General features: G+C 70.0%; 50 protein-coding genes and 3 pseudogenes (2 of these 53 running past the window's edge). 34 read left to right on the top strand and 19 right to left on the bottom strand.

Annotated features, from left to right (window positions below; translation table 11 throughout):
* The 8 genes from lepB to ACZ7L9_RS28705 all read left to right on the top strand — a co-directional run.
* Window positions 1–373, top strand: the final stretch of a protein-coding gene (gene lepB / locus ACZ7L9_RS28740; protein ID WP_471419642.1) for a signal peptidase I. The gene continues 380 nt to the left of window position 1, outside the view; only the last 373 of its 753 coding nucleotides appear in the window; its start codon lies off the left edge, out of view; it ends in the stop codon at window positions 371–373.
* Window positions 363–851 (top strand): NUDIX hydrolase, encoded by a 489-nt coding sequence (locus ACZ7L9_RS28735; RefSeq protein WP_471419640.1) that lies wholly within the window; start codon window positions 363–365, stop codon window positions 849–851. Before lepB ends, ACZ7L9_RS28735 begins: the two co-directional genes overlap by 11 nt.
* Before the next feature lie 64 nt (window positions 852–915).
* The gene (locus ACZ7L9_RS28730) at window positions 916–1,224 is read left to right on the top strand and encodes a DUF2469 domain-containing protein (protein WP_003965949.1); all 309 of its coding nucleotides are present in this window, start codon (window positions 916–918) and stop codon (window positions 1,222–1,224) included.
* A gap of 234 nt (window positions 1,225–1,458) precedes the next feature.
* The gene (locus ACZ7L9_RS28725) at window positions 1,459–1,818 is read left to right on the top strand and encodes a YraN family protein (protein ID WP_471419638.1); all 360 of its coding nucleotides are present in this window, start codon (window positions 1,459–1,461) and stop codon (window positions 1,816–1,818) included.
* Entirely contained in the window at window positions 1,818–3,443 is a 1,626-nt protein-coding gene (locus ACZ7L9_RS28720; RefSeq protein ID WP_471419637.1) for a YifB family Mg chelatase-like AAA ATPase, read from the top strand. The genes ACZ7L9_RS28725 and ACZ7L9_RS28720 overlap by 1 nt, the downstream gene beginning before the upstream one ends.
* Window positions 3,440–4,696, top strand: coding sequence for a DNA-processing protein DprA (gene dprA, locus ACZ7L9_RS28715; protein ID WP_471419635.1), 1,257 nt, complete (start codon window positions 3,440–3,442; stop codon window positions 4,694–4,696). Before ACZ7L9_RS28720 ends, dprA begins: the two co-directional genes overlap by 4 nt.
* Before the next feature lie 243 nt (window positions 4,697–4,939).
* Window positions 4,940–5,776, top strand: a complete 837-nt coding sequence (gene whiG / locus ACZ7L9_RS28710) for an RNA polymerase sigma factor WhiG (RefSeq protein WP_471419633.1) — start codon at window positions 4,940–4,942, stop codon at window positions 5,774–5,776.
* Window positions 5,777–5,895: 119 nt separating this feature from the next.
* Window positions 5,896–6,462: a TetR/AcrR family transcriptional regulator gene (locus ACZ7L9_RS28705; RefSeq protein ID WP_471419680.1), complete on the top strand. Its 567-nt coding sequence runs from the start codon at window positions 5,896–5,898 to the stop codon at window positions 6,460–6,462.
* 80 nt (window positions 6,463–6,542) lie between these two features.
* Here the strand turns inward: ACZ7L9_RS28705 and ACZ7L9_RS28700 are convergent.
* Window positions 6,543–7,154, bottom strand: a pseudogene (locus ACZ7L9_RS28700) (peptidoglycan DD-metalloendopeptidase family protein); the annotation flags it as partial.
* 277 nt (window positions 7,155–7,431) lie between these two features.
* On the opposite strand from ACZ7L9_RS28700, the gene rpsB reads away from it, so the two are divergent.
* From rpsB to ACZ7L9_RS28675, 5 genes are all read left to right on the top strand, one after another.
* Window positions 7,432–8,337 (top strand): 30S ribosomal protein S2, encoded by a 906-nt coding sequence (rpsB, locus tag ACZ7L9_RS28695; RefSeq protein ID WP_471419631.1) that lies wholly within the window; start codon window positions 7,432–7,434, stop codon window positions 8,335–8,337.
* Window positions 8,338–8,436: 99 nt separating this feature from the next.
* On the top strand, window positions 8,437–9,291 hold the full coding sequence (tsf, locus tag ACZ7L9_RS28690; RefSeq protein WP_471419629.1) for a translation elongation factor Ts: 855 nt from the start codon (window positions 8,437–8,439) through the stop codon (window positions 9,289–9,291).
* Between the two features lie 159 nt (window positions 9,292–9,450).
* On the top strand, window positions 9,451–10,227 hold the full coding sequence (gene pyrH / locus ACZ7L9_RS28685) for a UMP kinase (protein WP_384459903.1): 777 nt from the start codon (window positions 9,451–9,453) through the stop codon (window positions 10,225–10,227).
* Between the two features lie 180 nt (window positions 10,228–10,407).
* Window positions 10,408–10,965 carry a ribosome recycling factor gene (gene frr, locus ACZ7L9_RS28680; protein WP_384459900.1) on the top strand — a complete coding sequence of 186 codons (558 nt, stop codon included), beginning with the start codon at window positions 10,408–10,410 and terminating at the stop codon, window positions 10,963–10,965.
* A complete protein-coding gene (locus ACZ7L9_RS28675; RefSeq protein WP_471419626.1) occupies window positions 10,965–12,050 on the top strand; it encodes a phosphatidate cytidylyltransferase in 1,086 nt (361 codons plus the stop codon). Before frr ends, ACZ7L9_RS28675 begins: the two co-directional genes overlap by 1 nt.
* Before the next feature lie 190 nt (window positions 12,051–12,240).
* Here the strand turns inward: ACZ7L9_RS28675 and ACZ7L9_RS28670 are convergent.
* Window positions 12,241–12,635 (bottom strand): annotated as a pseudogene (locus tag ACZ7L9_RS28670) (tyrosine-type recombinase/integrase); the annotation flags it as partial.
* Here ACZ7L9_RS28670 and ACZ7L9_RS28665 point away from each other — a divergent pair.
* A pseudogene (locus ACZ7L9_RS28665) lies at window positions 12,632–12,712 on the top strand (GntR family transcriptional regulator); the annotation flags it as partial. The pseudogenes ACZ7L9_RS28670 and ACZ7L9_RS28665 overlap by 4 nt on opposite strands.
* A 69-nt stretch (window positions 12,713–12,781) precedes the next feature.
* Here the strand turns inward: ACZ7L9_RS28665 and ACZ7L9_RS28660 are convergent.
* The 3 genes from ACZ7L9_RS28660 to ACZ7L9_RS28650 form a co-directional block, all read right to left on the bottom strand.
* Entirely contained in the window at window positions 12,782–13,351 is a 570-nt protein-coding gene (locus ACZ7L9_RS28660; RefSeq protein WP_471419624.1) for a GNAT family N-acetyltransferase, read from the bottom strand.
* Window positions 13,352–14,069: 718 nt separating this feature from the next.
* Window positions 14,070–14,480, bottom strand: coding sequence for a VOC family protein (locus ACZ7L9_RS28655; RefSeq protein WP_471419622.1), 411 nt, complete (start codon window positions 14,478–14,480; stop codon window positions 14,070–14,072).
* A 236-nt stretch (window positions 14,481–14,716) separates the two neighbouring features.
* The gene (locus ACZ7L9_RS28650) at window positions 14,717–15,088 is read right to left on the bottom strand and encodes a hypothetical protein (protein ID WP_471419620.1); all 372 of its coding nucleotides are present in this window, start codon (window positions 15,086–15,088) and stop codon (window positions 14,717–14,719) included.
* A 397-nt stretch (window positions 15,089–15,485) separates the two neighbouring features.
* Between ACZ7L9_RS28650 and rlmN the strand changes: the two genes are divergently transcribed.
* The 5 genes from rlmN to ACZ7L9_RS28625 all read left to right on the top strand — a co-directional run bounded on the left by rlmN (window position 15,486) and on the right by ACZ7L9_RS28625 (window position 21,352).
* Complete coding sequence (rlmN, locus tag ACZ7L9_RS28645; RefSeq protein ID WP_471419618.1) at window positions 15,486–16,592, top strand: dual-specificity RNA methyltransferase RlmN; 1,107 nt, start codon at window positions 15,486–15,488, stop codon at window positions 16,590–16,592.
* A 245-nt stretch (window positions 16,593–16,837) separates the two neighbouring features.
* Window positions 16,838–17,950, top strand: coding sequence for a thiamine ABC transporter substrate-binding protein (locus tag ACZ7L9_RS28640; RefSeq protein ID WP_471419616.1), 1,113 nt, complete (start codon window positions 16,838–16,840; stop codon window positions 17,948–17,950).
* Window positions 17,951–18,111: 161 nt separating this feature from the next.
* Window positions 18,112–19,725, top strand: a complete 1,614-nt coding sequence (locus tag ACZ7L9_RS28635) for an ABC transporter permease (RefSeq protein ID WP_471419679.1) — start codon at window positions 18,112–18,114, stop codon at window positions 19,723–19,725.
* 2 nt (window positions 19,726–19,727) lie between these two features.
* Window positions 19,728–20,753 carry an ABC transporter ATP-binding protein gene (locus ACZ7L9_RS28630; protein ID WP_471419615.1) on the top strand — a complete coding sequence of 342 codons (1,026 nt, stop codon included), beginning with the start codon at window positions 19,728–19,730 and terminating at the stop codon, window positions 20,751–20,753.
* Window positions 20,754–20,899: 146 nt separating this feature from the next.
* The gene (locus ACZ7L9_RS28625; protein ID WP_471419612.1) at window positions 20,900–21,352 is read left to right on the top strand and encodes an SRPBCC family protein; all 453 of its coding nucleotides are present in this window, start codon (window positions 20,900–20,902) and stop codon (window positions 21,350–21,352) included.
* A 17-nt stretch (window positions 21,353–21,369) separates the two neighbouring features.
* On the opposite strand, the gene ACZ7L9_RS28620 is transcribed toward ACZ7L9_RS28625, so the two are convergent.
* The 5 genes from ACZ7L9_RS28620 to ACZ7L9_RS28600 all read right to left on the bottom strand — a co-directional run bounded on the left by ACZ7L9_RS28620 (window position 21,370) and on the right by ACZ7L9_RS28600 (window position 26,702).
* Entirely contained in the window at window positions 21,370–22,539 is a 1,170-nt protein-coding gene (locus ACZ7L9_RS28620; protein WP_471419610.1) for an LOG family protein, read from the bottom strand.
* A 55-nt stretch (window positions 22,540–22,594) separates the two neighbouring features.
* The gene (locus ACZ7L9_RS28615) at window positions 22,595–23,797 is read right to left on the bottom strand and encodes a hypothetical protein (RefSeq protein WP_471419608.1); all 1,203 of its coding nucleotides are present in this window, start codon (window positions 23,795–23,797) and stop codon (window positions 22,595–22,597) included.
* Window positions 23,779–24,516, bottom strand: coding sequence for an ABC transporter ATP-binding protein (locus tag ACZ7L9_RS28610; protein ID WP_471419607.1), 738 nt, complete (start codon window positions 24,514–24,516; stop codon window positions 23,779–23,781). Before ACZ7L9_RS28610 ends, ACZ7L9_RS28615 begins: the two co-directional genes overlap by 19 nt.
* Before the next feature lie 330 nt (window positions 24,517–24,846).
* Window positions 24,847–26,226 (bottom strand): aspartate aminotransferase family protein, encoded by a 1,380-nt coding sequence (locus ACZ7L9_RS28605; RefSeq protein ID WP_384453604.1) that lies wholly within the window; start codon window positions 26,224–26,226, stop codon window positions 24,847–24,849.
* Window positions 26,211–26,702, bottom strand: a complete 492-nt coding sequence (locus tag ACZ7L9_RS28600) for an Lrp/AsnC family transcriptional regulator (RefSeq protein ID WP_250967353.1) — start codon at window positions 26,700–26,702, stop codon at window positions 26,211–26,213. Before ACZ7L9_RS28600 ends, ACZ7L9_RS28605 begins: the two co-directional genes overlap by 16 nt.
* A gap of 178 nt (window positions 26,703–26,880) precedes the next feature.
* On the opposite strand from ACZ7L9_RS28600, the gene ACZ7L9_RS28595 reads away from it, so the two are divergent.
* The 3 genes from ACZ7L9_RS28595 to ACZ7L9_RS28585 all read left to right on the top strand — a co-directional run bounded on the left by ACZ7L9_RS28595 (window position 26,881) and on the right by ACZ7L9_RS28585 (window position 30,285).
* Window positions 26,881–28,320: a gamma-aminobutyraldehyde dehydrogenase gene (locus ACZ7L9_RS28595; protein ID WP_471419604.1), complete on the top strand. Its 1,440-nt coding sequence runs from the start codon at window positions 26,881–26,883 to the stop codon at window positions 28,318–28,320.
* A gap of 194 nt (window positions 28,321–28,514) precedes the next feature.
* On the top strand, window positions 28,515–29,678 hold the full coding sequence (locus ACZ7L9_RS28590; RefSeq protein WP_471419602.1) for an ABC transporter substrate-binding protein: 1,164 nt from the start codon (window positions 28,515–28,517) through the stop codon (window positions 29,676–29,678).
* A 64-nt stretch (window positions 29,679–29,742) separates the two neighbouring features.
* Window positions 29,743–30,285, top strand: a complete 543-nt coding sequence (locus ACZ7L9_RS28585; protein ID WP_471419601.1) for a hypothetical protein — start codon at window positions 29,743–29,745, stop codon at window positions 30,283–30,285.
* A gap of 1 nt (window position 30,286) precedes the next feature.
* Here the strand turns inward: ACZ7L9_RS28585 and ACZ7L9_RS28580 are convergent, their stop codons facing one another.
* From ACZ7L9_RS28580 to ACZ7L9_RS28555, 6 genes are all read right to left on the bottom strand, one after another.
* Window positions 30,287–31,495, bottom strand: coding sequence for a serine hydrolase domain-containing protein (locus ACZ7L9_RS28580; protein WP_471419599.1), 1,209 nt, complete (start codon window positions 31,493–31,495; stop codon window positions 30,287–30,289).
* Between the two features lie 113 nt (window positions 31,496–31,608).
* A complete protein-coding gene (locus ACZ7L9_RS28575; protein ID WP_471419597.1) occupies window positions 31,609–32,316 on the bottom strand; it encodes a response regulator in 708 nt (235 codons plus the stop codon).
* Entirely contained in the window at window positions 32,313–33,521 is a 1,209-nt protein-coding gene (locus tag ACZ7L9_RS28570) for a sensor histidine kinase (protein ID WP_471419595.1), read from the bottom strand. Before ACZ7L9_RS28570 ends, ACZ7L9_RS28575 begins: the two co-directional genes overlap by 4 nt.
* Window positions 33,509–34,303: an SAM-dependent methyltransferase gene (locus ACZ7L9_RS28565; protein WP_471419593.1), complete on the bottom strand. Its 795-nt coding sequence runs from the start codon at window positions 34,301–34,303 to the stop codon at window positions 33,509–33,511. The genes ACZ7L9_RS28570 and ACZ7L9_RS28565 overlap by 13 nt, the downstream gene beginning before the upstream one ends.
* Window positions 34,304–34,368: 65 nt before the next feature.
* On the bottom strand, window positions 34,369–35,073 hold the full coding sequence (locus ACZ7L9_RS28560; RefSeq protein ID WP_471419592.1) for a glycerophosphodiester phosphodiesterase: 705 nt from the start codon (window positions 35,071–35,073) through the stop codon (window positions 34,369–34,371).
* A gap of 60 nt (window positions 35,074–35,133) precedes the next feature.
* Window positions 35,134–36,168 (bottom strand): adenosine deaminase, encoded by a 1,035-nt coding sequence (locus ACZ7L9_RS28555; protein WP_471419590.1) that lies wholly within the window; start codon window positions 36,166–36,168, stop codon window positions 35,134–35,136.
* A 130-nt stretch (window positions 36,169–36,298) separates the two neighbouring features.
* On the opposite strand from ACZ7L9_RS28555, the gene ACZ7L9_RS28550 reads away from it, so the two are divergent.
* Window positions 36,299–37,024 (top strand): DUF4190 domain-containing protein, encoded by a 726-nt coding sequence (locus ACZ7L9_RS28550; RefSeq protein WP_471419588.1) that lies wholly within the window; start codon window positions 36,299–36,301, stop codon window positions 37,022–37,024.
* Window positions 37,025–37,134: 110 nt separating this feature from the next.
* On the opposite strand, the gene ACZ7L9_RS28545 is transcribed toward ACZ7L9_RS28550, so the two are convergent.
* Window positions 37,135–37,674: an NADAR family protein gene (locus tag ACZ7L9_RS28545; protein WP_471419586.1), complete on the bottom strand. Its 540-nt coding sequence runs from the start codon at window positions 37,672–37,674 to the stop codon at window positions 37,135–37,137.
* Between the two features lie 216 nt (window positions 37,675–37,890).
* Here ACZ7L9_RS28545 and ACZ7L9_RS28540 point away from each other — a divergent pair, with 216 nt between their 5' ends.
* The 6 genes from ACZ7L9_RS28540 to ACZ7L9_RS28515 are packed head-to-tail and all read left to right on the top strand — an operon-like array spanning window position 37,891 to window position 45,063.
* Complete coding sequence (locus tag ACZ7L9_RS28540; protein ID WP_471419584.1) at window positions 37,891–39,405, top strand: gamma-aminobutyraldehyde dehydrogenase; 1,515 nt, start codon at window positions 37,891–37,893, stop codon at window positions 39,403–39,405.
* A gap of 42 nt (window positions 39,406–39,447) precedes the next feature.
* The gene (locus ACZ7L9_RS28535) at window positions 39,448–40,698 is read left to right on the top strand and encodes an ABC transporter substrate-binding protein (protein WP_471419582.1); all 1,251 of its coding nucleotides are present in this window, start codon (window positions 39,448–39,450) and stop codon (window positions 40,696–40,698) included.
* A gap of 52 nt (window positions 40,699–40,750) precedes the next feature.
* Window positions 40,751–41,899, top strand: a complete 1,149-nt coding sequence (locus ACZ7L9_RS28530) for an ABC transporter ATP-binding protein (RefSeq protein WP_471419580.1) — start codon at window positions 40,751–40,753, stop codon at window positions 41,897–41,899.
* The gene (locus ACZ7L9_RS28525; RefSeq protein ID WP_471419577.1) at window positions 41,896–42,822 is read left to right on the top strand and encodes an ABC transporter permease; all 927 of its coding nucleotides are present in this window, start codon (window positions 41,896–41,898) and stop codon (window positions 42,820–42,822) included. The genes ACZ7L9_RS28530 and ACZ7L9_RS28525 overlap by 4 nt, the downstream gene beginning before the upstream one ends.
* Window positions 42,822–43,625 (top strand): ABC transporter permease, encoded by an 804-nt coding sequence (locus ACZ7L9_RS28520; protein WP_471419576.1) that lies wholly within the window; start codon window positions 42,822–42,824, stop codon window positions 43,623–43,625. Before ACZ7L9_RS28525 ends, ACZ7L9_RS28520 begins: the two co-directional genes overlap by 1 nt.
* A gap of 22 nt (window positions 43,626–43,647) precedes the next feature.
* Window positions 43,648–45,063 carry an NAD(P)/FAD-dependent oxidoreductase gene (locus tag ACZ7L9_RS28515; RefSeq protein WP_471419573.1) on the top strand — a complete coding sequence of 472 codons (1,416 nt, stop codon included), beginning with the start codon at window positions 43,648–43,650 and terminating at the stop codon, window positions 45,061–45,063.
* A 189-nt stretch (window positions 45,064–45,252) separates the two neighbouring features.
* Here the strand turns inward: ACZ7L9_RS28515 and ACZ7L9_RS28510 are convergent, their stop codons facing one another.
* Window positions 45,253–46,062 carry a phosphatase PAP2 family protein gene (locus ACZ7L9_RS28510; protein WP_471419571.1) on the bottom strand — a complete coding sequence of 270 codons (810 nt, stop codon included), beginning with the start codon at window positions 46,060–46,062 and terminating at the stop codon, window positions 45,253–45,255.
* 148 nt (window positions 46,063–46,210) lie between these two features.
* Window positions 46,211–47,551, bottom strand: a complete 1,341-nt coding sequence (gabT, locus tag ACZ7L9_RS28505; protein WP_471419569.1) for a 4-aminobutyrate--2-oxoglutarate transaminase — start codon at window positions 47,549–47,551, stop codon at window positions 46,211–46,213.
* Between the two features lie 299 nt (window positions 47,552–47,850).
* On the opposite strand from gabT, the gene ACZ7L9_RS28500 reads away from it, so the two are divergent.
* The 5 genes from ACZ7L9_RS28500 to dxr form a co-directional block, all read left to right on the top strand.
* Window positions 47,851–50,205: an ATP/GTP-binding protein gene (locus ACZ7L9_RS28500; protein WP_471419568.1), complete on the top strand. Its 2,355-nt coding sequence runs from the start codon at window positions 47,851–47,853 to the stop codon at window positions 50,203–50,205.
* Window positions 50,206–50,513: 308 nt separating this feature from the next.
* A complete protein-coding gene (locus ACZ7L9_RS28495; protein WP_471419566.1) occupies window positions 50,514–52,103 on the top strand; it encodes a PucR family transcriptional regulator in 1,590 nt (529 codons plus the stop codon).
* 165 nt (window positions 52,104–52,268) lie between these two features.
* A complete protein-coding gene (locus tag ACZ7L9_RS28490; protein WP_471419564.1) occupies window positions 52,269–53,714 on the top strand; it encodes an aldehyde dehydrogenase family protein in 1,446 nt (481 codons plus the stop codon).
* 336 nt (window positions 53,715–54,050) lie between these two features.
* The gene (locus ACZ7L9_RS28485; protein WP_471419562.1) at window positions 54,051–55,997 is read left to right on the top strand and encodes an acyl-CoA dehydrogenase family protein; all 1,947 of its coding nucleotides are present in this window, start codon (window positions 54,051–54,053) and stop codon (window positions 55,995–55,997) included.
* 193 nt (window positions 55,998–56,190) lie between these two features.
* Window positions 56,191–56,880, top strand: the 5' portion of a protein-coding gene (dxr, locus tag ACZ7L9_RS28480) for a 1-deoxy-D-xylulose-5-phosphate reductoisomerase (protein WP_471419560.1). 564 nt of this gene lie beyond the right edge of the window; only the first 690 of its 1,254 coding nucleotides appear in the window; the start codon lies at window positions 56,191–56,193; its stop codon lies off the right edge, out of view.

Genomic DNA, 56,880 nt, shown 5'->3' with positions numbered 1-56,880 from the left:
CTCGTTGAAGAACTTCACCGCGAATGTGCCCAAGGGGCAGCTCTTCCTGCTCGGTGACGAGCGCAGTTCCTCGCTGGACTCCCGGGTCCATCTGAAGGACCCGGGGCAGGGTTCTGTGCCGCGCAGCGCGGTGCAGGCGCGGGTGGACGCCATCGCCTGGCCGGTGAACGGCATGGTCGGGCGGCCGCAGGCCTTCGCGGCCCTCCCGGGCGGAGTGTCGTCGCCCGGGCCGCTGAGGCTGCAGCTCGGTGCTGTGGTGGCCGGTGTGGTGCTTATCCTCGGCGGTGCCGCGTACGGTCCGATCGCGGCACGGGCCGCGCGATCGGACCGGACACGGAACAAGCGGGAAAGGGCGACCGCCGATGCACACTGAGAAGCGGAGGGTCGCCCGGGTGGTACTTCTGGACTCCGACGACCGCATTCTCCTGATACACGGGTTCGAACCGGAGGACCCTGCGAGCACCTGGTGGTTCACCCCCGGTGGCGGTCTCGAGGGCGCGGAGACCCGGGAACAGGCCGCGCTGCGCGAGCTCGCCGAGGAGACCGGGATCACCGATGTCGAGCTGGGCCCGCTGCTCTGGCAACGGCTGTGCTCGTTCCCGTTCGACGGGCGCCGCTGGGACCAGGACGAGTGGTACTTCCTGGCACGCACGACGCAGACTGTCACCGACACCAGCGGGATGACCGGGCTGGAGCAGCGCAGCGTCGCGGGTCTGAGGTGGTGGACCTCCGCCGAACTGTCGGCGGCGCGTGAGACGGTGTACCCGACCAGTCTCGCCGAGTTGCTGCGCACGCTGCTCGACGAGGGTCCTCCGCGTACGCCACTGGTTCTGGCCCCCGAAATCGTCTAAGCGCCCAGGGGCGCCGGGGCCTGGCGCACAATGGGGGCACGCACGGCTGAAGGGGAACATGCCAATGAGCGCCGAGGACCTCGAAAAGTACGAGACCGAGATGGAGCTGAAGCTCTACCGGGAGTACCGAGATGTCGTCGGTCTGTTCAAATATGTGATCGAGACCGAACGGCGCTTCTACCTCACCAACGACTACGAGATGCAGGTGCACTCGGTTCAGGGTGAGGTGTTTTTCGAAGTATCCATGGCGGACGCCTGGGTCTGGGACATGTACCGGCCCGCACGTTTCGTCAAGCAGGTACGCGTGTTGACGTTCAAGGACGTCAACATCGAGGAGCTCAACAAGAGCGATCTCGAACTTCCGGGCGGCTGAGCCGGCACTCCTGGGGAGCCCCAGGGGGATCCGAGGGAGGATTCGAGGGGGAAGACCCGAAGAGGAACGTTTGCCGCCTCCGGGGGATTGACCCCCACCTTCGAGTGATCCCCGGCTTCGGGAGACCGATTCCCACCTCCGGGTGGCCGAGTTGTCCACAATCCAGCAGTTGTCCACCAAGATCCACAAGCCGGGGCCGAACGCGTCAGAGTCGGTCCCGGAGGTGGTGCCGATATGAACGCACGGGGGGCACTCGGGCGGTTCGGCGAGGATCTGGCGGCGCGGCTGCTGACCGACGTCGGCATGTGCGTACTGGAACGGAACTGGCGCTGTCGTGCCGGTGAGATCGACATCGTCGCGATGGACGGCGACGCACTCGTGGTCTGCGAGGTGAAGACCCGCAGGGCGGGCGCCTTCGAACATCCGATGGCGGCGGTCACCCCGGTCAAGGCGGAGCGGCTGCGACGGCTGGCCGGGATCTGGCTCCATCGGCACGGCGGCCCGCCGCCCGGCGGGGTCCGGATCGACCTGGTCGGCGTGGTGCTGCCCAGGCGTGGAGCGCCCGTTGTCGAGCATGCGCGCGGGGTGGCCTGATGGGGTTCGCGCGGGCGTGTTCAGTGGCGCTCGTCGGCGTCGAGGGCGTGGTGGTGGAGGTTCAGGCGGACCTGGAGGCGGGGGTCGCCGCGTTCACCCTGGTGGGCCTGCCGGACAAGAGCCTGGTGGAGAGCCGGGACCGGGTCAGGGCCGCGGTCGTGAACTCCGGGGCGGAGTGGCCGCAGAAGAAACTCACGGTGGGCCTGTCACCGGCTTCCGTACCGAAGGGCGGCTCCGGATTCGATCTGGCGGTGGCTTGTGCGGTGCTGGGAGCGGCCGAGCGGATCGATCCGGCGTCCATCGTCGATGTGGTGATGATCGGTGAGCTGGGGCTCGACGGCCGGGTGCGGCCGGTGCGCGGGGTGCTGCCCGCTGTGCTCGCCGCGGCGGAGGCCGGGTACCGCCAGGTCGTCGTGCCCGAGCAGACCGCGGGGGAGGCGGCGCTGGTGCCCGGGGTCTCGGTTCTCGGGGTGCGGAGTCTGCGGCAGCTGATCGCGGTGCTCTGCGACGAGCCGGTGCCGGACGAGCGGGAGGCCCACGACGAGGGGCGCCCCGACACGATGCTGGCCGGGCTGATGGTGCCCGGCGCGGGCATCGGTAGCGGGCTCGCCCGGGGGCCCGGGCAGGGCGACGGCAACCCGCCGGATCTCGCGGACGTGGCGGGGCAACGGCGGCCCCGCAAGGCGCTGGAGGTCGCCGCGGCGGGTGGTCACCATCTGCTGCTCTCCGGGCCGCCGGGCGCCGGCAAGACCATGCTGGCCGAGCGATTGCCGGCGATCCTGCCGGCGCTGACGAGGAAGGAGTCCCTGGAAGTCACCGCGGTGCACTCGGTGGCCGGCATTCTGCCGCCGGGGGAACCGCTGGTCACCCGGGCGCCGTACTGCGCACCGCACCACTCGGCCACGATGCAGTCGCTGGTCGGCGGGGGCAACGGGCTGCCGAGGCCCGGTGCGGTCTCCCTGGCCCACCGAGGGATTCTCTTTCTGGACGAGGCACCGGAATTCTCCGTGCGGGCGCTGGACGCGCTGCGCCAGCCACTGGAGTCGGGGCATGTGGTGGTGGCACGCAGCGCCGGGGTGGTGCGGCTGCCCGCCAGATTCCTGATGGTGCTGGCCGCCAACCCCTGCCCGTGCGGCCGGCACACACTCAGCGGCGCCGGTTGCGAGTGCGCGCCGTCGACGGTCCGGCGCTATCAGTCGAGGCTCTCCGGGCCCCTGCTCGACCGGGTCGATCTGCGGGTGGCCGTCGATCCCGTCAGGCGCCAGGACCTGATGGGGCAGGGCGGCAGGGGCGAGTCGACGGCCACCGTCGCGGCCCGGGTCCGGGGGGCGAGGGTGCGGGCGGCGGAGCGGTTGGCCGGCACCCCGTGGACGACCAATAGCGAGGTGCCCGGCCATGAGCTGCGGACCCGGCTGGTTGCGGCACCGGGCGCGCTCATGGAAGCCGAACGGGACATGGAACGCGGCGTGCTCACGGCTCGGGGCCTGGACCGGGTGCTCAGGGTGGCGTGGACCGTCGCCGATCTGCGCGGTGCCGACCGGCCGGAAGCGCCCGACATCGCGGTGGCGCTGGAACTGCGGACCGGGATTCCCCGGGGCGCCCTGATGGAGGCCGGAGCGTCATGACAGCGCGGGTGGACCATGACCAGAGACAGCACCCGGCGCGGAACCCGGAGCGCGGCACGGGGCCCGATCCAGGACCGGAGGGGGAGCCGGGGGTGGCGGTGAGCGATCGGGAACGCCTGGCGCGGGCCGCGCTGACCCGCGTCCTGGAGCCGGGGGACGAGCGCGGCGGCCGATGGCTGCGCGAACTCGGCGCCGTCGAGCTGATACGACGGATCACCACCAGGGACGGGGCTGCGGAGCAACTGACCGGAATGACTCGGCAACGTCTCGACGGGTACCGGTTACGGGCCGAGAGCGCCGAGCCCGAGCAGGACCTCGCGGCAGTCGCAGTGTTCGGCGGGCGGTTCGTCTGCCCAGGCGATCGGGAGTGGCCCAGCCAGCTCGACGACCTGGGAGACACCAGGCCGACAGGCCTGTGGGTGCGGGGACCGCGCGATCTGCGGCTCTGGGCGCTGCGCTCGGTCGCCGTGGTCGGCGCCCGTGCCTGCACGCCGTACGGCTCCCACATGGCGGCGCGCCTCGGCGCCGGTCTCGCCGAGCTGGGATGGGTGGTCGTCTCGGGAGCGGCGTTCGGGGTGGACGGGGCAGCTCATCGTGGCGCGCTCGCTGCCGACGGGGCGACGATGGCGGTCCTGGCCTGCGGGGTGGACGTCGCCTATCCCCGGGGTCATGCCGAGCTGATCGGACGCATCGCGGAACAGGGGCTCGTCATCGGCGAATTACCACCGTCCGATCATCCGACCCGCAGCAGATTCATTCTCCGGAACCGGGTCATCGCCGCGTTGACGCGGGGGACGGTGGTGGTCGAGGCCGAATACCGCAGCGGTTCGCTGGTCACCGCACGCAGCGCGCAGCGGCTCGGACGTTTCACCATGGGCGTGCCGGGTCCCGCCACCAGCGGGTTGTCAGCAGGAGTCCATGAACTGCTCCGCGAGGAGGGCATCCTGGTGACAGACGCCGCGGAAGTAGCCGAACTGGTGGGGGACATCGGTGAGCTGGCTCCGGCCAGGCATGGCCCCGTACACCCCAGGGACCTGCTGGACGCCGTCTCCGCCAGGGTCCTCGACGCGCTGCCGTCGCGCGGCGCCGTGAGTGGCCGCGAGGTGGCCCGCGCGGCGGGAACCAGCGCCGACGAAGCGCTCGGCAGGCTGTACGAACTGCACTCACTGGGGTTCGTCGAACGCGATGGCGATGGATGGCAGTTGACGCCGCGACGGACATGCAATGGCGACGCGCGGCGAGGCGGTACTTGACCTGGAGCATTCGGGTGAAAAGGTGATGCCGATGACCTCGGCGGATCCTTCAGCGACGCTTCTGGGGCCGGCGCACGCGGCGACGGCCCCGGACGTCAGGCATGTTCGATCGGCCGGAATGGCACAGCGCCGATCCACCGTCCTGCGCGGACCGCGACGCCTCAGTCACGCTACGCTCGCAAGAATTCCGACTCAGACACAAGTCCCCCCAGCACTTCACAGCAGAACGGCTCAAGGCACCACATGCCCCAGCACACCTCCGGGTCTGACCGTGCGGCAGTACCACCGGCTGCGCGTGGCACTGTGCGCCCCCCCGCTCCCTCCTCGCTCGACGAGTTGTGGCGTTCATACAAGTCCACGGGCGACGAGCGGCTGCGGGAGCAACTGATCCTGCACTACTCGCCGCTGGTGAAGTACGTCGCGGGCCGGGTGAGTGTGGGCCTGCCTTCCAACGTCGAGCAGGCGGACTTCGTCTCCTCGGGAGTCTTCGGGCTGATCGACGCGATCGAGAAGTTCGACATCGAGCGCGCGATCAAATTCGAGACGTACGCGATCACTCGCATCCGGGGCGCGATGATCGACGAACTCCGGGCGCTGGACTGGATCCCGCGCTCGGTGCGCCAGAAGGCGCGGGCCGTGGAACGTGCCTATGCAACGCTGGAGGCGCAGCTGCGACGAACCCCTTCCGAGCCGGAGGTCGCTGCGGAAATGGGCATCGCGCTGGAGGAACTGCACGCGGTTTTCAGCCAGTTGTCCCTCGCGAACGTGGTCGCGCTGGAAGAGCTGCTGCACGTCGGCGGCGAGGGCGGCGACCGGCTGAGCCTGATGGACACGCTCGAGGACACCGCCGCCGACGATCCGGTGGAGGTTGCCGAGGACCGTGAGCTCAAACGGCTGCTCGCCCGGGCGATCAATACGCTTCCGGAGCGTGAGAAAACGGTTGTCACCCTCTACTACTACGAGGGCCTCACCCTCGCCGAGATCGGCAACGTGCTCGGGGTCACCGAGAGCCGTGTCAGCCAGATCCACACCAAATCGGTGCTGCAACTGCGCGCGAAACTGGCCGACGCCGGCCGCTGAGCCCCGCCCGGTGGCCGCTGCGTCTTGTGGCTGCTTCGGCTACCGATCGGCGCCTTACGCGCCCTCTCGAACACCGGTCGCCGTAGAGTGGACGAGTGCCCAGGATTCGAGCGGCCTCGGTGGCCGAGCACCGGACCATGCAGCGCGGCGCCCTCCTGGACGCCGCCCGCTCCTTGCTGTCCGAGGGCGGTACGGAGGCGTTGACCTTCCCCGCCCTCGCCGAACGCACGGGCCTCGCCCGGTCCTCCGTCTATGAGTACTTCCGCTCCCGTGCGGCAGTCGTCGAAGAGCTCTGCGCCGTCGACTTCCCTGTCTGGGCGGCCGAGGTCGAAGGCGCGATGGAGCAGGCCACCACGCCGGAGGCGAAGATCGAGGCCTACGTACGGCGACAGCTCGACCTCGTCGGGGACCGCCGCCACCGGGCGGTCGTCGCGATCTCGGCGAGCGAACTGGACGCGGGTGCACGCGAGAAGATCAGGGCCGCGCACGGCGGGCTGATCGCCATGATCGTCGAGGCGCTCGGCGACCTCGGCCATGAACAGCCGAGGCTGGCGGCGATGCTGTTGCAGGGCTCGGTCGACGCCGCGGTGCGGCGTGTCGAACTCGGCGTGGCGGAGGAGCCGGGCGTGATCGCGGACATCACTGTCGCCATGGTCCTGCGCGGTGTGCAGGGCGTGCGGGACTGACGTCGGGGTCGCACGGCGGCGACGACGAAGAGAACGCCGGGGGCGGCGAGTCCGTCCCCGGCCCCCTCGGCCGAGGGGTGAGGCTCCGGTACGCCGAACACCGGCAGCAGCCGGGACGGCCCCCGCCGCAGCAGCCCGGGCGGCAGCAGCGACAACGGATCCAGATACGCGTCACCGCGCCGCAGTCCCCAGTGCAGACAGCCCGACGCACAGTGGAAGGGCCCCGCTTCGATTACCGCCACGACCTGTCCCGCCACCACCTCCTCGTCCTTCGCGACCAGCGCGCGCACGGGCTCGTACGTGGTCCGCCGAGGCGGATCACCCGTCCCGGCCACCTCGATCGCCAGCACCCCGCGCCCCGCCACACGCCCTGCGAACGAGACCCGGCCGGAGGCCGCGGCGAGCACCTCCGTGCCCGGCTCCGCGGCGAGATCCACCCCGCGGTGCCCCCGCCCGTAGGCGTCGGCCGGCGGCTCCCATCCCCGTACGACCACGGGCTGCCCGGCAAGCGGCCACACGGCGGCAGGCACGGCACCCTTCCCTGCCGCCGCCGCGACCGGCACACCACACAGCGTCGCGAGAACGGTCACCACCGCCACGAGCGCGGCCTCGCAGAATCGGAGTCCGCGCACGCGCCAGGGGTCGCGCACGAGAAGGGAAAGGGAAACGGGCGGATCAAGTGTGCATCGCATGGCAGAACGGTCCCGCGCCGCGCGGATTCGCGGGGATCACGGTCCGGATCTGTGGACTACCGACCGGTTGTGGACAACGCCGTCACCCGACACCCGGCCCGTCCCGTACACTTCCTATGGCGATCCGGGTCACCGGGTCGACTTCGCACGCCCCGCCACCTCCCTCTCTGCGGATGGTGGCCGCGCTCCTCGGTCCCTTGTGGCACGGCGCGTCGGGGCGTCAGGCGCGACAGCAATCCTGCGGTCGCGGCAACCGAGCACCTCAAGGAGTACGGCCATGGCCGTCGTCACGATGCGGGAGCTGCTGGAAAGCGGCGTCCACTTCGGTCACCAGACCCGTCGCTGGAACCCGAAGATGAAGCGCTTCATCTTCACCGAGCGCAACGGCATCTACATCATCGACCTGCTCCAGTCGCTGTCGTACATCGACCGCGCCTACGAGTTCGTCAAGGAGACCGTCGCCCACGGCGGCTCCATCATGTTCGTCGGTACCAAGAAGCAGGCCCAGGAGGCCATCGCCGAGCAGGCGACGCGCGTCGGCATGCCGTACGTCAACCAGCGTTGGCTCGGTGGCATGCTCACCAACTTCTCCACCGTCTACAAGCGCCTTCAGCGTCTGAAGGAGCTCGAGCTCATCGACTTCGAGGACGTGGCCGCCTCCGGCCTCACCAAGAAGGAGCTCCTGGTCCTCTCCCGCGAGAAGGCCAAGCTGGAGAAGACCCTCGGTGGTATCCGCGAGATGCAGAAGGTGCCGAGCGCCGTCTGGATCGTCGACACCAAGAAGGAGCACATCGCCGTCGGTGAGGCGCGCAAGCTCCACATCCCGGTCGTCGCGATCCTCGACACCAACTGCGACCCCGACGAGGTCGACTACAAGATTCCGGGCAACGACGACGCGATCCGCTCCGTCACCCTGCTCACCCGCGTGATCGCCGACGCCGTCGCCGAGGGCCTCATCGCCCGTTCCGGTGCCGCCACCGGTGACTCGAAGCCGGGAGAGAAGGCCGCCGGCGAGCCGCTCGCCGAGTGGGAGCGCGACCTGCTCGAGGGCGACAAGAAGGCCGACGCCGAGGCCCAGTCCTCCACCGAGACCGAGAAGGTCGCGGATGCCGAGAAGCCGGCCGAGGCTGCTGCCGAGGCCCCCGCTGCCGAGGCCCCGGCCGCGGACGCCGAGCAGGCCTGACACCCGTCACGGCTGATGACGGCGGGGGCCGGTGCCACAAGCACCGCCCCCGCCGTTCACCCGTAGATCTTTCAGACTTCGAGAGAGAAACACAGACTCATGGCGAACTACACCGCCGCTGACGTCAAGAAGCTCCGCGAGCTGACCGGCGCCGGCATGATGGACTGCAAGAAGGCGCTCGACGAGGCCGACGGCAACGTCGACAAGGCCGTCGAGGAGCTCCGTATCAAGGGTCAGAAGGGCGTCGCCAAGCGCGAGGGCCGTTCTGCCGAGAACGGTGCCGTCGTCTCCCTCATCTCCGAGGACAAGACCTCCGGCGTTCTGCTCGAGCTGAAGTGCGAGACGGACTTCGTCGCCAAGGGCGAGAAGTTCCAGACCGTCGCCAACACGCTCGCCGCCCACGTCGCCGCGACCTCCCCGGCCGACCTGGCTGCGCTGCTCGCCTCCGAGATCGAGGCCGGCAAGACCGTCCAGGCGTACGTCGACGAGGCCAACGCCAACCTCGGCGAGAAGATCGTGCTGGACCGCTTCGCGCAGTTCACCGGCGGTTACGTGGCCGCGTACATGCACCGCACGATGCCCGACCTCCCGCCGCAGGTCGGTGTCCTGGTCGATCTCGACAAGGGGACCGCCTCGGACGAGGCAGCGGCCGAGGTCGCCAAGGACGTCGCGCAGCACATCGCCGCCTTCGCCCCGAAGTACCTCAACCGCGACGAGGTCCCGGCCGAGACGGTCGAGAACGAGCGTCGTGTCGCCGAGGCCACCTCTCGCGAGGAGGGCAAGCCGGAGGCCGCCCTTCCGAAGATCGTCGAGGGTCGCGTCAACGGTTTCTTCAAGGACGTCGTCGTCCTGGAGCAGGCGTTCGCCAAGGACAACAAGAAGTCCGTCCAGAAGGTTCTGGACGAGGCCGGTGTCACCCTGAAGCGCTTCTCGCGCATCAAGGTCGGCATCTGAGTCCGTCCGCGAACAACGGTGGACCCCGTTAGGGTCCAGTGCAGTCGTCGGCCGCACTCATGCCGTACGACCGCAGATCTGACGAGGAGGCCATTGCCGCTGAGGGACACCAGACCCACCGGCAATGGCCTTCTTCGTATGTGCACGAGGAGAATCTCCATGAACAAGGGCGCGGACGCCGCCAAAGGTGACCACAAGCGCGAGGACGGCAAGGTGCCCGGACGCTTCATGCTGAAGCTGTCCGGAGAAGCGTTCGCCGGCGGCGGAGGTCTCGGCGTAGACCCCGACGTCGTACACGCCATTGCCCGGGAAATCGCGGCAGTCGTCCGCGACGGCGCAGAAATCGCGGTTGTCATCGGCGGCGGCAACTTCTTCCGTGGTGCCGAACTCCAGCAGCGCGGCATGGACCGGGCCCGGTCCGACTACATGGGCATGCTCGGCACGGTCATGAACTGCCTTGCGCTCCAGGATTTCCTGGAGAAGGAGGGCATCGACTCCCGGGTCCAGACCGCCATCACCATGGGGCAGGTCGCGGAGCCGTACATCCCGCTGCGCGCCGTGCGCCACCTGGAGAAGGGCCGCGTCGTCATCTTCGGCGCCGGTATGGGGATGCCGTACTTCTCCACCGACACCACTGCCGCCCAGCGCGCCCTGGAGATTGACGCCCAGGCGTTGCTCATGGGCAAGAACGGCGTGGACGGGGTCTACGACTCCGACCCGAAGACCAACCCCGACGCGGTGAAGTTCGACGCCCTTGAGTACAGCGAGGTGCTCGCTCGCGATCTCAAGGTCGCCGACGCCACCGCCATCACGCTCTGCCGTGACAACCAGCTGCCGATCCTCGTCTTCGAACTGACCGCCACGGGCAATATCGCCCGCGCGGTCAAGGGTGAGAAGATCGGCACGCTCGTGAGTGACCAGGGCACCCGGGCCTGAGAACCGGGGGGCCTTCCCGGGAATCCACGGGAGGGCCCGGGGCCTGCGGGGAACACCCCGGGACAGGTCCCGAAGGATGGACAACGGCCTGCCGGTCGGACACCGTGCAGGTGAGGACGCGACCCAGGACCCGCCGGGCCCGAGCACGCCGGGCCCATTCAAGACACGCAGGAGCACGTGGTGATCGAAGAAACCCTCCTTGAGGCCGAGGAGAAGATGGAGAAGGCCGTCGTCGTCGCGAAGGAGGACTTCGCCGCGATCCGTACCGGCCGTGCCCACCCGGCGATGTTCAACAAGATCGTCGCCGACTACTACGGCGCGCTGACCCCGATCAACCAGCTCGCCTCGTTCTCGGTGCCCGAGCCGCGCATGGCCGTCGTGACGCCGTTCGACAAGAGCGCGCTGCGCAACATCGAACAGGCCATTCGCGACTCGGACCTCGGTGTCAACCCGAGCAACGACGGCAACATCATCCGGGTGACGTTCCCGGACCTCACCGAGGAGCGTCGTCGCGAGTACATCAAGGTCGCGAAGACGAAGGCCGAGGACTCCAAGATCTCCATCCGGGCCGTGCGCCGCAAGGCCAAGGAGACGCTCGACAAGCTGGTCAAGGACAAGGAGACCGGCGAGGACGAGGTGCGTCGCGCTGAGAAGGAGCTCGACGACACCACCGCGAAGTACGTCGCACAGGTCGACGAGCTGCTCAAGCACAAGGAAGCCGAGCTGCTCGAAGTCTGATGAACGACTCTTCCTGGGGCGCCCCGCAGAGAGCCGGCCACTGGGGTCCGCCCGAGACGCAGGCAGCTCCGGCGGGTGCTGCATACGATGTGCATGGCGCCCAGCAGACTCGGCCCATGCCCATCGTGCCGGACGCTCCCGACGCAGGTAGAGACGCTGACGACCGTGATGATCGGGACCAGGGGGCCGCACGCCTGAACGGCGGCCCCCTGTTCCGCGACGAGAAGCCGCAGGAGCCCATGTCCACCGCGCCGCCTCCCCCGCAGAAGAAGCGTGCGGGCCGTGACCTGCGAGCCGCCATAGGGGTCGGTGTGGGGCTCGGCGCCGTCATCGTCGCCTCGCTGTTCATCGTGAAGGCCGTCTTCGTCGGTGTGATCGCCGTTGCCGTCGTCGTGGGCCTGTGGGAGCTCACCTCGCGGCTGGAGGAGCGCAAGGGCATCAAGGCGCCGCTCATTCCGCTGGCAGTCGGTGGCGCGGGGATGGTCGTGGCCGGATACGCGCGGGGTGCCGAGGGTGCCTGGGTGGCGATGGCGCTGACCGCGCTTGCAGTGCTCGTCTGGCGGATGACCGAGCCTCCGGAGGGCTACCTCAAGGACGTCACGGCGGGCGTGTTCGCCGCGTTCTACGTACCGTTCCTGGCCACCTTCGTCGCCATGCTCCTGACCGCGGACGACGGGCCGCAGCGGGTGCTCACCTTCCTGCTGCTGACGGTGGTCAGCGACACGGGTGCGTACGCCGTCGGCTGGCGCTTCGGGAAGCACAAGCTCGCGCCGCGCATCAGCCCCGGGAAGACCCGCGAGGGCCTGTTCGGGGCCGTCGCCTTCGCGATGGCCGCCGGTGCGCTGTGCATGCAGTTCCTGATCGACGGCGGTTCCTGGTGGCAGGGACTGCTGCTGGGGCTCGCGGTCGCGGCCACCGCCACCCTCGGTGACCTGGGCGAGTCGATGATCAAGCGGGACCTCGGCATCAAGGACATGGGCACGCTGCTGCCGGGGCACGGCGGCATCATGGACCGACTGGACTCGCTGCTGCCGACCGCCCCGGTGGTCTGGCTGCTGCTGGTGCTGTTCGTGGGCTCCGGCTGATCCCCCGAGCTCTACCTTCCTGACCTGGGCTTTTACGAGTGAGGGTCCGTTGTCCACAGGGCGGCGGGCCCTCAGTGTTCTGTCTGCGACACTGGATGGACCATGCCTAAGCCCGGAGAACTGGCAGTGACCGGGCAGCAAAAGAGCCCCCGACCTGCGCGTTAAGCGCGGATCAGGGGCCCGTTTTGGGCTACTGGGCCGTCTCTGGACCGTCAAGCCCGGAAGGCGGGGGCAGGAACACCCGGTCTACGGCGTTCCGTGTGCGCTCCTGGCTCGACGGCATGAGGTGCGCGTACACCCGCAGCATCAGCGCCGGGTCGGTGTGCCCAAGATACTGGCTGACGGCCTTGATGCTCCCCCGGCGTCCAGCAGCACGGAGGCGTAGAAGTGCCTCAGGGCGTGCATGCCGTGCTCGCGCGCCGAGTCGTACTTGCCGTCGGGTCCGGCGTCTGGGATGAGGCCCGCAAGGGCGAGAGCGGGTTTTCAGTCCTGGACGTCGAAGTTGCTGTGCCACACGATCCCGTTCGCGGCGTTCGTGAACAGGAGGCGGGCCGTTACCTTCGGACCGTCGGGCTTGCGCCATGGCCTACAAGGCCCTTGAGGCCGAGGGCCTGGTTACCCCGTCCCGAGGACACGGCACGGTTGTGCGGCAGCAGGTTCCGCGGCCATCCCCACCAGACATACCAGGATTCTCCCGTATGGAAGATCACGAACAGGAGGCGGCGTCGGGCTCAATCGCCTGATCGACTGCCAAGATCCGCGGACAGCGCCGCGTAGATGTACTCGCTGCCCCAGCGATCCCCGTCGAGGTCGTTCTCGACCAGGTGCGCCTCCCGGCGCATCCCGAGGCGCTCACAGACCCGCACAGACCCGGTGTTCTCCACATCCAGCCGTGCGTAGAGCCGGTGCACGCCCAGCGTGTCGAAGGCAAACCCGGCCAGCGCCGCGGCCGCCTCGGTCGCGTAGCCGTGCCCCTCGTGACCTGGGTCGAGAGTCCAGCCGATCTCGGCCTGGGCGGCGCGGGCATCGGCCAGGGTGAGGCTCACCTCGCCAAGGACGCCGGGCTCATCGCGTCGGCAGACAGCGAGCGCCAGCTTGTCCCCGTCGGCGCGCCAGGCCGTCTGCGCCGCGCGCTCGGTGGCAACCTGCTCGCTGCGCTCACGCGTGTGCGCCGGTCGGTACAAGTAGCGCGCCACGCTCGGCAGGCTCTGGTAGGCGTACAGGTCATCGGCGTCGCCGGGAGTGAACAGACGCAGCGACAACCGGGACGTGGTCATCGGCAGCAGCGAGGCGATGTCCATGCGGACCTCCGGGACGCGGATGTGGATCAAGTTGCGGACGGATTGTCGCATCACGACTGCCCGGCAGCCACGCCTTTTCAAGAGCAGCGGTCGGCAGCCGCACTTCACCACGAGGCGTGGCATTCCAGGAGTTGTTTACTGACCCACGCTCCCAGCCCCGGGCGAAGCCATGGCCGCGATGAGCGAGGCCTTTAGCGTCCGCATCGCAGATGCCCTGTCCGATGACCTGGCACCCCACATCCGAACCCATGACGGTCGCAACCTCACCGGCCCGGACGGCACCTAGTCCAACTGCCCTCGGGCCAAGAGCTGTTACGAGTTTCTCTACCTCATCAAGGCACCCGGCTGCGCTCCCGCCTTCGGCCCGCTCCGCGCACGCTGCGCCGACGCGCGCCCACATGGATAGGGCCGGTGGCCATGAGTCGATCACCGCATATCGCGGCCCGATCAAGAACATGCCTCCGGCGGGGGATCGGCCGGCACCGGGATGGAGGGGGCGCCGTACGCGGGTGCGGGTCCGTAGGGGCGTGCGGGGGGCTCCCATCCCGTCCACCGTCGACCCAGGCGAAGCCGAGCGGGCGCGGCCCATGGCGTCCAGGTCGTTCGTACAGTGGCGCGCTCCACCTGGACACCATGGACCACGCCCGCTCCACATGCGTGTGGGCCGACGGCGGACGGGATGGGAGCTGGGGAGGTGGGTGAGGAAGTGGGCGGCTAATTAGTCGCGCTCGGGCCAGATCGGGCCCTGGTCGGTCCAGATGACGCCCTTGTTGCGGCACAGGCAGAAGGGGTGGCCGATCGGGTCGGTGTAGACCTGCCAGCCGTAGCCGTTGGGGCCGATGAAGTCCTGCCTCAGCGTCGCGCCGAGGTCGAGGACGCGGCGCTGCTCGGACTCGATCTCGTCCACTTCGAAGTCGAGGTGGAACTGCTTGGGGTGCTCGCTGTCGGGCCACTGCGGAGCGCGGTAGTCGTCCACCCGGATGAACGCCAGCTCGATCTCGCCGAACTGGATGCCAGCCCAGTCCTCGGAGCTGCTTTCCTTGATCGGACGGCCCGTCACCTCGGAGTAGAAAGCCGCCAGCTTCATCGTGTCCGGGCAGTCGATAATGAAATCGGTGAGTCGCAGCATCCCGCGATCTTGTCACAAGCTCACACTCGACTTCGAGACAGGCCCTAAGCATTCATCGAGGCCCAGAGCGAGTTGGCCGACGTCCATGACTCCACATGATCGACCTGATAAGGATGAGGCCAGACCTTCACGTCTGCGTCCGGCACGGGCGCTGTTACGACCTATGGACGGCGCCCCCTGGCTTGATCCAGTCACTGGGACTCCGCCGCCCGGAGGGTGAGTGGATCAGCTGTTGACTACGCGGGAGGGGCGTAAGGGTTCCCGTCGGACGCCGGTGGGCCACCCCACTGCGCCCTCGGCGGCGGGACAGGAGCCCAGTCCGGGCCGCGGTGATCCAGCCACCACCTACCGATGGTGTGGAACTTCTCCTCGAAGCTGCGATCCCAGCTGAGGAACCCGGTGATCGGCGCCCGCAGGCGGGTACGGCGGCCGCCCGCTTCGTAGATCACGACGGTCCGGCTCCCGAAGAGAGACTCGATCTGGATGGCTTGGACGTTCGACCACGGGATGGTCCGGCGGCGGAGGTTGTGCACGATGGCCGCCGATGGCGCGAGAGTGACCCCGAAGAGCCGCGAGGTGATCAGCACCACGGTCAGGGCACCCCCCATGGGCAGTCCTGAAACCAGTACAGGACCAAACGGTCCCCCGTCCAACCAGAACAAGACCTGGAAGGCCATGATGATAACGAAGCCGGGCAACACGGGCAGCAGGTGTTGGAGGCGCGTCAACCGGTAACGGATACGCTCCGGCGGCATAGCTGCGACCTGCGGTTGCTCCATCAATCCCCGCCCCTCACGCAATGCAGCCAGCACTGGCCTCTCACCGCCAAGGCAGCATGGCGGACCAGGGGCGCGCTGTCCATCTGTCTCCTCTTGATGCCCGCACTCTGGGCCGTCTGTGGGCCGTCTGAGGGCGATCAACGACGACCGGCGCCGACCACTGACGACAGTCGTCCGGGCGGACAGCACCAGGTCACCCGATTGGATCTGCGACACTGGTGGAGCCATGCCTAAGCCCGGAGAACTCACTTTCGTCGCGCCCCGCGGAGCCAAGAAGCCGCCGCGGCATCTCGCCGACCTCACGCCCGCCGAGCGCAAGGAAGCCGTCGCCGCGATCGGCGAGAAGCCGTTCCGCGCGCAGCAGCTCTCGCAGCACTACTTCGCGCGGTACGCGCACGACCCGGCCGAGTGGACCAACATCCCAGCCGGTTCGCGGGACAAGCTCGCCGAAGCGATGTTCCCCGACCTGATGTCCGTGGTCCGCCACATCAGCTGTGACGACGACACCACCCGTAAGACGCTGTGGAAGCTGCACGACGGGACGCTCGTCGAGTCCGTCCTGATGCGCTACCCGGAACGAGTGACGATGTGTATCTCGTCACAGGCGGGATGCGGGATGAACTGCCCGTTCTGCGCCACGGGACAGGCGGGTCTCGACCGCAATCTGTCGACCGCCGAGATCGTCCACCAGATCGTGGACGGCATGCGGGCGCTGCGTGACGGGGAGGTCCCGGGGGGCCCGGCGCGGCTTTCCAACATCGTCTTCATGGGCATGGGCGAGCCGCTCGCCAACTACAAGCGGGTGGTCGGCGCGATCCGTCGGCTGACCGACCCGGAGCCGGACGGGCTGGGGCTCTCGCAGCGCGGGATCACCGTCTCCACCGTCGGCCTGGTGCCCGCGATGCTCCGCTTCGCCGACGAGGGCTTCAAGTGCCGTCTCGCCGTCTCGCTGCACGCCCCGGACGACGAGCTGCGCGACACGCTCGTCCCCGTGAACACGCGGTGGAAGGTGCGTGAGGTGCTGGACGCCGCGTGGGAGTACGCGGAGAAGTCCGGCCGTCGCATCTCCATCGAGTACGCGCTGATCCGGGACATCAACGATCAGGCCTGGCGCGGCGATCGGCTCGGCCGGCTGCTCAAGGGGAAGCGGGTGCACGTCAATCTGATCCCGCTGAACCCGACGCCCGGCTCCCAGTGGACCGCCTCGCGGCCCGAGGACGAGAAGGCCTTCGTCGAGGCGATCGCGGCACACGGGGTGCCGGTGACTGTGCGGGACACCCGCGGCCAGGAGATCGACGGGGCCTGCGGGCAGTTGGCGGCAGCCGAGCGCTGAGGCCGGTACGGCCCGTGTAATCTGGGCCTGAAATCAACTTCATAGAATCAACTTCATATTCCGACAGGGGAGCGCCACAGCGCTGAGAGTGCGGCACCGAGGACAGGTCGGCCGCAGACCCTCTGAACCTCGCCCGGGTCATTCCGGGTAGGAAGTTCGGTCATCAACTCATGCTGTTGCGCCCTGCCCGCCTCCCGCGGGCAGGGCCGCGTCTCTTCCTGGCCAAAACCCAGGAGGAATCCACAATGAGCACCACGCGCAGAACCAAGCAGCTCGCGGCGACGGCCGTTTGCGCCGCGCTCGGCGTCACCGCACTTGCCGGCTGCGGGAGTTCCGACACGTCGGACTCCGGTTCCGGCTCCACGAAGAACTCCGGTTCGAAGACCGTGACGCTCGTCAGTCATGACTCCTTCAACGCCTCCAAGGACGTGCTCAAGGAGTTCACCGAGGAGACCGGCTACACCGTCAAGGTACTTAAGAGCGGCGACGCGGGTGTCGCGCTCAACCAGGAGATCCTGACCAAGGGCTCCCCGCGCGGTGATGTGTTCTTCGGCGTCGACAACACCCTGCTCTCCCGCGCCCTCGACAGCGGCCTCTTCACGCCGTACGAGGCGAAGGGCATCGATCAGGTGGCGTCCGATACCCAACTGGACGCCGCCGAGCACCGGGTCACCCCGATCGACACCGGCGACATCTGCGTCAACTACGACAAGAAGTACTTCGCCGACAAGAAGCTCGCGCCGCCGCGGTCCTTCGAGGACCTGACGAAGCCCGCGTACAAGGACCTCCTCGTCACCGAGAACGCCGCGACCTCCTCGCCGGGCCTCGGCTTCCTCCTCGGCACCGTCGCCACTTACGGCGAGAAGGGCTACCAGGACTACTGGAAGAAGCTGAAGAGCAACGGCGTCAAGGTCGTCGACGGCTGGGAGCAGGCGTACAACGAGGAGTTCTCCGGCTCCGCGGGCGGCAAGAAGGCCAAGGCCGACCGGCCGCTCGTCGTCTCGTACGCTTCCAGCCCGCCCGTCGAGGTGCTCTACGCGAAGCCGCAGCCCACTGCGGCCCCGACCGGGGTCGCCACCGGGACCTGCTTCCGCCAGATCGAGTTCGCGGGGCTGCTGAACGGCGCGAAGAACGAGGCGGGCGGCAAGGCCCTGCTGGACTTCCTGATCAGCAAGAGGTTCCAGGAGGACATGCCGCTCAACATGTTCGTGAACCCGGTCACCAAGGGCGCGAAATTGCCGGAGCTCTTCACGAAGTTCGGCGCGACGGTGGACAGGCCGACGACCGTCGCCCCGGACAAGATCTCCAAGAACCGTGAGCAGTGGGTCCAGTCGTGGTCCTCGCTCGTAGTGAAGTAGCGAAGACACCCGTACGCGGCACGGGCGCGAGCGGGAGGATTTCGGGCGGGACGGGCGGGCACCGGGACGGGCCGCGTGGTGAGGAGCCGCACGGCCGCTCCGGGCCCGCGGACGTCGTGCGAGCGAAGGAGTGGCGCGGGAGCGCGGTGCGGCTCGGCCTGATGGCCGTGCCCGTCGCGTTCTTCGCGCTGTTCTTCGCCTATCCGGTCACCGCGATCGTCGGCCGCGGCCTGACAGCGGACGGCGTCTGGCAGTTCGGCCGGATCGGCGAAGTGCTGGCCCGGCCGGACATCCGCGATGTCCTTTGGTTCACCACCTGGCAGGCGCTCGCCTCGACCGCGCTGACCCTGCTGATCGCGCTGCCCGGCGCCTACGTCTTCGCCCGCTTCGACTTCCCCGGCAAACAGCTGCTGCGGGCGGTCGTCACCGTGCCGTTCGTCCTGCCGACCGTCGTCGTCGGGACGGCCTTCCTGGCGCTGGTGGGGCGCGGCGGGTTCACGGACGAGCTCTGGGGCGTACGGCTCGACACCACCGTCTGGGCGATTCTGCTCGCCCATGTCTTCTTCAACTACGCGGTGGTCGTACGGACCGTGGGCGGGCTGTGGTCACAGCTCGACCCGCGGCAGGAGGAGGCCGCCCGGGTGCTGGGCGCCGGGCGGTTCGCCGCCTGGCGGCGGGTCACCCTGCCGGCCCTCGCACCCGCCGTGGCCGCCGCCGCGTTGATGGTCTTTCTCTTCACCTTCACCTCCTTCGGCGTCGTCCAGATCCTCGGCGGTCCGGGATACGCCACGCTGGAGGTGGAGATCTACCGGCAGACCGCCCAGCTGCTCGCGCTGCCGACGGCCGCCGTGCTGACGCTGGTGCAGTTCGCCGCGGTCGGCGTGATCCTCGCCGTGCACGCGCGGACCGTACGGCGCAGGGAGACCGCGCTGAAACTGGTCGACCCCGCACAGACCGCCCGCAGGCCGCGCGGCGCCGGGCAGTGGGCGCTGCTCTGCGGGGTGCTGCTGTCCGTGCTGGTGCTGATCCTGCTGCCGCTCGGGGTGCTGGTGGAGCGCTCGCTGGCCACGCCCGGCGGCCACGGCCTCGACTACTACCGTGCCCTGGGGTCCGTGGACGCGGGCGGCGGTACGTTCCTGGTCGCGCCGCTCGAAGCGGTCTGGAACTCGACTCAGTACGCACTGGTCGCAACGGCCATCGCGCTGGTCGTCGGCGGGCTCGCCGCCGCGGCGCTGACCCGGCGCACGGGCCGGCTCGTGCGCGGCTTCGACGCCTTGCTGATGCTGCCGCTCGGGGTGTCCGCGGTCACCGTGGGCTTCGGTTTCCTGATCACCCTGGACAAGCCCCCGCTGGATCTGCGGACTTCGTGGATCCTGGTGCCGCTCGCCCAGGCGCTGGTCGGTGTGCCCTTCGTCGTACGGACCATGCTGCCGGTCCTGCGCGCGGTGGACGGCCGGCTGAGGGAGGCGGCCGCGGTGCTCGGCGCGTCACCCCTGCGGGCCTGGCGGGAGGTCGATCTGCCACTGGTACGACGGGCGTTGCTGGTCGCGGCCGGCTTCGCGTTCGCGGTGTCGCTCGGTGAGTTCGGCGCGACGGTGTTCATCGCGCGGCCCGACCGCCCGACGCTGCCGGTCGCCGTGGCCCGGCTGCTGGGGCGGGCCGGGGAGCTCAACTACGGCCAGGCGATGGCCCTCAGCACCCTTCTGATGGTGGTCTGTGCGGTGTCGCTGCTGCTGCTCGAACGTATTCGCACGGACCGGTCCGGGGAGTTCTAGAGATGCTGACACTGGAATCGGCCACGGTCCGCTTCGGCGAGCGAGCCGCGCTCGACCGGGTGGATCTGGAGGTCGCCGAGCACGAGATCGTGTGCGTGCTGGGGCCGAGCGGCAGTGGCAAGTCGACGCTGCTGCGGGTGGTCGCCGGACTGCATCCGCCGGACGGCGGCCGGGTGCTGCTGGACGGCGCGGACCAGGCGGGGGTGCCGGTGCACCGGCGCGGTCTCGGCCTGATGTTCCAGGACCACCAGCTGTTCCCGCACCGGGATGTCGGTGCCAACGTCGCCTTCGGGCTGCGGATGCGCGGGGTGTCGCGGCGCGATCAGGAGCACCGGGTCGGCGAACTCCTCGACCTGGTGGGCCTGCCCGGTGCCGAACGGCGGGCCGTCGCCGCGCTGTCCGGCGGTGAGCAGCAGCGTGTCGCCCTCGCGCGGGCGCTCGCTCCGCGCCCCAAGCTGCTGATGCTGGACGAGCCGCTCGGCCAGCTCGACCGCGGCCTGCGTGAACGGCTCGTCGTCGAACTGCGCACGCTCTTCGGGCGGTTGGGTACGACGGTGCTCGCCGTCACCCACGACCAGGGTGAGGCGTTCGCCCTCGCCGACCGGGTGGTGGTGATGCGCGACGGGCGGATCGCCCAGGTGGGCACCCCGCTGGAGGTCTGGCAGCGGCCCGCCTCCGCCTTCGTCGCCCGGTTCCTCGGCTTCGACAACGTGGTGGAGGCGACGGTGACGGGTACGGCCGCCGACACGGTGTGGGGCACGGTGCCGGTGCCCGAGGGTTCGCCGCAGGGGGCGTGCGATCTGCTGGTGCGCCCGGCCGGGGTCCGGATCGGTGCCCCGGACGACGGGCTGCGCTGCTCGGTCGGGACGCGTACGTTCCGGGGCAACCACGTCGCCGTACAGCTGATGCCGGAGGGCGGTCCGGTGCTGGAGGCGGAGTGCCCGCTGCGGGACGCGCCGGAGGAGGGCGCGGCGGTCGGGGTCGGCTTCGACGCGACGGAGACCGTCGTCCTGCCCGCTGCCTTCTGACCGGACTCACGAGGCCCGGCGGTGGCCGCGCTCACTGGACCGGCCGAGCCGCGTCCGCCGGCCCCGGCCGCCGTTTCCCGTGGTGTCCGTGCAAGCTGGAGGGGACACGAGGAAGGTCCGGAACGACTCATCGAAGGACGGGAACAATGACCGGTTCAGCACGCGAGGGCATCGACATCACCCGCGTCCTCGACGCCCCGCGAGAACGCGTCTTCGAGGCGTGGACGACCCCCGAGCACTTCGCCGCCTGGTACGGCGGGGACGCCGAGGTTCCGCTCGACCGGGTCTCGATGGACGTCAGGCCGGGCGGCGCCTGGAGCCTGGTCATCGTGGTGCCGGGCACCGAGATGCCGTTCCACGGGGTCTACCGCGAGGTGGTCGCGCCCGAGCGGCTGGTGTTCACGCTGAAGGATGCCACTGCGCCCGCCGACATCGAGGGCGAGACCGTCACCGTCACGTTCACCGACCGCGGCGCCAAGACCACCGAAATGGTCTTCACACAGCGCGGCGGCAACCTCACGGCCGAGCAGTACGCGGCGGCCGAGGACGGCTGGGAGGCCTTCTTCGACGCTCTGGTGGCCCGTCTGGCTTCCCGCTGAATCCGACCCGGTTCCGGTCACCGGTCGGCTCGTGGCCACGGGTCCGCCGACAACCGGGCGAGCGCCTCGGGCGCCTCGTCCACCGTGTCGACGAGCGCGATACGGGACCTCATCGTCCGGCCGTCGGCCAGCGCGCGCAGCAGCGGCCAGGCGGGCAGCTCCCGCGCCCAGTGCGTGCGGCCGACCAGCACCATCGGGGTCGGTCCGCCGCGCGAGCCGTAATAGTTGGGCGTCGCGTTGTCGAAGATCTCCTGTACGGTGCCGGCCGCGCCCGGCAGGAAGATCACGCCCGCCGTGGAGCGGGCAAGCAGTCCGTCCTCGCGCAGGGCGTTGGCGAAGTACTTGGCGATGTGGTCGGCGAACGGGTTCGGCGGCTCGTGTCCGTAGAACCAGGTGGGGATCGACACCGAGCCGCCGCCGCCCGGCCAGCGCTCCCGTACGGCGAAGGCGGCCAGCGCCCACGCGGTGACCGAAGGGAGGAACGAGGGGGTCGCGGCCAGCATCCCGCAGGCCTTGTCCAGCATGGGATCGGAGTGCGGCGCCGCGTATGCCCCGAGGTTCGCGGCCTCCATCGCACCCGGTCCGCCGCCGGTCGCCACGGTCAGGCCGCCCCGGGCCAGCGTCCGGCCCAGCCGGGCCGCCGCCGCGTACCGCGCGCTGCCGCGAGCGGTGGTGTGGCCGCCCATCACCCCGACGACGCGGGCGCCGACGAGGTGTTCGTCCAGCGCGTCGGAGACCGCGTCGTCGTGGAGCGCGCGCAGCATCGACGCGAAGGCGTCGCCGCTCGCCCGGGTCTCCTGGAACCAGCGGTACGCGCGGGCATCGGGCGTCGCCGCGTAGCCGCCGTCGGTCAGTCCTTCGTAGAGCGCGTCGGGGGAGTAGAGCAGGCCCCGGTACGGATCGAAGGGCAGCCCGGGCACCGGCGGGAAGACGATCGCGCCGTCGGACCGGACCTTTGCCGCCGCTTCGGACGCCATCCGGCAGCCGAGGAAGACCGTGCCGGACGTGTCGGCGGCCAGTAGAGCGGCGCTGCGGTCCGTGAGGTCGACGGCCTGGACCCGCTGTCCGGCCAGCGTTCCGGCGGCGACCGCCGAATCGAATGCGGCGAGCGACTCGATTTCCGGACCGGACGGTCCCGACGGTCCCGACGGGCCGGGTACGGGTCTGCTCTCGTCCGGGTTCTCCACGGTGTCATGCTACGTAGCGGCCGAGGTACGCGGGCGCCGTCGGGAGGCGGCGACCTCAGGCCGTCAGCGGCAGCGCCGCCAGCTGGGCGATCAGCCAGGTCAGCGGGGCGAAGACGATCAGGAGCGCGGCTGCGCGCAACGCCGTCGCGGCCCGGAGCGCCGAGGCGGGGGCGCCGAGCCTCAGCAGCGCCTGCGTCGTCCGGGTGCGGTCCTGCCGGGCCTCCAGCGCCGAGGTCAGCAGCGTCGCAGTCGTGCAGCCGAGGACGAGCACCGCGCCCAGTTCCGTGAGCGGGCCGAAGGGGCGCTGCCCCGTCCCGTACAGCGCGTAGGCGGCGGCCACCGCGGAGAGCGCCGCGCAGACCACACCGAGCGGCCCACCGATCCGGCGGGCCTCGTTCATCAGCACCCGGCCGGCCAGCAGGCGTACGGCGCCGGGGCGCACCGCCTGCAGCAGCCGCCCGCACACATACGCCAGGCCGGGTCCCGCCATGGCCAGGCCGATCGCCGTCAGCGTCCAGCCCGCCAGCACTCCGGCCGGGGTGGCATCGAGCCTGCCGGGGAGCGGGAGCAGGCTGCGCCCGTCGCCGTCGCTCATGTACGCCTCCACGGCGAGGCCGACCGCGGTCAGCGCCACCCCCCACGGCAGCCCCGTCGGGGGCGCCGCCGGTGCGGGCGGAGGGTCTTCCGGCAGAGCGTCCACAGAGGCGTCGTCCCCGACCGCCGTCGAGGCCCCGGACGCCGTCGAGGCCGGCCGGGTGCGCAGCGCCAGCGCGCTCGCCGTCGCCGCGGACACCGGGACCACGGACAGCAGCACGAGCGCCGCCGCGAGCGGCAGCGGGGCGTCCGCGTCGAGCAGCCCGGCCGCCGCACCGTCGAACGGCAGCCCGGCCAGGTCTCCGCGCAGATGGAGGAAGAACAGCAGGGCCACCATTGACCCGAGGGTGCAGGAGACGGCGGTGGAGACCGCGGCGAGCACCGTGAGCTTCACCGGCCCGAGGCCCACGGCGGACAGTCCGGAACGCGGCCGGGTGCTCGGGTCCGTACGGGCCACCGCGACCGCGAACTGCACGGTGGCGGCGAGCGGCACGAAGCACCACAGCAGGCGCAGCACGGCCCCGGTGGAGTGCGCCGGGTGTCCGGACGCGTAGCCCAGGGCGCACAGCAGCAGGAAGCCGACCCCGGCGGATGCGGCCGCGACCAGCAGCCGCCGCATCAGGACCAGCGGATGGGAACCCCGGGCTAGACGGAGAGCGAGCACGCCGCGCGGCCCTCCGCATCGGATACGGCGGGCAGCGCGACGGTGGCGACGCGGCGGCCGTCGAGCATCGGGACCGTACGGTCGGCGAGGGCGGCGACCTCCGGGTCATGGGTGGCCAGCACGACGGTGATGCCGTGCGAACGCGCCGCGCTGGTGAGCGTGCGCAGCACATGCGCCCGGTCGTTGCGGTGCAGGGTCGCGGTCGGCTCGTCGGCGAAGATCACCGCAGGTGAGGCGGCCAGTGCGCGGGCCACGGCGATCCTCTGGCGCTGCCCCTGGGGCAGCGTTTGCGGTCGCTTCTTGGCACACGCGCCGATGTCGAGCCGGTCCAGCCACTCCAGGCCGGCCTTCTTCGCCTCCCGGTGCGAGGCGCCGCGCAGCAGCAGCGGCAGAGCCACGTTCTCCCAGGCGTTCAGCTCCGGTACGAGCTGAGGTTCGGGGGCGATCCAGCCGAACCTGTCGCGGCGCAGCCGTTCGCGCAGCCGGGGGCCCATGGTGTGGACGGGGACGCTGTTGAACCACACCTCGCCCTGCTGGGGCACCAGTTGACCGGACAGGCAGTGCAGCAGCGTCGTCTTGCCGCTGCCCCGGGGGCCGGTCACGGCGAGGATCTCGCCGTCGTGGACGCCCACGGAGACGCCGCCGAGGGCGGGTGAGCCGTTGTGGGAGTGCTGCAGGGAACGCGCCCAGATCACGTCGTTGTCCGGCGGGGCCACCATGGCGTACACCTCGGTTCAGATCGAAATTCCCGTCCCCCGTACGGGGGAACGAAGAGGGTGCCGATCGGTCACTCGGCACCGTAAGGATTCGAACCGTGGTGTGGGCACAGCACACGGCCCGGGTGCACCCCTTCCCACTCGAATGGGGGCATCCGGGCCGTGTGGACCGTATGAAATGACCGCTGAGAGCCGGTCATGTGGTGGTCAAGCGAGAGTCAAGCCGCGGGTTCCGTCCGGTGGATCAACGCAGGACGGAACCCGGCCCGCCGGGCCGGCGGACAGGGGCGACCGGCAGGCCGATCCGTGGTCGGCCTGCCGGTCGGACCGCTGTCAGAGCTTGGTCCACGCCTCGGTGAGGACGGTCCGCAGAATTCCCTCGATCTCGTCGAACGTCGACTGGTCGGAGACCAGCGGCGGCGCGAGCTGGACGACCGGGTCGCCGCGGTCGTCGGCCCGGCAGTACAGGCCGTTGTCGTACAGCGCCTTGGAGAGGAACCCGTACAGGACGCGCTCGGTCTCCTCGTCGGTGAAGGTCTCCTTGGTGGCCTTGTCCTTCACCAGCTCGATGCCGTAGAAGAAGCCATTGCCGCGGACGTCGCCGACGATCGGCAGGTCGAGCAGCTTCTGCAGCGTCGTGAAGAAGGCGTTCTCGTTGTCCAGGACGTGCTGGTTGAGGCCCTCGCGCTCGAAGATGTCGAGGTTGGCGAGGCCGACCGCCGCGGAGACCGGGTGGCCACCGAAGGTGTAGCCGTGCAGGAAGGTGTTGTCGCCCTCGTAGAACGGCGCGGCGATGCGGTCCGAGACGATGCAGGCACCGATCGGGGAGTAGCCCGAGGTCATGCCCTTGGCGCAGGTGATCATGTCCGGCACGTAGCCGAACTTGTCGCAGGCGAACATCGTGCCGAGACGGCCGAAGGCGCAGATGACCTCGTCGGAGACGAGCAGCACGTCGTACTTGTCGCAGATCTCGCGCACGCGCTGGAAGTATCCGGGCGGCGGCGGGAAGCAGCCACCGGCGTTCTGCACCGGCTCCAGGAAGACCGCGGCGACGGTCTCCGGGCCCTCGAAGAGGATCTCCTGCTCGATCTGGTCGGCGGCCCAGCGGCCGAAGGCCTCCGGGTCGTCGCCGTGGATCGGGGCGCGGTAGATGTTGGTGTTCGGCACCTTGTGCGCGCCGGGAACCAGCGGCTCGAAGGGAGCCTTCAGGGCCGGCAGACCGGTGATCGACAGGGCGCCCTGCGGGGTGCCGTGGTAGGCGACCGCACGAGAGATGACCTTGTACTTGGTCGGCTTGCCCTGGAGCTTGAAGTACTGCTTGGCCAGCTTCCAGGCGGTCTCGACGGCCTCGCCGCCACCGGTGGTGAAGAAGACCTTGTTGAGGTCGCCCGGCGCGTAGTCGGCGAGCCGCTCGGCCAGCTCGACGGCCTTCGGGTGGGCGTAGGACCACACTGGGAAGAAGGCGAGCTCCTGGCCCTGCTTGTACGCCGCCTCGGCGAGCTCGTGCCGGCCGTGACCGGCGTTGACCACGAACAGGCCGGAGAGGCCGTCGAGGTAGCGCTTGCCCTGGTCGTCGTAGATGTAGGTGCCCTCGCCACGCACGATGGTGGGAACGGGCGCGTTCTCGTAGTCCGACATGCGGGTGAAATGCATCCACAGGTGGTCGTACGCGGTTCGGCTGAGGTCCTTGCTCACGGCTATCGGGTTCCCCACATATAGGTCTGCTTCTTGAGCTTCAGGTACACAAAGCTCTCGGTGGAGCGCACGCCGGGGATGGCCCGGATGCGTTTGTTGATCGTTTCCAGCAGGTGGTCGTCGTCCTCGCAGACGATCTCCACCATCAGGTCGAAGGAGCCCGCGGTCATCACCACGTACTCGCACTCGGCCATGGCCGACAGGGCCTCCGCGACGGGGTCGAGGTCTCCCTCGACATTGATCCCGACCATCGCCTGCCGCCGGAAGCCCACGGTGAGCGGGTCCGTGACGGCGACGATCTGCATCACGCCCTGGTCGAGCAGCTTCTGAACACGCTGTCGTACGGCCGCCTCGGAGAGGCCGACGGCCTTGCCGATCGCGGCGTACGGACGACGCCCGTCCTCCTGGAGCTGCTCGATGATTGCGAGGGACACGGCATCGACCGCTGGGGACGATCCGCTCCCGGTCCTGGAGTCTGCGCTGCGACTGGCCACGCATCCACTCTGCACTGGGACTCGTCTGTCTGGCAACCCCAGATCGATGAAATTCGTTGTCTGATGGTCTAGATCTCACTGAATCCGAAGTTGGCGGCGGTTGGGCATGTCGAAAGCGACACCTGAGCGACTAGGCTGGGCATCTCATCCACTGGACGTGTCGACAGGAGGGGTGGTTGTGACCACCGAGGTGCGCCGTCTGCGCAACTACATCAACGGAGAGTTCCGGGACGCCGCTGACGGGCGGACCATCGACGTGGTCAACCCGGCGACGGAAGAGGTCTACGCGACCTCGCCGCTCTCCGGCCAGGCCGATGTCGATGCCGCGATGGAAGCCGCCGCGGCCGCTTTCCCCGCCTGGCGCGATGCCACGCCCGCCGAGCGCCAGAAGGCCCTGCTGAAGATCGCGGACGCCTTCGAGGAGCGCGCCGAGGACCTCATCGCCGCCGAGTCGGAGAACACGGGCAAGCCGATCGAGCTCACCCGTACCGAAGAGATCCCGCCGATGGTGGACCAGATCCGCTTCTTCGCGGGCGCCGCACGACTTCTCGAAGGCCGCTCGGCAGGCGAGTACATGGAGGGCCTCACCTCCATCGTCCGGCGCGAGCCGGTCGGCGTCTGTGCCCAGGTCGCGCCGTGGAACTACCCGATGATGATGGCGGTGTGGAAGTTCGCCCCGGCGCTCGCCGCCGGAAACACCGTCGTGATCAAGCCGTCCGACACCACCCCGGCGTCGACCGTGCTGATCGCCGAGATCATCGGTCAGATCCTCCCCAAGGGCGTCTTCAACGTCATCTGCGGCGACCGCGACACCGGCCGCGCGATGGTCGAGCACTCGACCCCGGCGATGGCGTCCATCACCGGTTCGGTACGGGCCGGCATGCAGGTCGCCGAGTCCGCCGCCAAGGACGTCAAGCGGGTCCACCTGGAGCTCGGCGGCAAGGCCCCGGTCGTCGTGTTCGAGGACACCGACATCGCCAAGGCCGTCGAGGGCATCTCCGTCGCGGGCTTCTTCAACGCGGGTCAGGACTGCACGGCCGCGACCCGCGTCCTGGTCCACGAGTCCATCCACGACGAGTTCGTCACCGCCCTCGCCAAGGCCGCCGCCGACACGAAGACCGGGCAGCCGGACGACGAGGACGTGCTTTACGGCCCGCTCAACAACGCCAACCAGTTGAAGCAGGTCAGCGGCTTCATCGACCGCCTCCCCGCCCACGCCAAGGTCGAGGCGGGCGGCCACCGGGTCGGCGAGAAGGGCTACTTCTACGCCCCGACCGTCGTCTCCGGCCTTCAGCAGGACGACGAGATCGTCCAGAACGAGGTCTTCGGCCCGGTCATCACCGTCCAGAAGTTCACCGACGAGGCCCAGGCCGTCGCGTACGCCAACGGCGTCGAGTACGCCCTGGCCTCCTCGGTATGGACCAAGGACCACGCCCGCGCCATGCGGATGTCCAAGAACCTCGACTTCGGCTGCGTGTGGATCAACACCCACATTCCGCTCGTCGCCGAGATGCCGCACGGCGGATTCAAGAAGTCCGGCTACGGCAAGGACCTTTCCGCGTACGGCTTCGAGGACTACACCCGGATCAAGCACGTCATGACCTCGCTCGACGACTGACACCTTCGCAGCAGCGGCGACACCGGCGGCAAACGGCCCCGGGCTTCGGTCCGGGGCTGTTTCCATACCCCCGTACCCCCTCGGGGCATCGACAGGATGTGCGGACGGAGGGGGCGGCGCTGGACGGTTGGTCCATTGCCCACACGCCTCCCGACCGGCATCCTGCCCAGGTGCGAGCAACCCCGATGAACCCCATGTCCCGCCGGTCCCTGCTGCGCGCCTTCGGGGCCGGAGCGGCCGGAGTCACGCTGGCCGGCTGCGGAGTGCCTGCCGCCTATGTGCAGCCAGGTGACCGCGCCGGACGGGACACCTCCGCGAGCGACCACTCCCTGCACTTCGCGAACTGGCCGCTCTACATCGACACCGACGACAAGAACACGTCGAAGCGCCCCACCCTCGACGCGTTCAGCAAGCGGACCGGGATCTCCGTCACGTACACCGAGGAGATCAACGACAACGACGAGTTCTTCGGGAAGATCAGCCCCGCCCTGATGAACCACCAGCAGACCGGCCGGGACCTGATCGTCATCAGCGACTGGATGGCCGCCCGGTTCGTCCGGCTCGGCTGGGTGCAGGAGATGGACCGCGCCAAGCAGCCCAACGTCGCCAAGTACCTCGACCCGCAACTGCGGTCACCGGCCTTCGACAAGGACCGGATGCACAGCGTCCCCTGGCAGTCCGGCATCACCGGCATCGCGTACAACCGCAAGAAGCTCGGCCGTGAGATCAAGCACCTGAGCGACCTGTGGGCGAGCGACCTGCGCGGCAAGGTGACGCTGCTGTCCGGGCTCGACGAGTCCTTCGCGCTGCTGATGCAGGGCAACGGCGTCGACATCACCCGCTGGAAGCGGGACGACTTCTACGAGATATGCGACCAGGTCGAGAAGTTGGTGAAGACGAAGCACATCCGCCGCTTCACCGGCAACGACTACATCAAGGACCTGTCGACGGGAGACGTACTCGCCTGCCAGGCCTACTCCGGCGACGTCATCCAGCTCCAGGCGGACAACCCGGAGATCGAGTTCGTCGTACCCGAGGAGGGCGCCGAACTCTGGGCGGAGTCGATGATGATCCCCAACCTCGCCCAGCACAAGCGCAACGCCGAGAAACTGATCGACTACTACTACGAGCCCGAGGTCGCCGCCGAGCTCGCGACCTGGGTCAACTACGTCTGCCCCGTCCCGGCCGCCCGCGAGGTGCTGGCCTCCTCCAAGGACGAGGAGAGCGCGGCGCTCGCCGAGGACCCGCTGATCTTCCCCGACGACGCGATGCGCAAACGGCTGGCCATCGCACGGGACATCACGTCCGAGGAGCGCACCGAGTTCGCGAAGAAGTGGAACTCCATCGTCGGCCTGTGAGCCGGCTCGTGAGTCCGGCCGGGGCCGCGTAAAAGGCCGGTAAACGCGGGCGTACGCTGCGGACATGAGCGAGCGAAGAGCCCTGCTGAGGCGCATCCGCGTGTGGTTGGCCGTCTTTGTCGTCTGTCTGGTGCTGAGCGGGCTGACCGCCTTCCCACTCGTCCACGAACTCCACTGGGCCGAGGACCTGTTGAGGTCCTCGGCCTCTCCCGTGCCCGAGCACTTCCCGGCCCTGATGGAGTGGATCACCAAGGTCCGCACCGGTCTCGACGAGGCCAACGCGACGTATCCCTTCGTGCTGTACGGCACCGACTGGCTGGCCTTCGCGCACCTCGTCATTGCGGTCGCCTTCTACGGCCCCTACCGCGACCCGGTCCGCAACATCTGGGTCATCGAGTTCGGCATGATCGCCTGCGCCGGGATCATCCCGCTCGCCCTGATCTGCGGACCGATCCGGGACATCCCCTTCTGGTGGTCGGTCATCGACATGTCGTTCGGGGTCTTTGGGGTGATTTCGCTGCTCGTCGTACGCCGCATGATCAAGCAGCTGGAGGCGCTGTCGCAGGAACAGTCGCTGGATCCGGTGTCCGCTGCGACGGCGCTCTGAGTCACTCCCGCGTCGGGGCCCCGAAGGCGCTGACGATCAGGCCCATCACGACGTCGTTGGTGCCCTGCCCCTTCGCGTCCGTGGAATTCACGCTGTAGACGAGGGTCCGGGAGAGATCGCGGGTGCCCCCGATCCCGGCGTTGTAACCCCAGCGGCCACCGGTCTTGCCCCACACCCGGTGGCCGCCCAGCCGCCACGAGGTCAGGCCCACGCTGTACGCCGCGGGCGCGCCGGACTCGTAGTCACGGACCGAGGGGCCGGGCAGCGTGAACATCTCTTCCAGCAACGGCCCGCGCACCACCCGGCCGAGGAACAGTGCCTCGGTGAACCGCTCCAGATCGGCGGTGGTGGAGATGATGTCGCCCGCCGCCCAGCCGTCGGTCGCACCCCAGACGCTGACATCGCGCAGTCCGGTCGTGCCGTCGTCGAGCCTCATCGTCTGGTAGCCGTGGTTGTGCGGGCCGTGGATGCGGGGATCGGTGCCGGGGTACGAAGTGCCGTGCAGACCGAGCGGCTTGAGTATGCGACGGGTGACCTCGCTCTCGTACGTGTGGCCGGTGACCTTCTCGATCAGCAGCCCGGCCACGGTGTAGTTGATGTTGAGGTAGTGCTGCCGCGCCCCGGCCGGGAACTCCGCCCGCTTCGCCGTCGCCGAGGCGACCATCTCGCGTGGGGTGTGGATCAGGAAGCGGTTCTCGTACCACTCCTCCACGGTCGTGCCGGGCAGGTCGGCGGAGGGCAGACCGCTGGTGTGGTTCAGCAACTGGCGCACGGTGACCTCCTTGTACGCCGCCGGGATCAGCTCCGGAAGATAGGCCCGCACCGGCCGGTCCAGGTCGAGCCTCTTCTCGGTGGCGAGCTGGAGCACCGTGGCCGCCGTGAAGACCTTGGTCACCGAACCAGCCCGGAACCGGGCATCCGGGTCGGCCGGGCGGCGCGACCTCTCATCGTGGACGCCGGAGCTGCCACGCCAGGCACCGGAGGTCCCCGAGACCCGTACCAGCGCGGCCGTTGCGGTGCCGCCCGGCAGCCCGGCGATGGCGGCGGCCAGCGCCTTCGTGTCCGGGGCGCCGTAGGCCTGCGTCTTTGCCGCGGTGCTGCTCGTGGCGGCGGGCTTCGGGGTGCTTGCGGCCAGGGCCACAGCGGCCGGGCCCGCCGCGATACCGAGGACCAGGGCGGCGGCGAGGACGGTGCGGGTGCGGGCGTTCATCGTGGTGCCTCCGGGGCATGGAATCCAAGACGGCCCAGTCGTTGCGCCGTCGCTGTCGTCGGATTCCATCCTGGTGAGCGCCGGGCCCCGGCGGATCCCCGGAGCGGGGGTTCTCAGGAGGGAGTTCTTCTCACCTGTCCGGGGGAGAGGAGCTCTTCGGCTCCCTCCGGCGAGGGAGCGACAAGACCGGTCTCGTATGCGCAGATGACTGCCTGGATGCGGTCGCGCAGACCCAGTTTGGAGAGCACATTGCCCACATGGGTCTTCACCGTGTGTTCGCTGACGACCAGTGCCGCCGCGATCTCCGCGTTCGACAGACCTCGGGCCAGATGCAGCAGCGTCTCACGCTCGCGGGCGGTCAGCACATCGAGCCGCTCGGAGGAGAAGGCGACGGCGGCGGGGCGGGAGGTGTAGTCGGCGATCAGCCGGCGGGCCACCGAGGGGGCGAGCAGGGAGTCGCCGGCCGCCACCACCCGTACCGCGTGCACCAGGTCGTCCCTGCGGACATCCTTCAGCAGAAAGCCGCTCGCTCCCGCGTGCAGCGCCTCGTAGACGTACTCGTCGGAATCGAACGTGGTGAGTATGACCGTCCGGCAGCCGGTCTCCGCGCTGATGGTGCGGCAGGCCTCGATCCCGTCCATGAGCGGCATCCGGATGTCCAGCAGGGCGACTTCGGGCTTCAGCCGGCGCACCGCTTCGACCGCCTGCGCACCGTCACCGGCCTCAGCGAGGACCTCGATGTCCGGCTGAGCGTCCAGGATCATCGCGAAGCCGCTGCGTACCAGTTCCTGGTCGTCGGCCACCACTACGCGAATCGTCAACTGCTCACCTCCACACGGGACGTTACTCGGGGCAGGGTGACCTCCACCCGGAACCCCCGATCGTTCGGGCCGGGGCCGGTGCGGGCCGTTCCGCCGTGGGCGGCCGCCCGTTCGGCGATGCCCACCAGGCCAAGTCCGGCGCCGGTCCCCGAGCCGGGGCCGCGCCCGTCGTCGACGATGCGGACGACCAGTTCGCCGGGGCCATGGACCAGTTGCACGGACACCGTCCGGGCGGCGGCGTGCCTGACCACGTTCGTCAGGGCCTCCTGCACGATCCGGTAGACCGCGGCCTCGGTGTCCAGCGCCAACGGCCGGGCCGGGCCCGTGATCTCGAAGGAGACCTCCAGGCCGCTGCCGCGGACCCGCTCGACGAGCCCGGTCAGCGCGGCCAGCGCGGGCTGGGGCTCGCGCGACGACTCGTGGTCCGTCTCCCTCTCGCGCAGCACGCCGAGCATCCGGCGGAGCTGCACCATGGCGTCCCGGCCCGTCTCCGAGATGGCGTCGAACGCCGCCTCCGCGCGCTCCGGCGCCGTACGGATCGCCACCGGACCGGCCTCCGCCTGCACGACCATCAGGCTGACCGCATGGGAGAGGATGTCGTGCATCTCCCGGGCGATCCGCGCTCGTTCACGGGCCGCGGCCTGCTCCGCCTCGATCCGGTGCGTCAGCTCCAGCTGCTGGGCCCGGTCCTCCACGGCCCGGGTGTACGCCTGCCGGGTGTGGGTGAGCCTGCCGAAGCCGTACGCGGCGGAGAAGACGATGAGCGAGAACACCAGCTCGCGCACCTCACCCGTATGGAACGCGGTCGACGGGAAGACCAGGGCGAGCGTCAGGGCGCCGAAAACCTGGCGCCTGGGCGACGGCGCGAGCGCCGCCACCGTGTAGAGGGCGACCAGACCCGTGTAAGGCAGAGTCTGTCCCGGACCGTCGATGGCGAGCTCGTACAGCGCCTGCGTCGCGAAGACGGCGAGGAGTACGCTCACCGGCGCCCGGCGTCGCCATACGAGCGGCACGACAGTGAGGGTGGTCAGCAGATACGCCGTTGCCGTCGCCGGCTCCAGACGGGGATCCCTGGGAACGATCCAGGGCGCGGACACCGCGGCCTGAACCAGCAGGGCCACCCCGATGCCCGCCGCCCAGGAGCCGGCGTTCCCCAGCCCCCGGGCGCGCGCCCACACCCCCCGTACGCCCACTACGGCTTCCACGCGACCGCGCCGAACTGGGCGACCTGCACCGCACCGGGCGCGGCGCGCCAGTGGGCACACGAGACGATGCCCGGCTCGACAAGCTTCAGACCTTCGAGGAACGTGGTGAACTCCGCACGGCTGCGGGCGGTGATCGGCGGGGTGGCGTTCTCGTTCCAGAACCGCATCGCCGCCTCGTTGCCCTCACCGTCCAGCTCCAGCGTGGGATGGGTGAGTACCAGATGGCTGCCGGACGGCATCGCGTCCATGAGGGTCCGCACGATGCGCTGCGCCTCGGCCGTGTCGAGGACGAAGTTGAGGACGCCGAGAAGCATGATGGCGACCGGCTTCTTCAGGTCCAGCGTCGGCTCGACAGCCCGCAGGATCTCCTCCGGGCGGCGGGCGTCCGCGTCGATGTACTCGGTCGCGCCCTCCGGCGAACTCGTCAGCAGCGCCCGGGCGTGCGCCAGCACGATCGGGTCGTTGTCGACGTACACGACGCGGGAGTCGGGGGCGGTGTGCTGGGCGACCTCGTGGGTGTTGCCGACGGTCGGCAGTCCGGTGCCGATGTCCAGGAACTGCCCGATCCCCGCGTCACCGGCCAGATACCGGACCGCCCGTCCCAGGAACGCCCGGTCGGCGCGCGCCACTTCACCGATGCTCGGGTACATGCCGGTGACCTGGTCGCCGACCGCGCGGTCCACCGGGTAGTTGTCCTTGCCGCCGAGCCAGTGGTTCCAGACCCGCGCGTTGTGGGCGATGTCGGAACGGATGCGGTCGTCGAGAGGGGTGGCTTCGGTCACTTCTCTGCTCCTCTGGCTCCGGGGGCATCACGGCGGATGCGGCGCCGTCCATGATGCCGGGTCGATCAAGAGGAGCCGGTGGAAGGGGAGTTGGCCAGGATACTGCGGAGGGCGTCCACCCGGTTGGTGGTGATCGAGTCCACCCCCTGCCGGACCAGGCGGCGCATGGTGCGCTTGGTGTCCGCGGTCCAGGCGGAGACCAGCAGCCCGTCCCGGTGGAGCCGGTCCGTCAGTTCCCGATCCACCAGGCCGAACCGGTAGTTCATCCACCGCGGCCGCACCGCGTCGAGCAGCGCGGCGCGCGGTGGTGCGAGCGTCGTCCAGGTCAGGGCGATCTCGGCGGACGGGTCGGCGGCCCGTACCCGCAGCATGGCCTCGGAGCCGGCGCAGTAGTACACCCGCTCACCGGCCCCGCACTCGCGCACCACGCCGACCGTCTTCCGTACCGAACCGTCCGTGCAGCCGGGCAGATCGATCATGACGCGGTGCGCCCCGGCGGCAAGCAGTGCCTCGCGCAGGGTGGGCACACCGCCCCCGGTCAGCGCGGTGAGCTCCTGGTGGGTCAGCCGGTCCAGACGCAGGTCATGGCCCCACAGCCGGTCCAGCGTCGCGTCGTGCAGCAGGACCGGTACGCCGTCGCGGGTGACCCGCACATCGATCTCGACCGCGTCCGCCCCCTGTTCGAGCGCGGAGCGGATCGAGGGGAGCGTGTTCTCGCGGACCCGGTACGGATCGCCGCGGTGGGCGACGGCGGTGACAGTGGTGGCCATGGGGTCATTGTCGCCGCCGTGGTGTCGGGCCCTGTCCGACCCTGATCCGCCGGACGGGCCCTAACGGCCCGTGCGCTCCAGCCAGTCCGTCGTGTACGCGTCGATCTCGGCGGCCAGCGCCCGCTTGCCGGCCGCGTCGAGGTACGACGCGTCGACCGCGTTCTTCGCCAGCGCGGCGAGGCCCCGCTCGTCCAGGCCGAGGAGACGGGCGGCCACCCCGTACTCGTTGTTGAGGTCGGTGCCGAACATCGGCGGGTCGTCGCTGTTGATGGTGACCAGGACGCCCGCCTGCACCATTTCCCTGACCGGGTGCTTCTCGATGTCCGCCACCGCGCGGGTCGCGATGTTCGACGTCGGGCAGACCTCCAGCGGGATGCGGTGCTCCGCGAGGTGGGCCAGCAGCTCCGGGTCCTGGACGGAGCTGGTGCCGTGGCCTATGCGCTCGGCGCGCAGATGGGTCAGCGCGTCCCAGACGGTCTGCGGTCCGGTGGTCTCCCCGGCGTGCGGCACGGAGTGCAGGCCCTCGGCGATCGCGCGGTCGAAGTAGGGCTTGAACTGCGGGCGCTCCACGCCGATCTCCGGACCGCCGAGCCCGAACGAGACGAGTCCCTCGGGCCGCAGGTCCACGGCGAGCCGGGTGGTCTCCTCGGCCGCTTCGAGCCCGGCCTCGCCGGGAATGTCGAAGCACCAGCGCAGAACGACCCCGAGCTCGGTCTCCGCGGCTTTGCGGGCGTCCTCTATCGCCTCCATGAACCCCTGCTCCGGGATGCCGCGCCGGGTCGAGCTGAACGGAGTGATGGTCAGCTCCGCGTACCGGATGTTCTGCCGGGCCATGTCACGGGCGACCTCGAAGGTCAGCAGCCGGACGTCCTCCGGGGTGCGGATCAGGTCCACGACGGAGAGGTACACGTCGATGAAGTGCCCGAAGTCGGTGAAGGTGAAGTAGTCGGCCAGGGCCTCGGGGTCGGTGGGGACCTTCGAGTCGGGGTGGTGCGCGGCCAGTTCGGCGACGATACGGGGCGAGGCGGACCCGACGTGGTGGACATGCAGTTCCGCCTTGGGCAGCCCCGCGATGAAGGGGTGCAGATCGGGCATCGGACTCTCCGGTGGTGTGGGACGGGGGTGCCGGGCGGGTCCGCCGGGCAGGGGGCGAGGATCATCGTAGGCCGGGTCCTGCCGTGCGGTGCCGGGCCGTAGCATGACGGGATCACGATGGGGGAGGCCCATGTCAGACAACACAGAGCAGCCCGCGGGCGGGGGCGCGCCGCGCGATCCGTGGGCTCCGCCGGACAGCAGGGTGCCGCTGGGGAAGCCGGCCGGCGATCCCCGGTCGCCTGCTGTGCACGATCAGCCGACCGTGACCTCGATGCCAGGGGTCGGGGACGGCCTCGCACCCGCCACGGGGCCCGGCGCCGAGACCGGGCCGGCGCCGGGCGCCGGAGCCGGCTTCGGTCCCGGGTTCGGCACCGCGGAGATACCGCCGCCGCCGATCGCACCGAACGGACCGGGCCAGCAGGTCCCGCCGGCCGCGGGACAGTACGGCTACCCGGCCGCGCCTGTCCCGCAGTACGGCGGCTACCCGGGGTACTCCGCCTATGGCCAGGCACCGTGGGGCGGATCCACGCCGTCCAACGGCATGGGTGTCGCAGCCATGGTGCTCGGCATCCTGGCCGTCTGCCTGTTCTGCATCTACGGCATACCCAGCCTGATCCTGGGCGCACTCGCCCTGATCTTCGGCATCCTGGGCCGTAAGCGGGTGCAGCGCGGCGAGGCCAACAACAACGGTCAGGCACTCGCCGGGATCATCCTGGGGTCCATCGGCATCGTCATCGGTGTGGCGATCATCAGCTTCTTCATCTGGCTGTTCGTCGCCCACGCCGACGAGTTCGACGACAACACCTACAACGATGACCCGTACTCCACATCTCTGGTCGTCGACGTCAGCCGATAGCGGACGTCGAACGCCGGTGCCCGACCGCCGCGGGCACCGGCGCCATATCCCACCCGATGGCCGGGTGGGCCGGACTCCGGCCCACCCGGCCATCGGGCGTCCGGCCCGCCTCATCGCGCGCGCAGTTCCGCCCGCGCGTCCATCAGCGCGAACCCCAGCAGATTCAGCCCCCGCCAGGTCGCCGGATCCTCCGCGCGCGGGTCGTCCGCCGCCAGCCCGATGCCCCAGACACGGTCCATGGGACTCGCCTCGACCAGGACCCGGTCCCCCGTATTCAGCAGGAACTCCTGCAGCTCCGGGTGGTGGTCGAACTTGTGGACGCTGCCGGACACCACCAGTGCGTACCGCTCGCGCTCCCACACCGCCTCGTCGAAACCGCGGACCAGCCGGCCCACCTTCTTCGCCTGGGCCGGGCCCTTCGCCGACACCGCCCGCTCCTGTGCCTCCGCGTCACCGAACAGCCGGGCCTTCGCGGCCATCATCCAGTGCTCGGCCGACGCGTACGTCACGCCGTCGACCGTGAACGGCGCCGGCCACCACTGACTGAGGCAGCTCGCACCGATGCGGCCGTCGGGTCGCGGGCGGTGACCCCAGAAGCGCAGGTACTTCACCTTCTCGCCGCGCCGGGTCCGCGCCAGGAGAACGTCCATGTGTTCCATGACACGCGAGTCTGACATCCGCCACTGACACTCCGTACGGGGAATTCCGCACCGACGCGACACATGGTCGACAGATTCCGTCGCGTAACCAAAAGGCAACAACGGAATCACTTGTTGGGGTCGACCTACTCTGCCAGGATCGGCACTTAATTCGAACAGAAGCTACGCCGGCACCGCACTCCGGGGCGAGCGGCGGAGGAGAACGTCATGGGCAACGGCATCCAGGTGCGGGACCGCTTCGCGGACGGCGCACAGTACATCGGCGGAAAGCTGCGGTCCGGTACATCGGGACGTCACCACGACGTGGTGAACCCGGCGACGGGCGAGATCGTCCACACCTACGAACTGGCGGGCACCGCCGACGTCGACGCGGCCGTGGCGGCCGCCCGCGAGGCCTTCCCCGGCTGGTCGGGGGCGACGCCGGCCGAGCGGGCCGAGGCGATGCACCGCTTCGCCGCCGTCCTCGCCGAGCAGGCCGACGACTTCGCGTACGTCGAGTCTCTCCAGTGCGGCAAGCCGATCAAGCTCTCCACCGAGTTCGATGTGCCCGGCACCGTCGACAACACCTCCTTCTTCGCGGGCGCCGCCCGCCACCTGGAGGGCAAGTCGGCCGCCGAGTACGACGGCGACCACACCTCGTACGTACGCCGTGAGGCGATCGGCGTCATCGGCTCCATCGCGCCCTGGAACTATCCGCTCCAGATGGCCGCGTGGAAGATCCTCCCGGCCGTCGCCGCAGGCAACACCATCGTGCTGAAGCCCGCCGAGATCACCCCGCTGACCTCGCTGATGTTCGCCCAGGCGGCCACCGAGGCCGGCATTCCGGACGGTGTGATCAACATCGTCACAGGCGCGGGCAAGGACGCCGGGGAGCACCTCGTCGGCCACCCGGACGTCGTCATGACGTCCTTCACCGGCTCCACCGCCGTCGGCAAGCGGGTCGCGGAGATCGCGACCGCCACCGTCAAGCGCCTCCACCTCGAACTCGGCGGCAAGGCACCCTTCGTCGTCTTCGACGACGCCGACCTCGAAGCCGCGGTCCACGGCGCGGTCGCCGGAGCGCTCATCAACACCGGCCAGGACTGCACCGCCGCCACCCGCGCCTACGTCCAGCGCCCCCTCTACGACGCCTTCGTGCAGGGCGTCGCCGAACTGATGGAGACCGTCCGGCTCGGCGACCCCTTCGACCCGTCGACCGACCTCGGCCCGCTGATCAGCCACGCCCAGCGGGACCGGGTCGCCGGGTTCGTCGAGCGCGCCCGCGCGTACGCCACCGTCGTCACCGGCGGCGAGGCGCCCGGCGGCGAGCTGGCGGCCGGGGCCTACTATCGGCCGACGCTGGTCGCCGGTGCCGCCCAGGACAGCGAGATCGTCCAGTCGGAGATCTTCGGCCCGGTCCTCGTCGTACTGCCCTTCGACACCGATGACGAAGGCATCCGCCTCGCCAACGACACCCCGTACGGACTCGCCGCCTCCGCCTGGACCCGCGACCTGTACCGGGCGAACCGCGCCACCCGCGAGATCAAGGCGGGCTGCGTCTGGGTCAACGACCACATTCCGATCATCAGCGAGATGCCGCACGGCGGATACAAGGCCAGCGGCTTCGGCAAGGACATGTCGTCGTACTCCTTCGAGGAGTACACGCAGGTCAAGCACGTCATGTACGACAACACCGCGGTGGCCCGGAAGGACTGGCACCGCACGATCTTCGGGGACCGATAAGCCGGCCGCCCCCGGCCACACACACCCGAAAGGGCAACGCGCATGGAGCAGTACGAGCCCGAGCGCCTCTCCGCGGCCCAACTGGCCGCGATGCGGCGCAGTCTGACCAGTGGCCGGGGCGCCCTGACCCGCCGATCGCTGCTGCGCGCCTCCGGCATGGGGGCGCTCGCGATCGGCGGTCTCGGCACGCTGAGCGCCTGCGGCATCCCGCCCGCGAAGCGGGAAGGGGACGCCGCGGCGGCCTCGGACGACCACTCGGCCGAGGAGAAGCAGGTCAACTTCTCCAACTGGACCGAGTACATGGACGTCACCGAGGACGGCAAGCACCGGCCCACCCTGGAGGCGTTCACGGAACGCACCGGGATCAAGGTCAAGTACACCGAGGACATCAACGACAACGTCGAGTTCTTCGGCAAGATCAAGCCGCAGCTCGCGGCCGGCCAGGACACCGGCCGCGACATCATCTGCGTCACCGACTGGCTGGCCGCCCGCATCGTCCGCCTCGGCTGGGCGCAGAAGCTCGACGCGTCGAACCTGCCGCACGCCTACGCCAACCTCTCGGACCAGTTCCGCTCCCCGGACTGGGACCCCGGCCGCGCCCACTCGTACCCGTGGGCGGGCATCCCCACCGTCATCGCCTACAACGTCAAGGCGACCGGTGGCCGCAAGGTCGATTCCGTCAGCCAGCTGCTCGACGACCCGAAGCTCAAGGGGCGGGTCAGCTTCCTCTCGGAGATGCGCGACTCCATCGGCATGACCCTGCTCGACATGGGCAAGGACCCCGGCACCTTCACCGACGCCGACTACGACGCCGCGATCGGCCGGATCCAGAAGGGCGTCGACAAGAACCAGATCCGGCGCTTCACCGGCAACGACTACACGGCCGACCTCGACAAGGGCGACATCGCCGCCTGTGTCGCCTGGGCGGGCGACATCATCCAGCTCCAGGCCGGAAACCCGGACATCAAGTACGCCATCCCGGCCGCCGGCTACATCATTTCCAGCGACAACCTGCTCGTCCCGGTGAAGGCCCGGCACAAGACCAACGCCGAGAAGCTCATCGACCACTACTACGAACCGCCGGTCGCCGCCAAGCTCGCCGCGTACATCAACTTCGTCTGTCCGGTCGACGGGGTCCGCGACGAACTGGCGAAGATCGACCAGGCGATGGCCGACAACGTCCTGATCCTTCCCGACAAGGAGATGGCGGCCCGGTCGCACGCCTTCCGCTCCCTGACCGCCGAGGAGGAGACGGCGTACGAAGAAAAGTTCGCCAAGCTCATCGGCGCCTGACCACCTCGCCCTTCCTCCACGACCTCCCCTGACACCACTGGGACTGCGACCCATGACACAGCAGCAGACAGGCGGCGACGTCCGCCTCACCGGGATCAGCAAGACGTACGGCTCCTTCACCGCCGTCAAGCCGCTCGATCTGACCGTTCCACAAGGCTCCTTCTTCGCGCTGCTCGGCGCGTCGGGCTGCGGCAAGACCACCACCCTGCGGATGATCGCGGGCCTGGAGGAGGCGACCACCGGCACCGTCTCGCTCGGCGGCCAGGACATCACCGACCTGCCCCCGTACAAGCGGCCCGTCAACACGGTCTTCCAGAGCTATGCGCTCTTCCCGCACCTCGACATCACCGAGAACGTCGCCTTCGGTCTGCGCCGGCGCGGGATCAAGTCGGTGAAGAAGCAGGTCGACGAGATGCTGGAGCTCGTCCAGCTCGGCGACTTCGCCAAGCGCAAACCGCACCAGCTCTCCGGTGGCCAGCAGCAGCGCGTCGCCGTCGCCCGCGCCCTGATCAACCACCCGCAGGTGCTCCTCCTCGACGAGCCGCTCGGCGCCCTCGACCTCAAGCTGCGCCGCCAGATGCAGTTGGAGCTCAAGCGCATCCAGACCGAGGTCGGCATCACGTTCATCCATGTCACCCACGACCAGGAGGAGGCCATGACCATGGCCGACACCGTCGCGGTGATGAACGGGGGCCGGGTCGAGCAGCTGGGCGCCCCCGCCGATCTGTACGAGAACCCGAAGACGACCTTCGTCGCCAACTTCCTCGGCACGTCGAACCTGATCGAGGGCGAGATCATCTCCGCGGACACGGACGTCGTCGTGGCGGCCGGCGGCGGGAAGCTGCGGCTGCCCACCGGGCGATGTACGGCCGCCACCGCGAACGGCGGCAAGCTGCTGCTCGGGGTACGCCCGGAGAAGATCTCGCTCGCGCACGCCGACGACGCGGACTCCATAGCCGACGGCCGCAACCAGGTCACCGGCCGGATCGTCGACTCCAGCTTCATCGGAGTCTCCACCCAGTACGTGGTGGAGAGCCCGGCGGGCAAGGCGCTCCAGGTCTATGAGCAGAACATCGAGCGTGACGCCCGGCTCGCCCCCGGAGCCGAGGTCGTCCTGCACTGGAACCCGGCACACACGTTCGGCCTGGACGCCGCCCAGGACATCGACGCCGGTGTGGAGACGGTGGAGGACGCGGCGTGACCGTCACCGAGGCGCCGCCCGCCGCGCCCACCACCGAGCCGAAGGTGCGCAAAGCATCCACCCGTAAGCGCCTCGTCCCCTACTGGCTGCTGCTTCCCGGCATTCTGTGGCTCGTCGTCTTCTTCGCGCTGCCGATGGTCTACCAGGCGTCGACCTCCGTACAGACCGGCTCCCTGGAGAAGGGATTCGAGGTCACCTGGCACTTCCAGACGTACTGGGACGCGCTGAAGGACTACTACCCGCAGTTCATCCGGTCGCTGCTGTACGCGGGCACCGCCACGATCCTGTGCCTGCTGCTGGGCTACCCGCTGGCGTACCTCATCGCCTTCAAGGCGGGCCGCTGGCGCAATGTCGTCCTCGTGCTGGTCATCGCGCCGTTCTTCACCAGCTTCCTGATCCGTACGCTCGCCTGGAAGACGATCCTCGCGGACGGCGGCGCGGTCGTCGACGTACTGAACACCCTGCACGTCCTGGACGTCACCAGCTGGCTCGGCTGGACCGAGTCCAACCGGGTGCTGGCCACGCCGATGGCGGTGGTCTGCGGTCTCACGTACAACTTCCTGCCGTTCATGATCCTGCCGCTCTACACCTCGCTGGAGCGGATCGACGGCAGGCTGCACGAGGCGGCCGGCGATCTGTACGCCACCCCCGCCACCACCTTCCGGAAGGTGACCTTCCCGCTCTCCATGCCGGGTGTCGTCTCCGGAACGCTGCTGACCTTCATCCCGGCCAGCGGTGACTACGTCAACGCGGAACTGCTCGGCTCCACCGACACCAAGATGGTCGGCAGCGTCATCCAGACCCAGTTCCTGCGCGTCCTCGACTACCCGACGGCGGCCGCGCTCTCCTTCATCCTCATGGCGGTCGTCCTGATCATGGTCACCGTCTACATCCGCCGCTCCGGGACGGAGGACCTGGTCTGATGCCCGCACTGCGCTGGATCCGCCGGAATCTGATCGTCATCGCGGGTCTGCTGACCCTCGCGTACCTGATCCTGCCGAACATCGTCGTGATGGTGTTCTCGTTCAACAAGCCGAACGGGCGCTTCAACTACGCCTGGCAGCACTTCTCCCTGGACGCCTGGAAGGACCCCTGCGGAGTCGCCGACATGTGCGGCTCGCTCTCCCTGTCCCTGCAGATCGCCGCCTGGGCCACCGTCGGCGCGACCGTCCTCGGCACGATGATCTCCTTCGCGCTGGTCCGCTACCGCTTCCGGGCGCGCGGCGCGATCAACTCGCTGATCTTCCTGCCGATGGCGATGCCCGAGGTCGTCATGGCCGCCTCGCTGCTCACGCTCTTCCTCAACATGGGCGCGCAACTGGGCTTCTGGACGATTCTCATCGCACACATCATGTTCTGCCTGAGCTTCGTCGTGACCGCCGTCAAGGCGCGCGTGATGTCGATGGACCCGCGACTGGAGGAGGCGGCCCGCGATCTGTACGCGGGCCCCGTACAGACCTTCCTGCGGGTTACGCTGCCGATCGCCGCCCCCGGAATCGCGGCGGGAGCGCTGCTCGCCTTCGCGCTCTCCTTCGACGATTTCATCATCACCAATTTCAACGCGGGCTCCACCGTGACCTTCCCCATGTTCGTCTGGGGATCGGCACAGCGCGGCACGCCCGTGCAGATCAACGTCATCGGCACGGCGATGTTCATCATTGCCGTACTGGTGGTTGTCGTCGGCCAGCTCATCGCGAACCGGCGGAAGAACAGCGCACGACCGTGAGTTCCTGAAGGAGTTGGAAACCATGGCCCCTAGTGCCATGCGTACTGCAGCACAATCACTCTCCGGCGCCAAGCCGATCGCGTTCTGGCTGGACGACCCCGGCAGGCCCGAAGCGCTGCCCGCGCTCACGGGCGACGAGCACTGCGATCTCCTCGTCATCGGGGGCGGCTACAGCGGACTGTGGACCGCGCTGATCGCGAAGGAACGCGACCCCGAGCGCGACGTCGTACTGATCGAGGGGCACGAGGTGGGCTGGGCCGCCTCGGGCCGCAACGGCGGATTCTGCGCCGCCTCCCTCACCCACGGCCTGCCCAACGGCCTGGAGCGCTGGCCGGATGAGATCAACAAGCTGGAGGAGCTGGGCGAGCGGAACCTCGACGCCATCGAGGCGGCCGTCGCTCGCTATTCCATCGACTGCGAATTCGAGCGGACCGGCGAAATCGACGTCGCCACCGAACCCCACCAGCTCGAAGAACTCCACGCATGGCACCAGGAAGCGGAGAAGCTCGGCTTCACCGGAATGGAATTCCTGGACCGGGACGCGGTGCGCGCCGAAGTCGACTCACCGACTTTCCTGGGTGGCCTCTATGACCGGCGCGGGGTCGCCATGCTGCACCCCGCCAAACTGGCCTGGGGCCTGAAGCGGGCCTGTCTCGACCTGGGGGTCCGGGTGTACGAGCACACCCGGGGTCTCGAACTGGCCGGGACCACCTCCGCGATGGCGGTCCGCACACCGTACGGAAGGGTCTTCGCGCGCCGCGTCGCACTGGGTACGAACATCTTCCCGTCCCTGGTGAAGCGGGTGCGGCCGTACACCGTGCCGGTCTACGACTACGCGCTGATGACCGAACCCCTCACCGCCGACCAGCTCGCCTCCATCGGCTGGAAGAACCGGCAGGGGCTGGGCGACAGCGCCAATCAGTTCCACTACTTCCGGATGTCGGCCGACAACCGGATTCTGTGGGGCGGCTATGACGCGATCTATCCGTACGGAGGCCGGCTGAGCGCCGATCTCGATCAGCGTCCGGAGACCTTCCTCAAGCTCGCGGGCCAGTTCTTCGACTGCTTCCCGCAATTGGCCGGGATCCGTTTCAGCCACGCCTGGGGCGGGGCGATCGACACCTGCTCCCGCTTTTCCGCATTCTTCGGTACGGCCCATCAGGGTCGGGTCGCGTATGCCGCCGGATACACCGGACTCGGCGTCGGAGCCACCCGTTTCGGGGCCGATGTGATGCTCGATCTGCTGGCCGGCGAACAGAATGAACGGACTGCTCTGGAAATGGTCCGTCGCAAGCCGATGCCGTTCCCGCCGGAGCCCTTCGCCTGGACCGGGATCGAACTCACCAAGCGGTCCCTGGCCAGGGCGGACAGCAATGGCGGGCACCGCAATCTGTGGCTGCGGACGATGGACCGGCTGGGGCTCGGCTTCGACAGCTGAGCGGTGGTCGGGCGCAGCCTGACGTGCAGCAGTCGAGTGGCTCGCATCAGGGGCGCCGGATCCGGACGCCTGCCGGTGGGCGTGGGAGCGCAATCCCCGGTGGGTTGCGCTCCTGCCCGCCGGCCGGCGCCGGGACTCAGAACCTCGACGCCTGCTTCGGCGGCTGACGCCCACGTGGGCAGTCGACGGCTACGGCGGCGGCTGACGGAGCCGACGTCCGGTCCGGCAGCCGATGCCCAGCGGCAGGAGCAGCAGCCCGCACAGGAACCAGCTGCCCAGCACGTCCAGCGGCCAGTGATAGCCGCGCAGCACCAGACCGATGCCCGCCGCCGCGGTCAGTAGGACACCGGCGACGGGCATCACCCATGACCGCCGCACGTACGGCGCGGTCAGCAGCGCCGCCGCCCCGTACGCCACCGCGGCCGTCGCCGCGTGGCCGGACGGGTAGTAGCCGGTGGCGTCCGTCAGGGGACCGGGCCGGGCGATCCAGTCCTTCAGCGGGACGACGAGGAGCGGCACCGCCGCCATGGTGAGCGCCGCGTACAACGGCTCCCGGCGGGCGCCGCGCACCAGGGCCCAGACGATCGCGCAGCCCAGCACCGGGAGCGCGATCTGCATGTTGCCGAGATCGGCGAGGAATTCGGTCAGCGGGGCGGGGCCGCGCCCGACGACCGCCCGGGCGGTCCGTTCGTCCAGCCCGCGCAGCGGACCGTCGGCCGCGACCTGCCAGGTGGTGAGCGCGAGGAGCGCCAGGAAGGACGACACCAGAGAAACGAGAAGAGCCGGCCGCCCGGGAGCAGGGGGGGTGGCTCCGGGGCGGCCGGTCGGATCGGTTTGCCGCGCGCCCCGGGGGGTTTGGGGCGGGCGGCCATCCGATCGGTGAGGAGTTCCGGAGCCAGCGGCCCCAGTGGTGTGCGCGAAGGCACGGCCAGGACGGTGCTGGGGAAGCTCCGGCCCGGCGTCGCCGGCAGTCCCCTGCGGGCGGGGTGTTTCTCTCATCTGCAGAAACCGTACGTCAGCGGATGGGGGACCGACAGACGGAAACGGATCCCGCCATCGGCCCCCCACACCTTCTTCACAGGCCCACACGCGGGCCCTGCATCCCCGGCAAAAACGCCTTCGGGCACCGTCGGGGATTTCGCACAGATCAGATCTGGCCGAAAGCCTGCTCGATGACGTCGAGAGCCTCGTCCAGCAGGTCCTCGCCGATCACCAGCGGCGGGAGGAAGCGCAGGACGTTCCCGTACGTGCCGCAGGTGAGGACCAGCACACCCTCCGCGTGGCAGGCCTTGGCGAGCTTCGCGGCGGCCTCCGGGTTCGGGTCCTTCGAACCGGACTTCACCAGCTCGATCGCGATCATCGCGCCGCGGCCGCGGATGTCACCGATGATGTCGCCGTTCGGCAGCTTCGCCTGCATCTCGGCGAGGCGGCCCTTCATGACCTCCTCGATACGCTTCGCCTTCCCGTTCAGGTCCAGCTCGCGCATCGTCTCGATGGCGCCGAGCGCACCCGCGCAGGCCACCGGGTTTCCGCCGTAGGTGCCACCGAGGCCGCCGGCGTGGGCGGCGTCCATGATCTCGGCGCGGCCCGTCACGGCGGACAGCGGCAGGCCGCCCGCGATGCCCTTGGCGGTGGTGATCAGGTCGGGGACGATGCCCTCGTCCTCACAGGCGAACCACTGGCCGGTACGGCAGAAGCCGGACTGGATCTCGTCGGCGACGAAGACGATGCCGTTGTCCTTGGCGAACTGGGCGATCGCCGGGAGGAAGCCCTTCGCGGGCTCGATGAAGCCGCCCTCGCCGAGCACCGGCTCGATGATGATCGCGGCGACGTTGTCCGCGCCGATCTGCTTGGTGATCTGGTCGATGGCCTGGGCGGACGCCTCCGCGCCGGCGTTCTCGGCACCGGTCGGCCAGCGGTAGCCGTACGCCACCGGCACCCGGTAGACCTCGGGCGCGAACGGGCCGAAGCCCTGCTTGTACGGCATGTTCTTGGCGGTCAGCGCCATCGTGAGGTTGGTGCGGCCGTGGTAGCCGTGGTCGAAGACGACGACCGCGGTGCGCTTGGTGTAGATGCGGGCGATCTTCACCGCGTTCTCGACGGCCTCGGCACCCGAGTTGAACAGCGCGGACTTCTTGGCGTGGTCGCCCGGCGTCAGCTCGGCGAGCTGCTCACAGACCTCGACGTACCCCTCGTACGGCGTGACCATGAAACAGGTGTGGGTGAAGTCGGCGAGCTGCGCGGACGCACGGCGTACGACGGCCTCGGCCGAGGCGCCGACCGACGTCACGGCGATACCGGAACCGAGGTCGATCAGACGGTTGCCGTCCACGTCCTCGATGATCCCGCCACCGGCGCGGGCGGTGAACACCGGCAGGGTGGAGCCCACACCTGCGGCCACCGTCGCGAGACGGCGGGCCTGCAGCTCCACCGACTTCGGGCCGGGAATGGCAGTGACGACGCGGCGCTCCTGCGGAATTGCGGTCATGAGGGGCTCCTGTGGGGTGTTTCGGACGCTTCTCTTTCTGCAGGCTATGGGCGTGGCCCGGGGTTCGGCATGTTCCGTTCGGGAGTGATGCCCGGGCGGGGTTGTCCGTCACGGACATAGCGAGGGGGTGCGGAGCCGGGCCGCGGCGGCGCGCGGACGAGTCCGGGGCCCCGGGGCGCTGGTGGAGACATCCGGCCGGACAGCGTCCGACGGGGTGGGGCGGGGCACTAGATTGATGACTTCGGGCGCGTGCGCCCGGAGTTACCGGTCGGAGCTGGTCAGGGGACGAGGGACAGCAGATGGACACCGAGGGCACGTACGGCTCGCGCGACACCCGCTCCGGTCGTCCGGTGCCGCGCCCGGCGGGCCCGCCACCGCCCGAACTGCCGCCGAGGCCGGGATACGCCCCCACGTCCGGCCCTTCGCTGGGGGACTGGCTCCGCACCCCGCGCGCGGCGGCCGAGCCCGGCCTGTGGCGATTCGGCCACACCCCGCGGCCCGACGCCGACCCCGACCGGGTGCCCGACCGGGCACTGCTCGGCGGTGCGGTGGTGGCGCTGCTCGCTGCCCTGCTGGTGTGGTCGCTGTGGCGCAACGGATATGTGCCGCACAGTCGGATCCTCCTCGAAGTCGTCACACCGTCCGACTGGTGGGGGCTCGAACGCCCCGCGGCGGCCCTGACCGCCCTCGCCGTCTACAACAGCCTGGTCGCCGTCCTGGTGATCTGGGGCTTCGGACGGCTGGGCAACTGGCACGAGGTGTTCCGCCGGTACGCCGCCGACCGCCCTCAGCCGGGCCGGGCGCTGCGCACCGCGCTGGTCGGGGCCGTCCTGGTCTGGTGCTTCGTGAACTCCGACGACCTGCTGCCCTTCGACGACCTGGCACTGGGCCTGACGCCGTACTCGTGGCTCTACGGCGGCACGGCCGTGGAGACCCGGGATCGCGTGGAGACCTTCAAGACCGTGTACCACTTGGTGGGCGCCGTCGCGATCCTCCTGCCGATCGCCCGGGCCGGCGGCTGGTTCACCCTCGTACGGGAGCTGCGCGGCGGTGGGAAGAGCGGGCCGGAACCGGAGAGGGCACCCGGTGAGAGCCCCGCCGGCTGGCCGCAGCTGCGCGCCGCGGGCCAGCACACGGCCGCCGACCGGCTGGTGGCGGACGGGCAGGCCGGGCGGATGAACGATGTCGACTGCGTACGGATCCGGCGTGCCTGGGTCTCCGTGCAGGCCGACTCCTCGCGGCTCGGCCCGTTCACCGACGCCGTGCTCGGCCAGGGCGCGCGGGCCTGCCCGCACCCTTCGGGCGACCGGGACCTGCCGGCCCGTACCGCCACCCACGACCTGCTCACCTCGCAGGTGCGGCTCGGCCGGTACACGGACTTCGAACGCAACCCGGCGGCCCGGCGGGGCGCGGGGGCCGCGGTCGACCCGGCGTCCCTGGGCTCCTCGCTGCTGGCCGTCGGGCCCTTCGGGTCGGGCAAGACCCGGCACCTGGTAAGGCCCGTCGTGGAGTCGCTCGCCCTGCAGGCACTCACCGGGAAGGCCGTTGTCGTGGCCGTCTGCGCGACGGGCACCCCGCTCGGGCCCGACGAGGGCTACGACGTGGTGATCAAGCCGGGCGATCCGTCCTCCGCCCACGACCTCGACCTGTACAGCGGAACCGACGACGCCGACGAGGCCGCCGCCCTGCTCGCCGAGGCGGTCGCCGGCGACCTGCCCGACATCGACGCGCGGCGGGCCACGACCGCACTCGCCCAACTGCTCGGCCCCTACCGGGCGGTCCACGACCGCTTCCCGTCCGTCCCGGTGCTGCGCGAGCTGCTCGACGGCTCTCCCGGCGCCCTGGCCGAGCTACGGGCCCTGCTCCACACCGACGCGCACCGCTCCCATCTCCGTGAACTCGACACCCGGGCACGGCAGGCGGGCACCCCCGGCGATCCGGGACTTCTTCTCGCCGACCGGCTCGCCGCCCTGGACCGGCCCGCCTTCGCGGGATTCTTCGACACCACCGGCACGACCCGGCCCTTCTCGGTGCGCACCCTCGAACACCCGCTGCGGGTCCGCATCGACCTGCCGGAACGCGCCCACCCCGAGGCCGCGCGCCTGATCGCCCGGCTGGTGCTCGCCCAGTTCGCCTCCGGGGCGGCCGCCCGCACGGACCGTTCGCTGTTCGCCTTCCTCGCCCTGGACGACGCCACGCACGCCGTCACCGCCGAGTCCGTACGGGCCGTGCAGCGGCTGCGGAACTGCAACGCCGGAGTCCTGCTCACTCTGCGCGGGCTGGGCGACGTACCGGAGAGCCTGCACACGGCGCTGCTCGGCTCGGTCGGCTGCCACATGACGTTCTCCGGCGTCACGACCTGGGACGGACGGCTCTTCGCGCAGGCATGGGGCACCGAATGGGTGGAGACCACCGAGGTCGCCAAGCACACGGTCTTCGCCGACCAGCCGCTCACCCGGGCCGTGCACGCCCTGCGCAAACTGGTCACCGGCAAGGCGGTCACCACGGACGCGGTGACCGTGCGCCAGGTGGAGCGCGAACGCTGGTCGGCCTCCGAACTGGCCCACCGGGTGCCCGCCGGGCACGCGGTGCTCTCCCTGACCACCGTCAAGGGCGAGCACGCACCGCCCCTCCTGGTGGACCTGAACGGCTGAGCGGTACGGGGTGGGGCCCGCGGCGCGGGAGCGGTTACGACCTCGCCCACGATTGTCAGCGGCGTCGCGGTGTCTGGGACCTCCGCCTCCGGCGTTGTCGTCAGTCGCCGACGCTCCGCGTCGACTCCCTCCTCCGCCTTGGATTCGAAGGCCCCAGGCGCCGCTCCTTCTCCCACTGCCAATCGTGGGCGAGGCCGTTACGGCAAACCCTGCCGCCCTGGCAGAATCGAGGGGAGTCGTTCATACGGGACGGCGAAAATCGAAACTGATCGATTCCCTCATCCACTCCCTGAGGTCCCACGGTCCCCATGCCCCCCACTCTCGCCTCGCTCGTCCAGCATTCGGCGCTCAAACTCACGGTGCGTGCGGGGGCGGACCGGCTCGACGCTCCCGTCCGCTGGGCACACGCCAGCGAGCTGACCGACCCCGTGCCGTACATGGAGGGTGGTGAGTTCCTGCTCGTCACCGCCACCAACCTCGACGCCGAGAACCCCGAGGCGATGCGGCGGTACGTGCGACGGCTGGCCGGGGCCGGAGTCGTCGGCCTGGGCTTCGCCGTGGGCGTCAACTACGACGAGGTACCGCAGGCGCTGATCGACGCCGCCGAGGAGACGGGGCTGCCGCTCCTCGAAGTGCCGCGCCGCACCCCGTTCCTCGCCATCGCCAAGGCGGTGTCGTCGGCGATCGCCGCGGACCAGTACCGGGCCGTGACCGCGGGATTCGAGGCCCAGCGGGAGCTGACGAAGGCCGCACTCGCGGGCGACGGCCCCGGCGAGCTCCTGGGCCGGCTCGCGGCGCATGTCGACGGCTGGGCGGCGCTGTACGACGCCTCCGGCGCGGTGGTCGCCGCCGCCCCCGAGTGGGCCGCCCGCCGGGCCGCGCGGCTCACCCCCGATGTGGAACGGCTGCGGGAACGCCCCGCTCCGGCCAGCGTGGTCGTCGGCGGCACCGACGACCGGGTCGAGCTCCAGTCCCTCGGCACCGGCCGCCGGGTCCGGGGCGCCCTGGCCGTCGGCACGGGCGCGGCACTCGGCACCGCCGAGCGGTATGCCGTGCACTCCGCGGTCGCCCTGCTGACGCTGACCACCGCCCGCTCCCTCTCCCTCCAGGGCGCCGAACAGCGGCTGGGCGCGGCGGTGCTGCGCATGCTGCTGGCCGGCCAGCCGGATCACGCGCGGGCGGTCGCCGGGGATCTGTACGGGGGACTGCTCGACGCCCCGTTCCGGCTGCTCATCGCGGAAGCGTCCGGGACCGCGACCCCGGCGGCGCTGGGCGAGGCGATGGATGCGGCGGCCTTCCGGACCGGCGAGGCGCTGCTGGCCGTGCCCGAGGGCGAACGGCTCGTCGTGCTGGCCGCGGACGGCGGAGCCGCGGTCGCGGCCTGCACGGCGTTCGCACAGGCGCAGGAGGCCCGTGAGGCACGGCCCCCGCGCGAACCGGCGACGGCGGAGGAGGAGGCACGGGTGGTCGTGGGCCTGTCCGCACCCGCGGGCCCCATCGCCGTCTCCGCCGCGTACAAGCAGGCGGAACAGGCCCTGTCGGTGGCCCGCCGCCGGGGCAGGGCGCTGGTCGAGCACGAGGAGCTGGCGACCGGCTCGGTGCTGCCACTCCTCGCGGACGACGCCGTACGGGCCTTCGCCGACGGAATGCTCCGCGCCCTGCACGAGCACGACGCCAAGGGCCGCGGCGACCTGGTCGCCTCCCTGCGGGCCTGGCTCGCCCACCACGGCCAGTGGGACGCGGCAGCGGCCGACCTGGGCGTGCACCGCCACACCCTGCGCTACCGGATGCGCCGGGTCGAGGAGATCCTGGGCCGTTCCCTGGACGATCCGGACGTCCGGATGGAGCTGTGGCTGGCGCTGAAGGCCACGAGCTCCCCGTTGGTGCCGGAGACGTAGCCGTTTCGCCGACGGATGGCCCCGGTGTCCCCGTCGACATACACGCACCCGACAAACCGGCGCACACCCGCCGCGTACTGCTCCACGCCGGACAAACACCAGGGCGGCCGCGCGGCCCTACGGTGGGGGCAACACACCCCACGTCTCCGAAGGGCCGGTACCTCCATGACTTCCACCCACGCCTTCTGGCTCGCCGGCCGCCAGGCCACCGGCGAGGACAGCTTCGACGTCACCAACCCCTGGGACGGCCGTCTCGTCGGCACCGTCAGTGTGCCGACCGACACCCAGATCGAGGAGGCCGTCGCGGCCGCGCACGCCGTGCGCGAGGAGTTCGCCGCGACCCCGGCCCATGTCCGGGCCGCCGCGCTCGACCACGTCGTACGGCGCCTGGTGGAGCGCACCGAGGAGATCGCCCAGCTGATCTCCGCCGAGAACGGCAAGCCCATCAAGTGGGCCCGCGGCGAGGTCGGCCGCGCCGTCTCCGTGTTCCGGTTCGCCTCCGAGGAGGCCCGCCGCTTCAACGGCGGTGACGCGCAGCGCCTCGACACCGACGCCGGAGGAACCGGCCGCCTCGGCCTGACCCGGCGCTTCCCGCGCGGCACGGTCCTCGGTATCGCACCGTTCAACTTCCCGCTGAACCTGAGCGCGCACAAGGTCGCCCCGGCCATCGCCGTTGGTGCCCCGATCATCCTGAAGCCGGCCCCGGCCACCCCGATCTCCTCGCTGATCCTGGGCGAGCTGCTGGCCGAGACCGACCTGCCGGCCGGTTCGTGGTCCGTGCTGACGGTGCCCAACGACCGGATGCCCGCCCTGGTCCAGGACGAGCGCCTGCCGGTCATCTCCTTCACCGGTTCCGGCCCCGTCGGCTACTCGATCATGGAGTCGGTGCCGCGCAAGCACTGCACCCTGGAGCTCGGCGGCAACGGCGCCGCGGTCGTGCTCGGCGACTACGCCTCCGACGAGGACCTGGACTGGGCCGCGACCCGTATCGCGACCTTCTCCAACTACCAGGGCGGCCAGTCCTGCATCTCGGTGCAGCGCGTCATCGCGGACGCCCAGGTCTACGACCGGCTCCTCCCGAAGATTGTCGCGGCAGTCGAGGCCCAGGTCACCGGCGACCCGTCCGACGCCGCCACCGACGTCGGCCCGCTGGTCAGCGAGGACGCCGCCAAGCGCGTCGAGTCCTGGGTCGACGAGGCCGTGCAGGCCGGCGCCCAGCTGCTCACCGGCGGCAAGCGGGACGGGGCCACGTACGCCCCGACCGTGCTCGCCGAGCTCCCGGACCATGTCACCCTCTCCTGCGAGGAGGTCTTCGGACCGGTGCTGTCCGTGCAGAAGGTGGACGGTGAGGCCGAGGCGTTCGCAGCGGTCAATTCCTCCAAGTACGGCCTGCAGGCAGGCGTGTTCACGCACGATCTGCAGACCGCCTTCCGCGCCCACCGCGCCCTCGAGGTCGGCGGCGTGATCATCGGCGACGTCCCCTCCTACCGCGCGGACCAGATGCCGTACGGCGGCGCCAAGCAGTCCGGCGTCGGCCGCGAGGGCGTCCGCTACGCCATGGACGACTACACCTACGAGCGCGTGCTGGTCCTCACCGGCCTCGCCCTGTAGTCCACGAACAGGATCGAACCGATCCACCTACGTCGCCTGTGATCCGCCTGGACAGCACGACAGCAGGCGGCAGAGAGACGGCCGGAGCCCACTGTGCGGGGGCTTCGGCCGTTTCTGCTTCACCCGCCCCGCTCACAGCCCGACCGCCCTGTCACCACGGGGTTGTCCGGTGGAGTGGCTCTCGACCCGATCGGCGTCCGGGGGATGGTGGGAGGGCCGGTAATCGGGTACATCAGGACAAGTAGCACCGGTTGGTACGGCTCGGCAGGCGCCCCGCGCGCTCCGCGCGGACCGGCCGCGTCCGCCCACCCCACAACGCGGCGAGGTGAGCTCCTCATGTCCGCACCATCCGCTCCGAAGAACACGCCCAAGGTCACCGAGCGCGAAGCGCGCCAAGTGGCCGAGGCAGCGCGCGAACAGGACTGGCACAAGCCGAGTTTCGCCAAGGAACTCTTCCTGGGGCGCTTCCGGCTCGACCTGATCCATCCGCATCCGCTGCCGGCCGCGGACGACGTCAGGCGCGGCGAGGCGTTCCTCGCCCGGCTGCGCGCCTTCTGCGAAACCAGGATCGACAGCGCCCGCATCGAGCGTGAGGCGAAGATTCCCGACGAGGTGATCAACGGCCTCAAGGAACTCGGCGCGCTCGGGATGAAGATCGACCCGAAGTACGGCGGCCTCGGCCTGACCCAGGTCTACTACAACAAAGCCCTCGCCCTGGTCGGCTCCGCCAATCCCGCGATCGGCGCGCTGCTCTCCGCCCACCAGTCCATCGGTGTACCGCAGCCGCTGAAACTCTTCGGCAGCCAGGAGCAGAAGGACGCCTTCCTGCCCCGGCTGGCCAGCACCGACATCTCGGCGTTCCTGCTCACCGAACCGGACGTCGGATCCGACCCGGCCCGGCTCGCCACCTCGGCGGTTCCGGAAGGCTCGGACTACATCCTCGACGGTGTGAAGCTGTGGACGACCAACGGTGTCGTCGCCGATCTGCTCGTCGTGATGGCCCGCGTCCCCAAGTCCGACGGCCACAAGGGCGGCATCACGGCCTTCGTCGTCGAGGCGGACTCCCCGGGCATCACCGTCGAGAACCGCAATGCCTTCATGGGCCTGCGCGGCCTCGAGAACGGCGTCACCCGCTTCCACCGGGTCCGGGTTCCGGCTGCGAACCGCATCGGCCCCGAAGGGGCGGGGCTCAAGATCGCCCTCACCACGCTCAACACGGGGCGGCTCTCGCTGCCCGCGATGTGCGTCGGCGCCGGAAAGTGGTGCCTGAAGATCGCCCGTGAGTGGTCGGCGGTGCGCGAGCAGTGGGGCAGGCCGGTCGCCCGGCACGAGGCCGTCGGCGCCAAGATCTCCTTCATCGCCGCCACCACCTTCGCGCTCGAAGCGGTGGTCGATCTCTCCTCCCAGATGGCCGACGAGAACCGCAACGACATCCGGATCGAAGCGGCCCTCGCCAAGCTGTACGGCTCCGAGATGGGCTGTCTGATGGCCGACGAACTGGTCCAGATCCGGGGCGGCCGGGGCTTCGAGACGGCGGCCTCCCTCGCCGCCCGCGGCGAACGGGCCGTCCCCGCCGAACAGCTCCTGCGCGATCTGCGGATCAACCGCATCTTCGAGGGCTCCACCGAGATCATGCATCTGCTGATCGCCCGTGAGGCCGTCGACGCCCATCTGAAGGTCGCGGGGGACATCATCGACCCCGACAAACCTCTCTCCGCCAAGGCCAAGGCGGGCGCGAACGCGGCAGGCTTCTACGCCCGCTGGCTGCCCAAACTCGTCGCGGGGCCGGGACAACTCCCGCGCATGTACACGGAGTTCAACCCACCCGGGCACCCGGACCTGTCCACCCACCTGCGCTACGTCGAACGCTCCGCCCGTAAACTCGCGCGCTCCACCTTCTACGCCATGTCGCGCTGGCAGGGCCGGATGGAGACCAAGCAGGGCTTCCTCGGCCGGATCGTCGACATCGGCGCGGAACTCTTCGCGATGAGCGCCGCCTGTGTCCGCGCCGAACTGCTGCGCTCCTGCGACGACCACGGCCGCGAGGCCTACCAGCTCGCCGACGCGTTCTGCCGCCAGTCCCGCGTCCGGGTCGAGGAACTCTTCACCCGCCTGTGGTCCAACACCGACGACCTGGACCGGCGCGTGGTCGACGGCGTCCTGTCCGGTACGTACACCTGGCTGGAGGATGGCATCGTCGACCCGAGCGGCGAAGGATCGTGGATCGCCGACGCCACCCCGGGGCCGTCCGTGCGGGACGACGTCCACCGGCCCATTCGCTGACCCGCGCCCACCGGGCGCCCGCACGTCCACTCATCCTGTCGTACCCCGCCCGGCGGGGCGGGGTACGACAGGCGACGCCGGCGGCGACCACGACCCCGGCGACCAGCCGGCGGCGACCCCCGGCGGACCGCTCCCGGCCGGTGCGGGGGACGCACTGTCCACACCCACAGCCGATGCGGCAACAATGGGGGGCATGAGCGACAGCCCTGCCCCCCTCGCCGACCCGCACCTCGTCTTCGACGCTGCGGAAGGCCGCCGGGATCTCGTCATCCTCGGCTCCACCGGATCCATCGGCACCCAGGCCATCGACCTGGTGCTGCGCCATCCCGACCGCTTCCGCGTCACCGGGCTCTCCGCCGCGGGCGGCCGGGTCGCCCTCCTCGCCGAGCAGGCCCGGCGGCTGCGGGTGCGTACCGTGGCCGTCGCCGCACCGGACGCCGTACCGGCCCTCCGCGAGGCGCTGCGCGCGCAGTACGGGACGGGCGAGCCGCTCCCCGAGATCCTGGCCGGCCCCGAGGCCGCCACCCAGCTCGCCGCCGGCGACTGCCACACCGTGCTCAACGGAATCACCGGCTCGATCGGTCTCGCCCCCACGCTCGCCGCGCTCGAATCGGGCCGCACGCTCGCCCTGGCCAACAAGGAATCGCTGATCGTCGGCGGCCCGCTGGTGAAGGCGGTGGCGAAGCCCGGCCAGATCATCCCGGTCGACTCCGAGCACGCCGCCCTTTTCCAGGCGCTCGGCGCGGGCACCCGCGCCGACGTACGCAAACTCGTCGTCACCGCGTCCGGCGGACCCTTCCGGGGACGGACGAAGAGCGAGCTGGCGGACGTCACACGCGAGCAGGCCCTCGCCCACCCGACCTGGGCCATGGGACCGGTCATC

This window comes from Streptomyces sp. NPDC111516 (assembly GCF_055635345.1).
This window is presented reverse-complemented; position numbering and strand designations above follow the sequence as displayed.

Bases quoted from the DNA above. Each gene is read 5' to 3' on its own strand.
- ACZ7L9_RS28515 (WP_471419573.1), top strand. From the start codon at position 43,648: ATGGCCCCTAGTGCCATGCGTACTGCAGCACAATCACTCTCCGGCGCC.
- ACZ7L9_RS28655 (WP_471419622.1), bottom strand. From the start codon at position 14,480: ATGCTGCGACTCACCGATTTCATTATCGACTGCCCGGACACGATGAAG.
- ACZ7L9_RS28650 (WP_471419620.1), bottom strand. From the start codon at position 15,088: ATGGGGGGTGCCCTGACCGTGGTGCTGATCACCTCGCGGCTCTTCGGG.
- ACZ7L9_RS28490 (WP_471419564.1), top strand. From the start codon at position 52,269: ATGACTTCCACCCACGCCTTCTGGCTCGCCGGCCGCCAGGCCACCGGC.
- ACZ7L9_RS28520 (WP_471419576.1), top strand. From the start codon at position 42,822: ATGCCCGCACTGCGCTGGATCCGCCGGAATCTGATCGTCATCGCGGGT.
- ACZ7L9_RS28545 (WP_471419586.1), bottom strand. From the start codon at position 37,674: ATGGACGTTCTCCTGGCGCGGACCCGGCGCGGCGAGAAGGTGAAGTAC.
- rlmN (WP_471419618.1), top strand. From the start codon at position 15,486: ATGCCTAAGCCCGGAGAACTCACTTTCGTCGCGCCCCGCGGAGCCAAG.
- ACZ7L9_RS28675 (WP_471419626.1), top strand. From the start codon at position 10,965: ATGAACGACTCTTCCTGGGGCGCCCCGCAGAGAGCCGGCCACTGGGGT.
- ACZ7L9_RS28560 (WP_471419592.1), bottom strand. From the start codon at position 35,073: ATGGCCACCACTGTCACCGCCGTCGCCCACCGCGGCGATCCGTACCGG.
- ACZ7L9_RS28730 (WP_003965949.1), top strand. From the start codon at position 916: ATGAGCGCCGAGGACCTCGAAAAGTACGAGACCGAGATGGAGCTGAAG.
- ACZ7L9_RS28725 (WP_471419638.1), top strand. From the start codon at position 1,459: ATGAACGCACGGGGGGCACTCGGGCGGTTCGGCGAGGATCTGGCGGCG.
- pyrH (WP_384459903.1), top strand. From the start codon at position 9,451: ATGAACAAGGGCGCGGACGCCGCCAAAGGTGACCACAAGCGCGAGGAC.
- ACZ7L9_RS28510 (WP_471419571.1), bottom strand. From the start codon at position 46,062: ATGAGAGAAACACCCCGCCCGCAGGGGACTGCCGGCGACGCCGGGCCG.
- ACZ7L9_RS28485 (WP_471419562.1), top strand. From the start codon at position 54,051: ATGTCCGCACCATCCGCTCCGAAGAACACGCCCAAGGTCACCGAGCGC.
- gabT (WP_471419569.1), bottom strand. From the start codon at position 47,551: ATGACCGCAATTCCGCAGGAGCGCCGCGTCGTCACTGCCATTCCCGGC.
- ACZ7L9_RS28535 (WP_471419582.1), top strand. From the start codon at position 39,448: ATGGAGCAGTACGAGCCCGAGCGCCTCTCCGCGGCCCAACTGGCCGCG.
- whiG (WP_471419633.1), top strand. From the start codon at position 4,940: ATGCCCCAGCACACCTCCGGGTCTGACCGTGCGGCAGTACCACCGGCT.
- dprA (WP_471419635.1), top strand. From the start codon at position 3,440: ATGACAGCGCGGGTGGACCATGACCAGAGACAGCACCCGGCGCGGAAC.
- ACZ7L9_RS28630 (WP_471419615.1), top strand. From the start codon at position 19,728: ATGCTGACACTGGAATCGGCCACGGTCCGCTTCGGCGAGCGAGCCGCG.
- ACZ7L9_RS28530 (WP_471419580.1), top strand. From the start codon at position 40,751: ATGACACAGCAGCAGACAGGCGGCGACGTCCGCCTCACCGGGATCAGC.
- ACZ7L9_RS28500 (WP_471419568.1), top strand. From the start codon at position 47,851: ATGGACACCGAGGGCACGTACGGCTCGCGCGACACCCGCTCCGGTCGT.
- ACZ7L9_RS28635 (WP_471419679.1), top strand. From the start codon at position 18,112: ATGGCCGTGCCCGTCGCGTTCTTCGCGCTGTTCTTCGCCTATCCGGTC.
- ACZ7L9_RS28660 (WP_471419624.1), bottom strand. From the start codon at position 13,351: ATGGACATCGCCTCGCTGCTGCCGATGACCACGTCCCGGTTGTCGCTG.
- ACZ7L9_RS28555 (WP_471419590.1), bottom strand. From the start codon at position 36,168: ATGCCCGATCTGCACCCCTTCATCGCGGGGCTGCCCAAGGCGGAACTG.
- ACZ7L9_RS28585 (WP_471419601.1), top strand. From the start codon at position 29,743: ATGAGCGAGCGAAGAGCCCTGCTGAGGCGCATCCGCGTGTGGTTGGCC.
- tsf (WP_471419629.1), top strand. From the start codon at position 8,437: ATGGCGAACTACACCGCCGCTGACGTCAAGAAGCTCCGCGAGCTGACC.
- rpsB (WP_471419631.1), top strand. From the start codon at position 7,432: ATGGCCGTCGTCACGATGCGGGAGCTGCTGGAAAGCGGCGTCCACTTC.
- ACZ7L9_RS28610 (WP_471419607.1), bottom strand. From the start codon at position 24,516: ATGGTGGCCCCGCCGGACAACGACGTGATCTGGGCGCGTTCCCTGCAG.
- ACZ7L9_RS28640 (WP_471419616.1), top strand. From the start codon at position 16,838: ATGAGCACCACGCGCAGAACCAAGCAGCTCGCGGCGACGGCCGTTTGC.
- ACZ7L9_RS28580 (WP_471419599.1), bottom strand. From the start codon at position 31,495: ATGAACGCCCGCACCCGCACCGTCCTCGCCGCCGCCCTGGTCCTCGGT.
- ACZ7L9_RS28735 (WP_471419640.1), top strand. From the start codon at position 363: ATGCACACTGAGAAGCGGAGGGTCGCCCGGGTGGTACTTCTGGACTCC.
- ACZ7L9_RS28495 (WP_471419566.1), top strand. From the start codon at position 50,514: ATGCCCCCCACTCTCGCCTCGCTCGTCCAGCATTCGGCGCTCAAACTC.
- ACZ7L9_RS28720 (WP_471419637.1), top strand. From the start codon at position 1,818: ATGGGGTTCGCGCGGGCGTGTTCAGTGGCGCTCGTCGGCGTCGAGGGC.
- ACZ7L9_RS28590 (WP_471419602.1), top strand. From the start codon at position 28,515: ATGTCCCGCCGGTCCCTGCTGCGCGCCTTCGGGGCCGGAGCGGCCGGA.
- ACZ7L9_RS28625 (WP_471419612.1), top strand. From the start codon at position 20,900: ATGACCGGTTCAGCACGCGAGGGCATCGACATCACCCGCGTCCTCGAC.
- ACZ7L9_RS28540 (WP_471419584.1), top strand. From the start codon at position 37,891: ATGGGCAACGGCATCCAGGTGCGGGACCGCTTCGCGGACGGCGCACAG.
- ACZ7L9_RS28550 (WP_471419588.1), top strand. From the start codon at position 36,299: ATGTCAGACAACACAGAGCAGCCCGCGGGCGGGGGCGCGCCGCGCGAT.